General features: G+C 67.2%; 47 protein-coding genes. 19 read left to right on the top strand and 28 right to left on the bottom strand.

Going from position 1 to position 48,418, the window contains the following annotated elements:
• Nucleotides 1-177: 177 nt before the first annotated feature.
• Genes ACAD63_RS28680 through phnG form a run of 7 tightly spaced genes read right to left on the bottom strand, consistent with a single transcriptional unit; the run spans nucleotide 178 to nucleotide 6,107 of the window.
• Nucleotides 178-1,386 (bottom strand): alpha-D-ribose 1-methylphosphonate 5-triphosphate diphosphatase, encoded by a 1,209-nt coding sequence (locus ACAD63_RS28680; RefSeq protein ID WP_434034139.1) that lies wholly within the window; start codon nucleotides 1,384-1,386, stop codon nucleotides 178-180.
• 24 nt (nucleotides 1,387-1,410) lie between these two features.
• Complete coding sequence (phnL, locus tag ACAD63_RS28675) at nucleotides 1,411-2,148, bottom strand: phosphonate C-P lyase system protein PhnL (protein ID WP_135705087.1); 738 nt, start codon at nucleotides 2,146-2,148, stop codon at nucleotides 1,411-1,413.
• A gap of 5 nt (nucleotides 2,149-2,153) precedes the next feature.
• Nucleotides 2,154-2,930 carry a phosphonate C-P lyase system protein PhnK gene (phnK, locus tag ACAD63_RS28670; RefSeq protein WP_133098234.1) on the bottom strand — a complete coding sequence of 259 codons (777 nt, stop codon included), beginning with the start codon at nucleotides 2,928-2,930 and terminating at the stop codon, nucleotides 2,154-2,156.
• On the bottom strand, nucleotides 2,927-3,829 hold the full coding sequence (locus tag ACAD63_RS28665) for an alpha-D-ribose 1-methylphosphonate 5-phosphate C-P-lyase PhnJ (RefSeq protein ID WP_133098233.1): 903 nt from the start codon (nucleotides 3,827-3,829) through the stop codon (nucleotides 2,927-2,929). Before ACAD63_RS28665 ends, phnK begins: the two co-directional genes overlap by 4 nt.
• A complete protein-coding gene (locus ACAD63_RS28660) occupies nucleotides 3,826-4,989 on the bottom strand; it encodes a carbon-phosphorus lyase complex subunit PhnI (RefSeq protein WP_434034138.1) in 1,164 nt (387 codons plus the stop codon). Before ACAD63_RS28660 ends, ACAD63_RS28665 begins: the two co-directional genes overlap by 4 nt.
• A 1-nt stretch (nucleotide 4,990) precedes the next feature.
• Nucleotides 4,991-5,605 (bottom strand): phosphonate C-P lyase system protein PhnH, encoded by a 615-nt coding sequence (phnH, locus tag ACAD63_RS28655; RefSeq protein WP_434034137.1) that lies wholly within the window; start codon nucleotides 5,603-5,605, stop codon nucleotides 4,991-4,993.
• Nucleotide 5,606: 1 nt separating this feature from the next.
• Entirely contained in the window at nucleotides 5,607-6,107 is a 501-nt protein-coding gene (phnG, locus tag ACAD63_RS28650; protein ID WP_135705091.1) for a phosphonate C-P lyase system protein PhnG, read from the bottom strand.
• A gap of 173 nt (nucleotides 6,108-6,280) precedes the next feature.
• Here phnG and phnF point away from each other — a divergent pair, with 173 nt between their 5' ends.
• The 4 genes from phnF (at nucleotide 6,281) to phnN (ending at nucleotide 9,578) form a co-directional block, all read left to right on the top strand.
• On the top strand, nucleotides 6,281-7,015 hold the full coding sequence (phnF, locus tag ACAD63_RS28645) for a phosphonate metabolism transcriptional regulator PhnF (RefSeq protein ID WP_135705092.1): 735 nt from the start codon (nucleotides 6,281-6,283) through the stop codon (nucleotides 7,013-7,015).
• A gap of 69 nt (nucleotides 7,016-7,084) precedes the next feature.
• Nucleotides 7,085-8,287, top strand: a complete 1,203-nt coding sequence (locus ACAD63_RS28640) for an alpha-D-ribose 1-methylphosphonate 5-triphosphate diphosphatase (protein WP_434034136.1) — start codon at nucleotides 7,085-7,087, stop codon at nucleotides 8,285-8,287.
• The gene (locus tag ACAD63_RS28635; protein WP_135705094.1) at nucleotides 8,284-9,006 is read left to right on the top strand and encodes a DUF1045 domain-containing protein; all 723 of its coding nucleotides are present in this window, start codon (nucleotides 8,284-8,286) and stop codon (nucleotides 9,004-9,006) included. The genes ACAD63_RS28640 and ACAD63_RS28635 overlap by 4 nt, the downstream gene beginning before the upstream one ends.
• The gene (phnN, locus tag ACAD63_RS28630; protein WP_135705095.1) at nucleotides 9,003-9,578 is read left to right on the top strand and encodes a phosphonate metabolism protein/1,5-bisphosphokinase (PRPP-forming) PhnN; all 576 of its coding nucleotides are present in this window, start codon (nucleotides 9,003-9,005) and stop codon (nucleotides 9,576-9,578) included. The genes ACAD63_RS28635 and phnN overlap by 4 nt, the downstream gene beginning before the upstream one ends.
• Before the next feature lie 960 nt (nucleotides 9,579-10,538).
• Here the strand turns inward: phnN and ACAD63_RS28625 are convergent.
• From ACAD63_RS28625 to ACAD63_RS28600, 6 genes are all read right to left on the bottom strand, one after another.
• Complete coding sequence (locus ACAD63_RS28625) at nucleotides 10,539-11,012, bottom strand: N-acetyltransferase family protein (RefSeq protein ID WP_434034135.1); 474 nt, start codon at nucleotides 11,010-11,012, stop codon at nucleotides 10,539-10,541.
• 5 nt (nucleotides 11,013-11,017) lie between these two features.
• Nucleotides 11,018-11,554, bottom strand: coding sequence for a phosphonate degradation HD-domain oxygenase (locus ACAD63_RS28620; RefSeq protein ID WP_135705097.1), 537 nt, complete (start codon nucleotides 11,552-11,554; stop codon nucleotides 11,018-11,020).
• Between the two features lie 5 nt (nucleotides 11,555-11,559).
• Complete coding sequence (phnE, locus tag ACAD63_RS28615) at nucleotides 11,560-12,372, bottom strand: phosphonate ABC transporter, permease protein PhnE (RefSeq protein WP_195431354.1); 813 nt, start codon at nucleotides 12,370-12,372, stop codon at nucleotides 11,560-11,562.
• Nucleotides 12,373-12,445: 73 nt separating this feature from the next.
• Entirely contained in the window at nucleotides 12,446-13,444 is a 999-nt protein-coding gene (phnD, locus tag ACAD63_RS28610; RefSeq protein WP_133098299.1) for a phosphonate ABC transporter substrate-binding protein, read from the bottom strand.
• Nucleotides 13,445-13,505: 61 nt separating this feature from the next.
• Nucleotides 13,506-14,354, bottom strand: coding sequence for a phosphonate ABC transporter ATP-binding protein (gene phnC, locus ACAD63_RS28605; RefSeq protein WP_135705099.1), 849 nt, complete (start codon nucleotides 14,352-14,354; stop codon nucleotides 13,506-13,508).
• A gap of 78 nt (nucleotides 14,355-14,432) precedes the next feature.
• A complete protein-coding gene (locus ACAD63_RS28600; protein ID WP_133098301.1) occupies nucleotides 14,433-15,083 on the bottom strand; it encodes a DUF1345 domain-containing protein in 651 nt (216 codons plus the stop codon).
• Between the two features lie 332 nt (nucleotides 15,084-15,415).
• Between ACAD63_RS28600 and ACAD63_RS28595 the strand changes: the two genes are divergently transcribed.
• The 3 genes from ACAD63_RS28595 (at nucleotide 15,416) to ACAD63_RS28585 (ending at nucleotide 17,309) form a co-directional block, all read left to right on the top strand.
• On the top strand, nucleotides 15,416-15,658 hold the full coding sequence (locus ACAD63_RS28595; protein WP_218959717.1) for a hypothetical protein: 243 nt from the start codon (nucleotides 15,416-15,418) through the stop codon (nucleotides 15,656-15,658).
• Nucleotides 15,659-15,881: 223 nt separating this feature from the next.
• Nucleotides 15,882-16,841 carry a tripartite tricarboxylate transporter substrate-binding protein gene (locus ACAD63_RS28590; RefSeq protein WP_243737101.1) on the top strand — a complete coding sequence of 320 codons (960 nt, stop codon included), beginning with the start codon at nucleotides 15,882-15,884 and terminating at the stop codon, nucleotides 16,839-16,841.
• 165 nt (nucleotides 16,842-17,006) lie between these two features.
• Nucleotides 17,007-17,309 carry a hypothetical protein gene (locus tag ACAD63_RS28585; RefSeq protein ID WP_133098303.1) on the top strand — a complete coding sequence of 101 codons (303 nt, stop codon included), beginning with the start codon at nucleotides 17,007-17,009 and terminating at the stop codon, nucleotides 17,307-17,309.
• A 335-nt stretch (nucleotides 17,310-17,644) separates the two neighbouring features.
• On the opposite strand, the gene ACAD63_RS28580 is transcribed toward ACAD63_RS28585, so the two are convergent.
• From ACAD63_RS28580 to ACAD63_RS28555, 6 genes are all read right to left on the bottom strand, one after another.
• On the bottom strand, nucleotides 17,645-18,670 hold the full coding sequence (locus tag ACAD63_RS28580) for a TGS domain-containing protein (RefSeq protein ID WP_434034134.1): 1,026 nt from the start codon (nucleotides 18,668-18,670) through the stop codon (nucleotides 17,645-17,647).
• Between the two features lie 25 nt (nucleotides 18,671-18,695).
• Nucleotides 18,696-19,838 (bottom strand): AmmeMemoRadiSam system radical SAM enzyme, encoded by a 1,143-nt coding sequence (gene amrS / locus ACAD63_RS28575; protein ID WP_434034133.1) that lies wholly within the window; start codon nucleotides 19,836-19,838, stop codon nucleotides 18,696-18,698.
• Nucleotides 19,835-20,629 carry a hypothetical protein gene (locus ACAD63_RS28570; protein ID WP_434034132.1) on the bottom strand — a complete coding sequence of 265 codons (795 nt, stop codon included), beginning with the start codon at nucleotides 20,627-20,629 and terminating at the stop codon, nucleotides 19,835-19,837. Before ACAD63_RS28570 ends, amrS begins: the two co-directional genes overlap by 4 nt.
• 11 nt (nucleotides 20,630-20,640) lie before the next feature.
• Entirely contained in the window at nucleotides 20,641-20,892 is a 252-nt protein-coding gene (locus tag ACAD63_RS28565) for a DUF1488 domain-containing protein (RefSeq protein ID WP_133098306.1), read from the bottom strand.
• A gap of 331 nt (nucleotides 20,893-21,223) precedes the next feature.
• Nucleotides 21,224-22,447 carry a polyhydroxyalkanoate depolymerase gene (locus tag ACAD63_RS28560; protein WP_434034666.1) on the bottom strand — a complete coding sequence of 408 codons (1,224 nt, stop codon included), beginning with the start codon at nucleotides 22,445-22,447 and terminating at the stop codon, nucleotides 21,224-21,226.
• 747 nt (nucleotides 22,448-23,194) lie between these two features.
• The gene (locus ACAD63_RS28555) at nucleotides 23,195-24,121 is read right to left on the bottom strand and encodes a LysR family transcriptional regulator (protein ID WP_434034131.1); all 927 of its coding nucleotides are present in this window, start codon (nucleotides 24,119-24,121) and stop codon (nucleotides 23,195-23,197) included.
• Nucleotides 24,122-24,370: 249 nt separating this feature from the next.
• Between ACAD63_RS28555 and ACAD63_RS28550 the strand changes: the two genes are divergently transcribed.
• From ACAD63_RS28550 to ACAD63_RS28535, 4 genes are all read left to right on the top strand, one after another.
• Nucleotides 24,371-25,549, top strand: coding sequence for a CaiB/BaiF CoA transferase family protein (locus ACAD63_RS28550; RefSeq protein ID WP_434034130.1), 1,179 nt, complete (start codon nucleotides 24,371-24,373; stop codon nucleotides 25,547-25,549).
• A gap of 130 nt (nucleotides 25,550-25,679) precedes the next feature.
• Nucleotides 25,680-26,495, top strand: coding sequence for an HpcH/HpaI aldolase/citrate lyase family protein (locus ACAD63_RS28545; protein WP_434034129.1), 816 nt, complete (start codon nucleotides 25,680-25,682; stop codon nucleotides 26,493-26,495).
• Nucleotides 26,496-26,601: 106 nt separating this feature from the next.
• Nucleotides 26,602-27,450: an FAS1-like dehydratase domain-containing protein gene (locus ACAD63_RS28540; RefSeq protein ID WP_195431334.1), complete on the top strand. Its 849-nt coding sequence runs from the start codon at nucleotides 26,602-26,604 to the stop codon at nucleotides 27,448-27,450.
• Between the two features lie 27 nt (nucleotides 27,451-27,477).
• Nucleotides 27,478-28,638 carry an acyl-CoA dehydrogenase family protein gene (locus ACAD63_RS28535; protein ID WP_135705107.1) on the top strand — a complete coding sequence of 387 codons (1,161 nt, stop codon included), beginning with the start codon at nucleotides 27,478-27,480 and terminating at the stop codon, nucleotides 28,636-28,638.
• A 182-nt stretch (nucleotides 28,639-28,820) separates the two neighbouring features.
• Here ACAD63_RS28535 and ACAD63_RS28530 read toward each other — a convergent pair whose 3' ends face one another.
• On the bottom strand, nucleotides 28,821-31,250 hold the full coding sequence (locus tag ACAD63_RS28530) for a TonB-dependent receptor (RefSeq protein ID WP_195431332.1): 2,430 nt from the start codon (nucleotides 31,248-31,250) through the stop codon (nucleotides 28,821-28,823).
• Nucleotides 31,251-31,408: 158 nt separating this feature from the next.
• Here ACAD63_RS28530 and ACAD63_RS28525 point away from each other — a divergent pair, with 158 nt between their 5' ends.
• The 6 genes from ACAD63_RS28525 to ACAD63_RS28500 all read left to right on the top strand — a co-directional run bounded on the left by ACAD63_RS28525 (nucleotide 31,409) and on the right by ACAD63_RS28500 (nucleotide 37,614).
• Nucleotides 31,409-32,245: an ATP-binding cassette domain-containing protein gene (locus ACAD63_RS28525; RefSeq protein ID WP_434034128.1), complete on the top strand. Its 837-nt coding sequence runs from the start codon at nucleotides 31,409-31,411 to the stop codon at nucleotides 32,243-32,245.
• Nucleotides 32,242-33,246 (top strand): PQQ-dependent catabolism-associated beta-propeller protein, encoded by a 1,005-nt coding sequence (locus ACAD63_RS28520; protein WP_133098315.1) that lies wholly within the window; start codon nucleotides 32,242-32,244, stop codon nucleotides 33,244-33,246. Before ACAD63_RS28525 ends, ACAD63_RS28520 begins: the two co-directional genes overlap by 4 nt.
• Nucleotides 33,239-34,429 carry an ABC transporter substrate-binding protein gene (locus tag ACAD63_RS28515; protein WP_434034127.1) on the top strand — a complete coding sequence of 397 codons (1,191 nt, stop codon included), beginning with the start codon at nucleotides 33,239-33,241 and terminating at the stop codon, nucleotides 34,427-34,429. The genes ACAD63_RS28520 and ACAD63_RS28515 overlap by 8 nt, the downstream gene beginning before the upstream one ends.
• Nucleotides 34,430-34,439: 10 nt before the next feature.
• Nucleotides 34,440-35,249 carry an ABC transporter permease gene (locus tag ACAD63_RS28510; RefSeq protein ID WP_133098317.1) on the top strand — a complete coding sequence of 270 codons (810 nt, stop codon included), beginning with the start codon at nucleotides 34,440-34,442 and terminating at the stop codon, nucleotides 35,247-35,249.
• Between the two features lie 208 nt (nucleotides 35,250-35,457).
• Nucleotides 35,458-37,209 (top strand): PQQ-dependent methanol/ethanol family dehydrogenase, encoded by a 1,752-nt coding sequence (locus ACAD63_RS28505; RefSeq protein ID WP_434034126.1) that lies wholly within the window; start codon nucleotides 35,458-35,460, stop codon nucleotides 37,207-37,209.
• A gap of 84 nt (nucleotides 37,210-37,293) precedes the next feature.
• Nucleotides 37,294-37,614 (top strand): c-type cytochrome, encoded by a 321-nt coding sequence (locus tag ACAD63_RS28500; RefSeq protein WP_133098319.1) that lies wholly within the window; start codon nucleotides 37,294-37,296, stop codon nucleotides 37,612-37,614.
• A 74-nt stretch (nucleotides 37,615-37,688) separates the two neighbouring features.
• Here the strand turns inward: ACAD63_RS28500 and pqqE are convergent, their stop codons facing one another.
• From pqqE to ACAD63_RS28470, 6 genes are all read right to left on the bottom strand, one after another.
• Nucleotides 37,689-38,858, bottom strand: coding sequence for a pyrroloquinoline quinone biosynthesis protein PqqE (pqqE, locus tag ACAD63_RS28495; protein WP_434034125.1), 1,170 nt, complete (start codon nucleotides 38,856-38,858; stop codon nucleotides 37,689-37,691).
• A complete protein-coding gene (gene pqqD / locus ACAD63_RS28490; protein ID WP_133098321.1) occupies nucleotides 38,830-39,114 on the bottom strand; it encodes a pyrroloquinoline quinone biosynthesis peptide chaperone PqqD in 285 nt (94 codons plus the stop codon). Before pqqD ends, pqqE begins: the two co-directional genes overlap by 29 nt.
• Nucleotides 39,111-39,803 (bottom strand): pyrroloquinoline-quinone synthase PqqC, encoded by a 693-nt coding sequence (gene pqqC / locus ACAD63_RS28485; protein WP_434034124.1) that lies wholly within the window; start codon nucleotides 39,801-39,803, stop codon nucleotides 39,111-39,113. Before pqqC ends, pqqD begins: the two co-directional genes overlap by 4 nt.
• Nucleotides 39,800-40,717, bottom strand: a complete 918-nt coding sequence (gene pqqB / locus ACAD63_RS28480) for a pyrroloquinoline quinone biosynthesis protein PqqB (RefSeq protein ID WP_195431313.1) — start codon at nucleotides 40,715-40,717, stop codon at nucleotides 39,800-39,802. The genes pqqC and pqqB overlap by 4 nt, the downstream gene beginning before the upstream one ends.
• Nucleotides 40,718-40,802: 85 nt before the next feature.
• Complete coding sequence (pqqA, locus tag ACAD63_RS28475) at nucleotides 40,803-40,877, bottom strand: pyrroloquinoline quinone precursor peptide PqqA (protein ID WP_012355514.1); 75 nt, start codon at nucleotides 40,875-40,877, stop codon at nucleotides 40,803-40,805.
• Nucleotides 40,878-41,099: 222 nt separating this feature from the next.
• Nucleotides 41,100-43,076: a sigma-54-dependent Fis family transcriptional regulator gene (locus tag ACAD63_RS28470; protein WP_434034123.1), complete on the bottom strand. Its 1,977-nt coding sequence runs from the start codon at nucleotides 43,074-43,076 to the stop codon at nucleotides 41,100-41,102.
• Nucleotides 43,077-43,363: 287 nt separating this feature from the next.
• Between ACAD63_RS28470 and pedF the strand changes: the two genes are divergently transcribed.
• The gene (gene pedF, locus ACAD63_RS28465; RefSeq protein ID WP_133098325.1) at nucleotides 43,364-43,837 is read left to right on the top strand and encodes a cytochrome c-550 PedF; all 474 of its coding nucleotides are present in this window, start codon (nucleotides 43,364-43,366) and stop codon (nucleotides 43,835-43,837) included.
• Between the two features lie 81 nt (nucleotides 43,838-43,918).
• Nucleotides 43,919-44,830, top strand: coding sequence for a substrate-binding periplasmic protein (locus ACAD63_RS28460; protein WP_135705116.1), 912 nt, complete (start codon nucleotides 43,919-43,921; stop codon nucleotides 44,828-44,830).
• Between the two features lie 15 nt (nucleotides 44,831-44,845).
• Here the strand turns inward: ACAD63_RS28460 and ACAD63_RS28455 are convergent, their stop codons facing one another.
• Nucleotides 44,846-47,257 carry a spermidine synthase gene (locus ACAD63_RS28455; protein WP_434034122.1) on the bottom strand — a complete coding sequence of 804 codons (2,412 nt, stop codon included), beginning with the start codon at nucleotides 47,255-47,257 and terminating at the stop codon, nucleotides 44,846-44,848.
• Nucleotides 47,258-47,272: 15 nt separating this feature from the next.
• Complete coding sequence (locus tag ACAD63_RS28450; protein ID WP_135706258.1) at nucleotides 47,273-47,908, bottom strand: protein-L-isoaspartate(D-aspartate) O-methyltransferase; 636 nt, start codon at nucleotides 47,906-47,908, stop codon at nucleotides 47,273-47,275.
• Nucleotides 47,909-48,418 lie beyond the last annotated feature (510 nt).

Genomic DNA, 48,418 nt, shown 5'->3' with positions numbered 1-48,418 from the left:
GGCGTGCCTCGCTGCCGTCCGGCCACCCCCTGGCGGCGTGGGTGGCCGGCAAGTCCGGCGTGGTGCGGCAGGCTGGGACGCCGATGATCAGTTTCGGGCTATCGCCGTCAGATGAAGCACAGGTGGTCTGGACGTGGATGGGCGAGGCCAGCACATGAACGCATGCCGCGCCGATGGTCAGGCTAGCGCGTGGATCTGCGGTCGCCGGGACGTACCCGTAGCCTTGGGCTGGCCGCCACGGTACCCCGCCGCGAACACCATGCGCCCCCCAGACCATGTATGGGTGACCATCGGCTGGCCGGCCACACTGGCCACGGCGATCACGTCGGCGCGCAGCCCTGGCGCCAGCCGGCCACGGTCACGCAGCAGGGAGGCTTCCGCGGGGTTCGCCGTCACCAAGGCCAGCGCTTCGTTCAGCGGCAGCTCGGCCTGCCGGGCGGCGGCATAGGCCGCGGCGATCAGCGTTGACGGCTGGTAGTCCGAGCACAGGATGGTGCCGACGCCGGCATGGATGGCGTCGATCGCGCGCATCGAGCCGCTCTGGCTCTTGCCGCGCAGCACGTTGGGTGCGCCCAGGATGGTCGGCAGTGCCTGTGCGCACGCGGCTTGCGCGGTCTCCAGGTTGATCGGGAACTCGCTCATGCGCACGCCCAGCGCCTGCATGGCGGCGATGCGCTGCGGCGAATCGTCGTCATGGCTGGCGGTCGGGATGCCGAGGCGGTGCGCCTGAGCCACCAGCCGGTTGACGCGTTCATGCGCGCCGTCCAGCGCGGCGGCCTTCTTGTCGGCGGCGTCGGCGGCTTCCTCGCGGGTCATGCCGTGGTTGCCCATCATGTAGGCGAGGTAAGCGTCCAGCGTCTTGAACTGGCCCTGGCCCGGCGAGTGGTCCATCACCGACAGCAGGTCGACTACGCCCTCGGCCATCAGCATTTCCAGTACGGGCACGGCGCTGGAATCGGTCACTTCATAGCGGCAATGGATGCGGTTGTCGACCAGGCTATCGCCGCGGAACGCCGCCACGGCGCGCACCAGCGTGGCCGCGGTGTCGACGTTGCGCACGCCGAAGTGGTTGCCGGCAAAGGAGAGCGCATGGTACGGCGTGGTGATGCCGGCCGCGGCGTTGCGGCGGTCGACTTGCGCCACGGCAAAATCCAGCGGGAACAGCACATTGGCGCGCGGTTCCACCTCTTTCTCGATGGCATCGCAATGCACGTCGATCAGCCCGGGCATCACGGTGTGGCCGCGCAGGTCGATCACGTCGGCATTTGCAGGCGCGGCGCCCGGTTCGATGGCGGCGATATGGCCGTCCTCGATCAGCAGCGCGCTGTCGTGCAGCACGCGGTCGGGCAGTACCAGGGTGGCGTGCGTCAGGTAGGTCGCGGTCATGTCCGGCTCCGTTGTTCTGGACAGTTACTGGCAGTTGGGGGCGAGGGCGGTGGCGGGCTGCAGCGGCAGCAGGCGCGTGGCCACGGCGTCGCGTACCGCCTCGTCGTGGAAGATGCCGATCAGCGCGCGGCCGTCGGCCAGTGCCTCGCGGATCAGTTCGACCACGACCGCGCGGTTGTCGGCGTCGAGCGACGCGGTCGGCTCGTCGAGCAGCAGGATCGGGTGCCCGCCGATCAGGCCGCGGGCGATGTTGACGCGCTGCTGCTCGCCGCCGGAGAACGTGGCAGGAGGCAGGTCCCACAGCCGGCGCGGCAGGTTGAGCCGTGCCAGCAGCACCTCGGCGCGGGCGCGCGCTTCTTCATGGCTGGTGCCGCGCTGCTGCAGCGGATCGGCCACCACGTCCAGCGCCGACACGCGCGGGATCGCGCGCAGGAACTGGCTGACATAGCCGATCACGTCGCGGCGCAGCTTCAGCACGCGCTGTTCGGGGGCGTGGTTCAGTTCGACCCACGGTTCGCCGTCGGCGCTGGTGTCGCGCAGGCGGATGCTGCCTTCGGTGGCGAGGTAGTTGCCGTAGAGGCAGCGCAGCAGCGTGCTCTTGCCGGTGCCGGACGGACCCGACAGCACCAGGCATTCGCCGCGCGCGGCGTCGAAGTCGATCGCGTTCAGCACCGGCAGGCGGATGCCGCCCTGGTTGTGCAGCGTAAACATCTTGCCGAGGCCGCGGACCTCGACCAGCTTCTGTGCATTGTCTGCTTGCATCGTCGTCAGCCTTGCAGGATGGAAGAGACCAGCAGCTGCGTGTAGGGATGCTGCGGATCGTCGAGGATCTGGTCGGTCAGGCCTTGCTCGACCACGCGTCCGCCCTGCATCACCAGCGTGCGGTGCGCCAGCAGGCGCGCGACGGCGAGGTCGTGCGTGACCAGCACGGCGGCCAGGCCAAGGTCGGAGACCAGCCGGCGCAACAGGTCGAGCAGGCGCGCCTGAACCGAGACATCGAGCGACGCGGTGGGCTCGTCCATGAACACCAGCCGCGGATGCGTGACCAGGTTGCGCGCGATCTGCAGGCGCTGCTGCATGCCGCCCGAGAACGTGCCGGGGACGTCGTCGAGTCGGGCCAGGTCGATCTCCATTTTCTCCAGCCAGCTGCCGGCGACTTCGCGCAGGTTGCCGTAGTGGCGCTCGCCCACGGCCATCAGGCGCTCGGCGATATTGGCGCCGGCGCTGACCTGCATGCGCAGGCCGTCGCGGGCATGCTGGCGCACGAAGCCCCAGTCGGTGCGTGCCAGCAGCCGCATGCGTGCGCTCGACAGCGTGGCCAGGTCGGTCAGGCCGCATTCGCGCATGTCATAGCTGACGCTGCCGCGCTGCGGCGGCGCCTGCATCGACAAGGCCTGCAGCAGCGTGCTCTTGCCGGAGCCGGATTCGCCGACCACGCACAGCACTTCGCCGGGATAGAGGTCGAAGCTGACGTCATGGCAGCCATGCAGGCCGTCCCAGGTGCGCGTCAGGTTGCGCACCGACAGCAGCGGGGTCGTGCTCATCGTGCACCTCCCGCGGCTTGCGTGACTGCCTGTTCCGCCTGGCGGTCGGCGCAGTACTCGGTGTCGGAGCAGACGAACATGCGCGTGCCCGCATCGTCGGTGATGATCTCGTCCAGGTAGCTGTCGGTGGCGCCGCATTGCGCGCAGCAGCTCGTCCATTTCTCGACCGTGAAGGGATGGTCGGCGAAATCCAGGCTCTTTACCGAGGTATACGGCGGCACGGCATAGACGCGCTTCTCGCGCCCGGCGCCGAACAGCATCAGCGCGGGGCTGCGGTCGAGCTTGGGATTGTCGAACTTGGGAATCGGCGACGGCCGCATCATGTAGCGCTGGTTGACGATCACGGGATAGTCGTAGGTGGTGGCGATATGCCCGTGATGGGCAATGTCTTCATACAGCTTCACGTGCATCGCGCCATACTCCGACAGCGCGTGCATGGTGCGGGTCTCGGTCTCGCTCGGCTCCAGCCAGCGCAGCGGCTCGGGGATCGGCACCTGGAACACCATGGTCTGGCCCGCGCGCAGCGGCGTTTCCGGAATGCGGTGGCGGGTCTGGATGATGGTCGCCTCGGCGGTACGCTCGGTGGTCTGCACGCCGGTCACGCGGCCGAAGAAGCGGCGGATATTGATGGCGTTGGTGGTGTCGTCCGAACCCTGGTCGATCACCTTGAGCATGTCGGGCTTGCCGATGATGGCCGCGGTGACCTGGATGCCGCCCGTGCCCCAGCCATAGGGCAGCGGCATTTCGCGGCTGCCGAACGGGACCTGGTAGCCGGGGATCGCCACGGCCTTGAGCAGGGCGCGGCGCAGCATGCGCTTGGTCGATTCGTCGAGGTAACCGAAGTTGTAGTGCTCGTCGCGGGCGATGCCCGTGGCGGCGGATGCGTTCGCGGCGGTCATGCCAGCGTCTCCTCTTGCGGCTGGGGCTGGGGATGCGGTTCGGGGTGCGCGGCTTGCGTGGCTTGCGGTTCGGCCTGCGCGGCGGCGTCCGTGCCTTCCTGCTCGGCGCGCAGGCGGCGCAGCAGTTCCAGGTTGGCCTGGAAGTCCACGTAGTGCGGCAGCTTCAGGTGCTGCACGAAGCCGGAGGCCTCGACGTTGTCGCTGTGGTACAGCATGAATTCGATATCGTTGGCCGGGGCGTCGGCGGCCTCGCCGAGTTCGGCGGCGCGCATCGCGCGGTCGGTCAGTGCCATCGACATGGCCTTGCGCTCGTTGTAGCCGAACACCAGCCCGTAGCCGCGCGTGAAGCGCGGCGCTTCGTCGGCGTTGCCGGTGAACTGGCTGACCATCTGGCATTCGGTCAGCTCGATTTCGCCGATCGTCACGGCGAAGCCGAGTTCCTCGACGAACAACTCGACCTCGGCGGCGCCATAGCGGATTTCTGCGGCGAACGGGTGCGAGTTGCCGTAGCCACGCTGCGTCGAATAGCCCATCGACAGCAGGAAGCCTTCATCGGCGCGCGCCAGGTTCTGCAGGCGCGCGGCGCGGCTGGCGGGGAAGGTCAGCGGCTCGCGCGTCAGGTCGGGCGGGGGGGGGTCGCCGGCGGGGATCTCGTCGGCTTCGACCAGTTGTTCCGCCTCGAGCAGCCCGGTCACGCGCGGCATGCTGGCGGGCAGCAGCTCGGCCGAAGGCGGCAGCGGTGCGGGATCGCGGCCGGCTTCGAGCGAAAAGTCCAGCAGGCGCTGCGTGTAGTCGTAGGTCGGCCCGAGGACCTGCCCGCCGGGCACGTCCTTGAAGGTCGATGAAATCCGGCGCTGCAGGCGCATCGCGCCGGTATCGACCGGCACGCTATAGCCGAAACGCGCCAGCGTGGTCCGGTACGCGCGCAGCAGGAACACCGCTTCGATCTGGTCGCCGGCGGCCTGCTTCAGCGCCAGCGCGGCCAGCTGCGGGTCGTACAGCGAGCCCTCGGCCATCACGCGCGACACGGCCAGCGGCATCTGCTCGCGGATCTGCGCCAGCGTCAGCTCGGGCAACGCCGTGTCGCCGCGGCGGTAGGCGTCGAGCATCTGGTAGGAATTCAGGATGGCGCGTTCGCCACCCTTGACGGCTACATACATGTCAGGCCTCCATCTGCGTGGTGCGCGTCAGCGCGCAGAACCGGTCGCCGCTGGCGAGCAGCAGGTCGACGCCGAGCGGAAAGCCGGCGTTGTTGGCGCGCCAGGCGCCGCGGAAGCCGGCCGGCAGGCCGGCTACGCGCAGTGCTTGCGTGTGTTCGATACCGGGGCCGCGCAGCGTGAAGAGGTCGCCGTCGTCGAGCGAGGCGACTTCCACCAGCAGCGTGGCCGAACGGTCCGGGAACGCGGACTCGCCCTGCGCGCAGTCCGCCAGCGCCGGCATGGCGTGGCCGGCGGGCACGCACACGAAGGTGGCGGCGCGGAGGTCGTCGGTCAGCGGGCAGCCGCAATGGAAGCGCAGGAATGCGCGTGCGGCGAGGGGAACGCCCGCCGGCAGCCACACCGGGGTGTCGGGATCGGCCAGTGTCAGCAGCAGCGCGGCGAGCGCCGGCGACAGGCCCTCGGGCAGGCCGGTGGTCGCCGGCAGGGACTGGACTTGTCCGGGATGGGCAAAGGCATGCAGCGTGGCGCGGAACACCTGCTGGGCGTCGTCGACCGGGTTGTCGAAGCCCGGCACCAGCGAAGTGGCGGCGGACAGCATGGGTTGGGTTGAAATCATGTCAGTCCTCTCCCCGGACCATGGTGAAGAACTCCACGCGTGTTTGCGCGGCGGTAGCGGCCTGCCGGGCCGCGCGTGCGGCATGGGCGTCGGCCAGCGGCGCCAGCACCGCGTCGTGCACGCGCTGGTGCCAGGCCGGCCGCTGCAGCAGCGCGTCCAGCACCGCCGCCTGCTGCGCGTGTTGCGTGCTGCGGCCCTGTACATAGGCAACGCCTACGGTGCCGCCGGCACCGTCGTCATCCAGCACGACCGCGCAGCGCGTGACCGTGATTTCGCCGAGGTTGAACTGCGCTCCGGTGCCGCCGGCACGCGCGCGCACCATCGCCATGCCGGACTCCGGCTTGCGCAGCAGGCGCCACGCGGGCAGGGCCGCTGCCTGGCCCAGCCGGGCATAGGCCGCGTCGAGCGCCTCGGTTGGCGCCATCGCCAATACCCGCAGCCACGCAGCGCGGGCCGGGTTCGCATCGGTCGTTGCCGGACCGGCGGTTTCGCTTTGCATCATCACCCCTATACGTCTATACGTTTAGATGTCACAACGTGAACACGCCGCTACTAGACCACAGGCAGATGAACGTTTCGTGACGCTGCCCGGCATTAGTCGGACTCCGTGCCATGCCGGAGTAACTCGGGCACAATCGCATGGCAACAATGAACGCTTGATGACAAGAGGGCAGGATGTCTGATCGGGAAGTAGAACGGGGTTCCGGCGTGGCGGTGTGGCGCCAGATCGGCGAGGCGCTGGCGGAGGACATTCGCAACAAGCTGTACCAGCCCGGCGAGCAGCTGCCGCCGGAGCCGGAGCTGGCGACACGATTCGCCGTGAACCGGCACACCATCCGGCGCGCCATGGGTGAGCTGGAGCTGAGCGGACTGGTGCGCATCGAGCAGGGCCGCGGCACCTTCGTGCAGGAGCATGCGATCGACTATGCGATCGGCCGGCGCACGCGCTTTTCGCAGAACCTGGCCGCGCAGGGCATGCGCGGGCATACGGAGATCATCGGCTGCCAGGAGCTGCGCGCGCCGGAGATCGCACGCCACCTGGGCCTGGCGCGTACTGCGACGGTGCTGCACGTGCAGATGCTCGGGCGGGCCGAGGCCCGCACCATCGACGTTGCCGAGCACTATTTCGATCCGAAGCGCTTCCCCGGCATCGACGAGGTGTTGCGCGCGCAGCAATCGGTGTCGCGCGCGCTCGCGCAGTTCGGCATCGCGGACTACACCCGCAAGTGGTCGCGCATTACCGCCGCGATGCCGAGCGCCCCGGTGGCACGGCTGCTGAACCAGCCCAAGACGCGCCCGGTGCTGCAGGTGGAGGCGCTCAACGTCGATATCGACGGCGCGCCGGTGCAGTACAGCGTGACGCGCTTTGCCGGGGATTGGGTGCAGCTGACGGTTTCGGACACCGACTGACGTTGCCCGGACGCCGCGCGCATTGGTCTAGACATCTGCTTGTCATTTGCCGGCGCTAACGTCCCGTCCATGCATACGATCATTCCAACCCAAGCGCCGCAACTGAGCGGCATCACGGGGCGCCGCGTGCTCGGTGCAGCGGGCCTGGGGCCGGCTACACTAGGCTGGCGCGATGGCACGGTGGTCCAGCATGCGCCTGCATCCGGCTTATGGATCGACGCGGGCGACCTGCTGGTGCTGCCTGGCATCGTCGATATCCATGGCGACGCTTTCGAGCGCGCGGTCATGCCGCGACCGGGCGTCAGTTTCCCTTACGCGGGTGCGCTGCTCGACGTGGACCGCCAGCTGCTGGCAAACGGCATCACCACCGAGTTCCATGGGGTGACCCTGTCATGGGAGGGCGGGCTGCGCGGCGAAGCATATGCGCTGCGCATGTTCGAAGCGCTCGCGCAGCTACGCCCCGTGCTGGGCGCCGAGCACAAGGTGCATCTGCGCTTCGAGGCATTCCACCTCGCCGGCATCGATACGGCGCTGGCCTGGATCGCCGACAGGCGCATTGGTCTGCTCGCCATCAACGACCACTTGCCGATGATGGCGCGCCGCATGGCCGACGAAGGCAAGCTGCGCCAATACGCCGAACGCGCCGAGTGCGACGTCGAGACCTTCCGCCGGCGCCTGCGTGCGGCCAGCGCCAATGCGCAGGAAGTGCCGGAGGCGATGGCGCGCCTGATCGCCGCGGCGCGCGCGGCAGGGCTGCCGGTGGCTTCGCATGACGACCCGGACGTGGCCACGCGCCAGCACTACCACAGCCGCGGCTGCCGTATCGCCGAGTTTCCGCTGACCGTCGACGCCGCCACGCTGGCGCGCCAGCTGGGCGACGACATCGTGTTCGGCGCGCCCAACGTGGTGCGCGGCACCAGCCACACCGGCGCACCCAACGCGACCGAGATGGTCGCCGCCGGCCTGTGCACGGTGCTCGCTTCCGACTATTACTACCCGGCGCCGCTGCAGGCGGCGCTGCGCCTGGCGCAACTGTGCGTGCTCGAATTGCAGGGTGCGTGGCACCTCGTGTCGCGCAACCCTGCGCGCGCCGCCGGACTGCGCGACCGCGGCACGCTCGCCGCGGGCCTGCGTGCCGACGCGATCCTGGTCGACGACCGGCAGCCCGGCGCGCCGCGCGTCTGCGCCACCATCGTCAATGGCGAACTGAAGCATGCCGCAGCGATGCCGCCGCTGGTCGATCTTGCCGACGCCGGCACACTGGCGGCATGACCATGCACGCACACCGTTACGCGATCTACCTGGCGCCGGGCGAGCCGTTCCGTACCTTTGGCAGCCAGTGGCTCGGCCGCAATGCCGATTCCGGCGCCGCCGCGCCCATGCCGCCCGGCTTCACAGCGCCGCCGTCCGAGTGGGTGCGGGCGCCGGCCCACTATGGCCTGCATGCCACGCTGAAGCCGCCGTTCCGGCTTGCCGAGGGCACCGACGCCGCGCAGCTCGACGCCGCCGCCCGTGCTTTTGCGCGCGGCCGCGCAGCGTTCGACACGCCGCTGGCGTTGCGCTCGCTGCGGGGCTTTGTCGCATGGTGCCTGGCCGAAGCGTCGCCGCCGATGCAGGCGTTGGCCGATGCCAGCGTGGTGGCATTCGAGCGCTTCCGGGCGCCGCCGGCCCCGGCCGAACTGGCCCGACGCGTGCCGGAGCAGCTGAGCGCGGCACAGCGCAAGATGCTCGATGCGTGGGGCTATCCGTATGTGTTCGAGACCTTTGTCTTCCACATCACGCTGACGGGCATGCTCGATGCCGCCAGCGAGGCCGCCGCGCTGGCACGGCTGTCGGCGGATAGCGGCAAGCTGCTGGAAACGCCGCTGCATGTCGATGGCATCAGTGTGTTCGTGCAGCCGCAGGCGGGCGACGCCTTTATCGTCGGGCGCCACTATGGCTTCGATGGCGGTATCGATGATGGCGCCGGTGCGGCGTACCTGGACGCATGAATACGGGAATCAAGACTGACGGCAGTGGCCTGTTCTACGTAATGGGGCCGTCCGGCAGCGGCAAGGATTCGCTGCTGCGCGCGCTGCGCGAGCGCTTGGGTCCAGAGGATCGCGTCGTGGTGGCGCATCGCTATATCACGCGCGAGGCCGATGCCAACGAAGCGTCGGTGGCCCTTAGTCCCGATGAGTTCCGGCGCCGCCAGGCGCTTGGGTGCCTGGCGCTGAACTGGCACAGCCATGGGCTGCACTATGGCATTGGCGTCGAGATCGAGCAGTGGCTCGCCGCAGGGCTGACGGTGATCGTCAATGGATCGCGGGAGTACCTGCCGCAGGCGGTGGCGCGCTATCCGAAGCTTTGCGCGATCCATGTACGGGTCAAGCCAGAGGTGCTGGCTGCGCGGCTGCGTCAGCGTGGGCGCGAGTCAGAAGACGCCATCGCGCGGCGGCTGGTGCGTGCGGGGCAGGCGTTTGATGTTCCGGATGGGTGTTCGTTGGTGGAGATTGATAACAGTGGGGCGTTGGGGGCATCGGCGGAGGTTTTGGCGCGGGTGGTGGGGGTTGGGGGGGATTAGCAGGGGTTTTGGGACTGGGGTCGCTGTTGGTGACATGCTGTTGGCCGTTGAAGCGTTGGGGTCGCGGCTGGTGACATGCTGTCGGCCGTTGAAGCGCCTGGTTCCGCCCTGCTGGGCGGGTCACTTTTTGGCCGAGCGCCAAAAAGTAACCAAAAAGCGCGTCGCCTGCGGCTGGCTGAGCCAATTTGGCGCTTCCGGTTATATGGGCGGCGTTGGTCTCAGTGAGGCGTGGTCGCGATGCCAGCCTGCTACGCCAGGTGAGTGAATGTCGGTGCCTGACGAATCCCCACTTTTGAACCATCCCCAGGACGGGCGTAGGCCGCCTGCTACCTGCGGCATCGCATCATCGCCTACGGCTGCGCTGCGCGCGGCTCAGTCTCGCGGGTGGGGTGCCCTGGCACGAACCCGCATCGCTTCGCTCGCTGGGCGGCGACGGCAATGGCCAGGGCGAGATCGGCGCTCAGCCACCTTAGGGCCCGCGCGTAGCGCAGCCGAAGGCGTCCCACCGATACGGCATGCAGCAGGCGGCCTACGCCCGGCATGGGGATCGTTCAATAGTGGGTCGACGCAGCCACTATCCCAAACTCACCTGGCGTAGCAGGTTCGAACCACTACCCACATCGGCCGGAAATCACCACCGCCCGAACGACCCACGCCGATGAATTGATAGCCAGCCGCTCAGGCGACGCGTTTTTTGGTTACTTTTTGGCGCTCGGCCAAAAAGTGACCCGCCCAGCAGGGCGGAACCAGGCGCTTCAACGGCCGACATCATGTCACCAGCCGCGACACCTAAGCTTCAACGGCCGACAGCATGTCACCAGCCGCGACACCTAAGCTTCAACGGCCGACAGCATGTCATCAGCAGCGACACCTAAGCTTCAACGGCCGACAGCATGTCATCAACAGCGACACCTAAGCGTCAAAGCCCGACAGCATGTCACCAACAGCGACAGCCCCGCCTCAAAGCCCAACACTAAAACTAACCCCATGCTCAATAAACCCAAGCCCCCGATAAAACCGATGCGCCTGCAGCCTCCGCGCATTCGATGACAACGCCAGCTTCGCAGCCCCAGCCTCCCGCGCCAGCCGCATGGCCTCCCGCATCATCGCCTTGCCAACGCCCATGCCGCGCGCATGCGGCGCGACCACGACGGCTTCGACGATCGCCTCGGGCCGTCCATCATGAACCATCACAGGAAACACCAGCAGGCTGAACGTGCCAAGCGGTATCCCGTCAGCCCCCACCATCATGTAGCAACGATAATCCGGATAGCGCCGCATGGTCGCATACCGCTCGCGCATCGTCTCCAGCGACAACGGTGGCTTGCCATCCATGGCGGAGAGCAGCGCCGACAGGTGCCGCAGCTCGGCATCGGAACCGCGCACCTCGCGCAGCGCCAGCACGGCTTCGGCCGTGTCCTGCAATCCATTCATACCATTCACGAGGGGGCGTGCGCGCAGCGCGCGGCGATAGCGAGGTAGTGTGCCAGCGGCGGCGTGGCCAGGTCGACAACCTTGGCCAGGTCGTCGTAGCGGCGCAGGCGCACCGCGGCGTCGGCATGGGCGCTGGCGGCGAACGCCTCGGCGCCGGCCGCGTCATAGGGCCCGCCCTGCAGCGCCAGGCTCTGCACTGAGGCGGGCGACAGGGTGTCGAAGTAGGCGCGATCGACCGCGCACAGGTAGCGCTTGGCGGCGACGTGCAGCCGCACGGGCTCGGTAACATGCTCGCCAAACAGCGCCGCAAGCGCGTCGGCGGCGGCCTCCTGGTGGCGCATGTCGGTGGTGGTGCTTTCGGCGAGCATCAGGTGGCCGATGTCGTGCAGCAGGGCCGCTACGACCAGCGTATCGGGCTCGCCGGCCTGTTCGGCCAGTTGCGCGCACTGCAGCGCATGGGCGGTCTGGCTGATGGACTCGCCGCCATACCATTCGGTGCCATGGCTGGCGAAGAGGGCTTCGATGCGTTCGATCGTCAGCATGTCGCTCACACCAGCACCTTGCGAATCTGCGCCGAAATAATGTCGATGCTCGACACAAACAGGATGATGATGATCATCACCGCGCAGGTCTGCCCATACTGGAAGCTGCGGATGATTTCCCACAGCACGGAGCCGATGCCGCCGGCGCCGACAATGCCCACCACCGAAGCCGAACGCACGTTCGACTCGAAGCGGTACAGCGCAAACGACAGCCACAGTGGCAGCACCTGCGGAATCACGCCGTAGACGATCTCTTCGACCGGGCCGGCGCCGGTGGCGCGCACGCCTTCGACCGGGCGCGGGTCGATCGCCTCGACCGCCTCCGCAAACAGCTTGGCCAATACGCCGGTAGTGTGGATCCAGATTGCCAGCACGCCAGCGAACGGTCCCAGGCCGACGGCGACGATGAACAGCATCGCGAACACCATCTCGTTGATGGCCCGGCAGGCATCCATGACGCGGCGCGCCGGCTGGTAGACCCACGCGGGCACAATATTGGCCGAGCACAGCAGCCCCAGCGGCACCGCCATCGCGACCGCCATGGCGGTACCCCACAGCGCGATCTGCACGGTGACGAGCATCTCGTCGAGGTAGTGACGCCAGTCGCGGAAATCCGGCGGGAAGAATTCGGCGGCGAATTTCGCCATATTGTCGGAATCGCGCAGCAGGTCCAGCGGGCGCATGTCGGCGCCTTGCCAGGACAGGCCGAGCAAGGCCAGCACGACCGCCCAGGTCAGCATCATGGCAAGGGACGTGCGCGGCGGCCTGGCGGGGTTTCGGGACGACGGGGGCAGGCCGGGCGTGGCGGTGGCGGTCATGGGCAATCCGGTTTGAAGCAGGGAATGTGGGGACGGCACAGGGCCGGCGCCAGGCCGGCCCTGCAAGGCGCAGTTACTGCGCGGCGGTGGCCGCGGCGGCCTTGTCCAGCTCGGCCAGGCGGCGCGAGACGTCGGCCAGGCGCTTGTCCTTGTCGGCAGCGGCCAGCGTGGTGTCGGTCTCGATCTTGGCCTTCTCCCGGGCCAGCTCGATCTGGCGGATCGGCACCAGCTGCGCGTCGGTGGAGGGGCGGAAACCCTGGTACGTCAGCGCGGCCAGCACCTGCTTCTCGCGTGCCGCGTCGGTGCCCTTGCCGTAGTTGACGAAGAAGGTCTGGATCTTCTTCTTCAGCTCGGGCGACAGGTCCTTGCGGTAGACCATCGGGTCGGCCGGGATCAGCGGCGACTTCCACAGCACGCGTACCTGGTCAAACGGATTCTTGCCCGTGTTGATGCGGTAGCGCTCCATGTTTTCGGTGTTGTTCACCGCCACGTCGACCTGCTTGTTCAGCACCGACAGCAGGTTGGCTTCGTGGTTGCCGATGCGCACGGCCTTGAACAGCGTCTTCGGGTCGACCTTGTTGGCGGTCCACAGGTAGTAGCCTGGCACCGCGGTGCCCGAGGTCGAGTTGGGGTCGCCGGCGCCGTAGCTCAGCTCCTTGCCGCGCTTGATCACGTCCTCGACGCTCTTCAGGTCGCTGTCCTTGTTGACGATCAGCAGCGACCAGTAACCCGGGTTGCCGTCCTTGTCGATCACCGAGGCAAAGACCTCGCCATTGGCGCGGTCCACGGCTTCCATCGCGGACTTGTTGCCGAACCAGGCGATCTGGACCTTGTTGAAGCGCATGCCTTCGATGATGCCGGCATAGTCCGAGGCGAAGAACGGCTTGACCGTCACGCCCAGCGTCTTGCTGAGATCGTCGATCAGCGGCTGCCAGGCTGCCTTCAGGTTTGACGACGACTCCGTCGAGATAAAGCCGATGTTCAGGCTCTTGGCGTCCTGGGCAAATGCGGACAGGGACGGCAGGGCGACCAGGCCGGAAGCGACGACGGCGACAAAGGTTCTGCGAAGCATGGACAACTCCGATTGGGAAAGCTTGGGAACGACTGCGGGAAGGGGCGGGAAGGGGCGGCGCTCAGGCGGCCGCAAGGTTCATGGTGACCATCGCGGGTGCGGGCATTGCCGCGGCGGGTTCGTCGGCATCCGTTGCGGCATCATGCAGCAGCTCGTCGGCCTCGGTGCCGTACAGGTCGCGCAGCATGGCCGACGTCAGCGCCGCCGAGGGACCGTCATAGACCACCTTGCCGTGGCGCAGCGCCACCACGCGCGGGCAGTAGCGCATGGCCACGTCCACCTGGTGCAGCGATACCACCACCGCCACCTTGCGCGTGCGGTTGATCTGGGTGAGCAGCGACATCACGCGGCGCGACGACTCCGGGTCGAGCGAGGCGATCGGTTCGTCGGCCAGGATCACGCGCGCGTTCTGCACCAGCGTGCGCGCAATCGCCGCGCGTTGCTGCTGGCCGCCCGACAGCGTCGAGGCGCGCTGAAACGCATAGTCGTCTATACCAACCTGGGCGAGTGCATCGAGCCCGGCACGCAGTTCATCGGCCTTGAAGATGCGGAACAGGCTGCGCCATTTCGGGATGCGGGCCAGCATGCCGACCAGCACATTGGTGATCACCGGCAACCGGCCCACCAGGTTGAACTGCTGGAAGACGAAGCCGATCTCGCCGCGCACCTGGCGCACGTTGCGGGCCAGGCGGCCATTGCGCTGCACCGGGCGGCCGTTGACCAGGATCTCGCCGGCATCGGCGGTGACAAAGCCGGCCATGTGGCGCAGCAGCGTAGACTTGCCCGATCCCGAGGCGCCCAGCAGTGCAACCATTTCGCCGGGGGCAACGCTAAGCGTGACCTCGTCAAGCGCCTTGCGGTCCGCGCGGAACGATTTGGAAAGCCCGCGGACTTCAATTGTGTGGGTCATGACGACTCCGTGGCTTGAATGACGTCACGGATTCTGGCGGGCGTATATGTCAGACAGATGAACGCCGGACCACCCGTGCTACAAGCCGCCGAGGGCGTTCACGGTGAACGCCAGGATCCCCATGTTGAACAGGAACGCGGCCATGCAGTGCGCCAGCACCACCCTGCGCATATGCGCGCCGTGAATGGTGATGTCCGACGTCTGGAACGTCATGCCCAGCGTGAAACTGAAATACAGGAAGTCCCAGTAGCCGGGTTCCCGCACGCCGGGCACTTCCAGTCCGCGCCGGTCGCCGGTGGGCGACTGCAGGTAGAAGAGATGCGCATAGTGCAGCGTGAAGACAGTATTGGCGAAGAGCCAGGACAGGACCAGCGTGGCGACGATCAGCGCGACGTCGAGCCAGTGCGGCGTCCCGGGGCGCGCGACCAGCGTGCCGATCGCCACCAGGATGACCATCGACAGCAGCACGGTGATTGCCAGCAATGCGGGCCGGTTGGCGTCGTTGTGTTCTGCGGTGCGCCGCATCGTAGCGGCATCGGCGCGCAACAGCGGCAGCGCGGCGCCAAGGAAGACCAGCGCGGCGAAATCGAAGCCGATCAGCAGCGCGATGCGCAGCTGCGCGCCGAGTGCTGCCGCCGCGCCGGTCGCGACGATCAGGATGGCGCCGCACACCAGGAAGCGCGGCGGCGCAAGTCGTTTGCCGATGGCAATGAAGGGTGTCGTGTGCATGGCTGAGGCTACTGTCTTTCATGGGCGCAGGCTGCCGGCGCTGCGCGGGCGCGGCGGGAATTCGCATACCGACTAACCGGTCGGACATTGCCGCCGCATCTCCATGTTGCACCGCGGCGCGAGCGCCGACTGGCAGGGCAATGTGAGGATAATGCAGCGGCTCTTCGTTCTGCATCCGGCATTGAACAGTCCCGGGTGACCGACTAAGATGGACTTTCGCGGCGCGAACGGTAAGCGTCGCCAGCCAATCTAGGCGCCCCGGAAAACAGGGTCTGCACCACCAGACCGGACCACAGAGGGCGCTAGCGCAGTCCCGTTGCAACACACTACCCATGTTTGCCGAGGAGACGCCTGTGCTGAGTCATCACGAGTTTGCCACCCTGGTCCTTGTCAACGACAGCAGCGACCCGCCCGAGCTGGACCGGACCGATGTGGAAGCGCTGCTCGCGCACCAGCTGATAACGCTCGAACGGGTCGGGCCCAGTGTCAGCCGGCCGCAGGTCACGCTCCAGGGTTACCGTTTCCTCAAGGCGCTTGGGCGCATCCGGGCGAAAGAGCCGCGCGCCTGCCGGTAAGCTCTGCCATGCGCGGCTTGCCGCCGCTGCGTGCCTGCCAGTCCCTCGAAGTCATCCCTGCATTCGGTTTTGCCATATGGTCCGTTCGGGAAATCCGGATAGCCAGCCGTAGCCTTGTGCTGCAATCTGGCGCCGATCGATAACCGACCGGCGCACAGGTGCCGGCAGCATGGAGACGGCGACGATGGTGACGCAAGCAGTGCAGGGCAAGGGTTGGCAATGGATGGTGGTCGGAGCGCTGGGCCTGGCGCTCGCCGGCGGGACGCAGGCTGCGGATGCCTTTCCGTCGAAGCCGATCACGCTGGTGGTGCCGTTCTCCGCAGGCGGACCCACCGATGTCGTGTCGCGGGCACTCGGCCAGGCGATGGCCAGGGACCTGGGCCAGAGCGTGGTGGTGGAAAACCGCCTGGGCGCCGGCGGGACCGTCGCGGCGGCGTTCGTGGCGCGCGCGCAGCCGGATGGCTACACCATCCTGATCCATCACAACGGCATGGCCACCGCGCCGGCGCTGTACAAGAAGCTGTCCTACAGCCCGCTGAAGGATTTCGAATATATCGGCCAGGTTGCCGATGTGCCGATGACGTTGCTCGGCCGCAAGGACCTGCCGCCCGCCAACGCGGCTGAACTGGTGAAGTACGTAGCGCAGAACAAGGACAAGGTGTCGCTGGCCAATGCCGGCCTCGGCGCGGTGTCGCAGTTGTGCGGCCTGTTGTTCGAGGAAGCGGTGCACGTCAAGATGACGGCTGTCCCTTACCAGGGAACGGGTCCCGCGATGACTGCCCTGCTGGGCGGCCAGGTCGACCTGCTGTGCGACCAGACCACCTCGACGCTGCCGCATATCAACGCCAACCGCGTCAAGCTGTATGGCGTGACCACACCCAACCGCATCAAGGCGCTGCCTAATGCGCCGACGCTGCAGGAGGGCGGGTTGAAGGGCTTTTCGATGAAGGTCTGGCATGGCGTGTACGCGCCCAAGGGCACGCCGCCGACCGTGGTGGCGCGGCTGACCAAGGCATTGCAGCAGGCGCTGAAGGATCCGGTGGTGGCCAAGCGCCTCGATGACCTGGGCGCCGAGATCGTGCCCGCCGACAAGCAGACGCCGGAGGGGCTGAAGACCTGGCTCAAGGCCGAAAGCGACAAGTGGCAGCCGCTGCTGAAGACCATGAAGGTCGAGGCCGACTGAGCGCGCGCGAACATCGAACTCGACTGACGGGGGGCAGTGCCGGCCGCGCGCGCCGGCACGCCTCCCGGGATGCTCCAGGCGTATTAACATGGGAATGAGCGGAGGCGGCTGCTGCCCGCGCTGATGACGTCCACGCCACGGTCTTCCGCGCGATGGGAGAAAGACATGGCAACTTACGAGTTCAAGGACAAGGATCTCCAGTTCCTGGCCCAGGGTGCTGACTCCTGTTTTGCGTCTCCTGACACGGCTTTCGTTGAATGCGCGGACGGACATCCGGCATTCATGGTGACATGGCCGGAGAGCGGATCGACGATGATGAGCCTCAAGGTGCAGATCCGGGCAAGCCAGTACGCCAGTTACCTGACGGATCCGTTCAGGGGACGGGAAGTCCTGCGCAAGGCTGTCGAAGATCGCCTTGCGCTGATCCACACCGTGAAAAGCGGAGTGCTGCTGGCTCCCGATATCTAGGGAACACCCAACAAAAAAGCACCTTCTGCAGGTGCTCGGCGCTTTCCGCCCTTTCAGCCTTTTCAGCCACCAGGGGGCGTCCGAACCGGGTCAGCAACTCATGATCCGGCTCGGACCTGCAGGCGTATTTCGCCTGCACGATCACGCTTCAACCAGCAAACCATCCAGGAAACATGATCGTTTCGCTGACCTGCCTTCGCCTTGTCAAAGCGCCTCTCAGCCAGCAGGTTGATTATAGGGCGGCCGACGAACAGGTCAACGTGAATCCGGCTGTGCCGCCGCGCGCAGCCTGATCCACTCTGCCAAGGGGCGCAGGCTTTTGGCCGGCGATGCGCCTATGCATGCAGTTCCACGACGTCCCGATCGGCGACCGGATGATCGGCGCCCACCTGCTGCCCGTTGAACTTGCCGCTCCCCCAGATGCGGGCGAATTTGAACGTACGCGCGAGATCCGGGTGCACCCGCAGGGCGACATCCAGTACGGTGTCGCCGCGGCGCATCGTAAACGGCCGACTCTGCTCGACGGGTTTCCCGGGGGCCTTGGTGTAAACACGCACAATGCCCAGGGCCCTGAAAAGAAACGGACCGATTTCGGCCAGTCCTTGTCCGCGGGTTGCCGAGGTTGCGAGCGCCGGAAAATGTACGCCGAGCAGGTCTTCGAGCACGGCCGCGTCGTCGGGGCTGGCGAGATCGGCCTTGTTGGCCAGCAGCAGTGCAGGGAGGTGGACACTGAACGGGTCAGGCGCCGACGCCGGCGATGCGGCCGATGCGGCAGGGCTGTCCGCCTCGCCTGGCCAGCGCTCCGACAGGTTGATCCTGGCTTCGGCGAGTCGCCGGAGAATCAGCGCCAGCTGTTCCGTACAGTCGGGCGCACTCAGGTCGACCACGAGCAGCACGCCGTCTGTCACCCGCACCATGTCGGTGATCCCGGGTTGCATGAATTCGGCTGAGACAGGTGGCAGGTCCACGAGCTGGAATGCAATGTCCTCGAACGGCAACATGGCGGGGACCGGAAACTGGGTTGGGTGAGGATAGGGCCCGGCCTCGCTGCCCGATCCTGTCAGCTGCGCATGCAGGCTGGATTTTCCCGCGCCGGACGGGCCGATCAGGCAGAGCTGGGCCGCGCCTTCGGCATGCACCGCATGTGACGGCCCCTTGCGAGCCGCCTTCCCGTGGCCCGCGGATTCGTGGGTCAGTTCCCTGATCCGTGATTTGATATCGGCTTGCAGGCGCTCCGTCCCCTTGTGCTTGGGAATGACACGGAGCATCTCCTTCAGGCACTCGAGCTGCTCACGCGGCTGGCGCGCCAGCCGATAGGCCTGCTCGGCCTGTTTGTACTCGGGAGAGAGGTTTGCTGGCATGGGCCGTCAGCGCTGCACCACTGGGCTACGTTCCGATGTGCACGGGAATCCGGCGCCGCCCGAAGTGATGCTCGAAATGCCCGAAGCAACCGGCAACCGGCTCAAAGCAGTCGGGGCAGGTTCCGGTTGGCGTGAGGCGATAGCTCTCGATCGCATGCCAGTCGCGCACGATCAGCGGTGCGCGGCAGGCGGGGCAGTAGGTGGTTGCGCCTTCCCTGTCGTGGACGTTGCCGGTGTACACGTAACGCAGCCCCTCATCGATCGCGAGCTTGCGGGCATGCGCCAGCGTGGAGAACGGCGTCGGCGGCACGTCGCGCATCTTGTAGTCGGGATGAAACCCCGTAAAGTGCAGCGGGACGTCGGTGCCAAGTTCCCTCGCGATCCACCGGGCCTCCGCGCGGATTTCCTCATCGCTGTCGTTCTTGCCGGGAATCAGCAGGGTTGTGATCTCGAACCAGACTTTGGTCGCGTGCTTCAGGTACAGGAGCGTATCCAGCACAGGCTGCAGATGTGCACCCGTGAATGCAACATAGAACGCGTCGGTAAAGCCCTTCAGGTCGACGTTTGCCGCGTCCATCCGGCCATAGAAATCGCGTCGTGCCTGCTCGCCGATATACCCGGCGGTTACCGCCACCGCCATGATGCCCAGTTCGCGGCAGGCATCGGCAACGTCCATCGCGTATTCGGCGAAAATCACCGGGTCGTTATAGGTGAAAGCCACGCTCTTGCAGTCATGGGCCGCCGCCGCTTCGGCAATGGCTTCGGGCATGGCTGCCACGGCCAGTGTCTCAATTTCACGCGATTTGCTGATGTCCCAGTTCTGGCAGAACTTGCAGGCCAGGTTGCAGCCTGCCGTGCCGAACGACAGGACGGCGCTGCCCGGGTAGAAGTGGTGGAGCGGCTTCTTTTCGATCGGGTCGATGCAGAAGCCGGATGAGCGGCCATAGGCGGTCAGCAGCATCCGGCCGCCAACCCGCTGACGCACGAAGCAGGCGCCGCGCTGCTCGTCATGCAGGCGGCAATGGCGCGGACACAGGTCGCATTGCATGCGGCCGTCGTCCAGGAAATGCCAGTAGCGACCAGGATATGTTGCCGGAGAGGGGTTTTCGCTTGCCGTCATGGCATGTTTCTCCTGAAGCGCGCTTTCAGGCGGTTCGGGTACCGTCATGTCCCTTCCTCCAGGATGCGGCGCCGCTTCAGCCTAAGCAAGACGCCATACACGGCCAGCGCTGCGATCACGTGCTTGAGCGTGTGCCCGCTGACCAGTCCCGTCAGCGCGGCGATCTGGTGGTCCAGTACATCGCAAACCAGGGCCAGCGCATAGCCGCCGGTGATGGCCAGCACATCCCGGTCGCCAGTGTAGCGCGGTGCATAGAGGCAGAGCAGTAGCGGCACCACCAGCATGGCGCAGGCCTGGACCAGGAGGTAAGGGCGCAGGTCTCCGCTGCCGCGGGCTTCGCTCCATGCCCAGTAGCCGACGCTGGCCGGCCCCGCGATCAGCAGCAGCGGCAGCAGCCGCAAGCCGGCCTTCAGGCTGGCGCGCTCGCACACGTTGGCGCCCAGCCAGGCCATCAGCGCGAGCGCCAGCGGTGCCCGGTCCCACACCAGCCGCTGGTTGTCCGGGGCCAGGTGGTAGTAACCCGAGCCCAGCCCCACGAGGAAGACGGCGAGAAAAAGCACCCGGTAAGGCCAGGCCTCAACGGGTGCGATAAAAGCTCGGCTGGAGGCGCTCGCACCGAGATAGCGCAGGCCGGCCGCGCCCGCGAGCAGGAACAGCAGGTTCGAGCCAATGTCGAGGCAGTGGGGCGTGCCGAAGCAGGCGTAAGGATCGGCAAAACGATGATACTGCGGCGGCTGCGCGATGCGCGGCAGCACCCAGGCCCCGGCGGCCATGGCCGCCACCAGCAGCCAGACCGCGGCAGCCCTGGCGGCAGCGGGGGCTTGCCGGCAGGCGCGCATTAGCAGGCTCCTCAGTGCAGCACGTAGAGAGTCTGCTGCCCCTCGGCATAGAGCGCCATGGCGATCTTCAGAATCTCATCGCGATGCCGGTCAAAGGAGGCCAGCACCCCGGCTTCGTCGGAACAGGGCGCGGAGTCGAAACTCAGCAGTACGCGGTCGTCCACAAGGAAGCTAATTTCGCGTGCGTTGTCATAACCCCAGAACCACACGCCATGCCTGGATGCATCATAGCTGCGGCTGGGGTTGGGGAAGGCAAGTGCCATACAAGTTGCGTGTCATGTGCCGCGTCTGTGCGGCCAACCGATTTATGTCTTCTTCTTGGCGACACCTTCGTTTCCGACCCTCGAATGAACCATGCTGAACGGGGTTGCCGGCACTGGCGGCTTCTTGGGCTGCTTGGGTTTTTTCGGTTCGCGAGTGCTGCGTAGTTGACTCTTTGCCATGATTGCTCCTGGTGCGTTGCTTGCCAAGATGGCAGTTCCAGCATACGCGCGCAGAAGCTCTAACCAAATGATTTTCATCACGGCCGCACGAAAAAGGCATGCGGGCAAAGGTTAGAGGTCCGCACCTCGCTTCGAGGCTGTGACATTGCGCTCAGTCCGCACACCGCTGGATGAACTGCGAAATGGCCGGCAGGATGGATTGCCGGAATCCCTGGCCGGCGAACGTCCCGTAGTGACCCACGCCGTCAACGACCAGGTGCGCTCTGCGGTCATTGGCAATGCCTGTGCAGAGTGCGTGGGCCGCTTCGGTCTGGCCCCGGCCGGTGATGTCGTCCTCGCTGCCTTCGATGGTCAGCAGTGACACGTTCGTGATGGCCTCGGGGCAGACGCGGCGCTGGCCAACCTCCATGCAGCCGCGGCACAGGTGATGCTCCAGGAAAACCTTCCGGATGGTTTCCAGGTAGTACTCGGCCGGCACGTCGAGCACGGCGTTGTACTCGTCATAGAACTGGCGATGCCTGGCGGCCTCGTGCTGCCTGCCATCGACCAGGTGGCGGTAATAGTCAAGGTGCGCGCCGGCGTGGCGTGCGACGTTCATCGAGACGAAGCCAGCAAGCTGCAGGAAGCCGGGATAAACCTTGCGCCCCCGTCCCGGGTAACTGTCGGGTACGCGTTCGATGACATTCGACTCGAACCATGGCAGCGGATATTTTTGCGCGAACCGGTTGACCGCCGTCGGGCTGACGCGGGTGTCGATCGGCGCGGCGATCAGCGTCATGGAGCACGGTTGGGCGTGCTCGTTGTCCTCCGCCATCTGGGCGGCCGCACAGAGCACCGGAACCCCTGGCTGGCATACCGCCACGATATGCGTGCCGGCGCCGAGGTATCGCATGAACTGCTTGAGGTAATCGACGTAATTGCCAAGGTCAAAGCCGCCCGCATCGAGCGGGACCAGGCGCGCATCGGCCCAGTCGGTAATGTAGACATCATGCCCGGGCAGCAAGGCTTCGACCGTCGGGCGCAGCAGCGTGGCGTAGTGGCCCGAGAGCGGCGCCACCAGCAGCACGCGGGGACCGGGGCATGGCATGTCCTTCCTGAAATGCAGCAGCCGGCAGAAGGGCGCCTCGATCAGCACGGTCTCGGTAACCGGCACCTGTTGACCGCACACGATGACCTCGTCGATGGCGAAGCGAGGCTTCCCGTAGGACCTGGTCAGCCGGGTAAACAAATCAAGCGCGGCACCGGCCTCGCGCATCCCGGGCAGCCACGCGATGGACTCGCCCCAGAAATCGACGGCACGCTGACCCGCTTCGATCATGGCCCCGAGCGGCCCGACCGACTGCAGCGTGAGTTCACGCAGAGCATAGAGCGCCATGGCAATCCCTGCCTTCCGAAAATATGGTTGCCGCGTTGATCCAAGGCCGGGTCCGGCAAACCGGGCCTCTTGCTGGCGCGATGCCGCGATCGCTTCAGCGCACAGGGTGCGCCTGACAGCTGCAGGAGCGACTTCGCTCAAGGCAAAGCGGCGGACGGCAGGCTTGTAACGCAGGTCGGCAGGCGGTAGGCGGGCGTTGAAGCGCCGTGGTGAGGCGCTGGGCACGGCCGAAGTGCCGTCGGTGACGAATTGCCTGAGCACGGATAGCGGGCGTCTTGCCGGGACGGCTGTTCCGGCTGCTGTGGCCGGATGCAAGCGTGCCGCTCAGGCCGCACGCGAATCGATTGGAATGCTGCATGACGTCCCCACTGCTCAGGGCTACCGACCTTGCAAAGTCGGCGGAACAACATGCAATCAAGTTACGTCATTTACATTCAGTAACACATTCGATGAAACCCTACTGCAACGCCTTGCATACGGTTTTTCGCCGAAAGTGACTGACGTGGCATGGTTTGTCGAAGCCGTCCGTGCCAGGGCACTTGCGAAGTGATGCTTGATTCCCGGCGCGCCGCTGCAAAAGGCACCGGCACCAGAGCAATTTGTAAATCTTTGCAAGCGGCGGGCGTGCTGTCGCCGGAGCAGTCACACATGATCCATGTTGCCCCCGGGCCAGGCGCCATCGAGCGCCAGCCGCTTCGGGCAATCCTTTCGCGATCCGCCAGGCGCGAGAAGGCTGCCTGGTGTGGGTCATCTTGAAAGCGCGCCTTCCGGGCTCCCGCCCGCGGCCTGCGCCACTTCGATCAGTTCATCGATCAGCGCCTTCGCGCACCCGGGCAAGCCGTCCAGCTCGCGCACGATCACCGCGCGCTCGCGTACCGCCCAGGCCTCGGGCAACTCGATGATGTCGATCTTCATGGTCTGGCGATGCCGCAATGCGGCCGACAACGGCACCACGCCGATGCCGACGCCGGCTTCGATCATCCGGCACATCGCTTCGAAGCTGCGGATCTGGATGCGGATCTGCAGCTTGCGGCGCTGGTCGCGCACGAGTTCGGTCAGGAACGCATGCAGCGTGCTGCCTTCATGCAGGCTGACATGCTCGTATTCGAGCGTGTCGTCGAAGGTGACGTTCTTCTTCCGCGTCAGCGGATGTCCCACCGGCGTGGCCAGTACCAGCTTGTCGGTGCTGAAGTGGATGACCTCCAGCCCTTCCGCATTGAGCGGTCCGGAGATGATGCCAAGGTCCGCGCTGCCGTCCAGTATCCCGCGGATGATGTCCCGCGTCAGGCGTTCCTGCAGGTCAACGGTGACGGCAGGGCGCTCCGCCATGAAGCGGGCCAGCACCTCGGGCATGAACTCGGTGACCGCCGTCGTGTTGGCAAAGATGCGGATATGGCCGACCGAGTCTTTCGAATATTCCTCGAACTCGCTGCGCACGTGCTCGAACTGGCGTTCGATCACGCGTGTATGCCGCAGCAGGCGCTCGCCGGCCGGGGTCAGGGCCAGGCCCTTGCTTTCGCGGTAGAAAAGCCGGGTGCCGAGTTGGTCTTCCAGCGCCTTGAGTCGCGCGCTGGCCGCCGCGGGCGACAGAAATGCCTTTCTCGCCCCGCGCGACAGGTTCTGTTCTTCGGCGATGCGCGCAAACAGCCTCAGGTCGGCAAAATCAAAATGCATGGGGGCTCCTTGGGCGTAACTTTATCAAGGTGCCGCATGGAGCGTAAACCGTTGCCGGGCACGCCAGGGCGGTGCTTTCGGCGTGGGTGAACGGCTGCTTCGAGAAAACGAGATTTACGGGCCATGCCGGGACTGCGAGACTTGCAGCGAAGCGGCTGGCGATGCGACTAGCGAAGCGTGCCGCCAACCGGATCCCCGCCGTTCGTGCCGCGATGGCAGTGCGAGCGCAATCTTCACGAAAAGGCTGCTATGCGTCCCCTTGATGGCATTACCGTGGTTTCCCTGGAGCATGCGATTGCTGCGCCGTTCTGTACCCGCCAGCTGGCAGACCTGGGTGCACGCGTTATCAAGATCGAGCGGCCGAAGGTCGGCGACTTCGCGCGCGGCTACGACGAGCGCGTCGACGGCATGTCGTCGCACTTCGCCTGGACCAACCGCTCGAAGGAAAGCCTGGCGCTGGACCTGAAGCATCCGGAAGCGCCGGCAATCCTGCAGAAGATCCTGGACCAGGCCGATGTGCTGGTGCAGAACCTGGCACCGGGTGCCGCCGACCGGCTGGGCCTGTCCTACGAAGCGCTGTCGCAGCGCTATCCCGGCATCGTCGTCTGCGATATCTCCGGCTATGGCAACGACGGCCCGTACCGCGACAAGAAGGCCTATGACCTGCTGATCCAGGCCGAGTCCGGTTTCGTCTCGATCACCGGCACGCCGGAGAGCCCGTCCAAGGCGGGCTGCTCGATCGCGGATATCGCGGCCGGCATGTATGCCTACACCAATATCCTGGCGGCGCTGCTGCAGCGCGGCAATACCGGGAAGGGCGCGCATATCGATGTGTCGATGCTGGAAAGCATGGCCGAGTGGATGAGCTTCCCGCTGTACTACGCCTTCGACGGCGCCACGCCGCCGCCGCGCGCCGGCGCCTCGCATGCCACCATCTTCCCATATGGGCCGTTCACCGCCGGCGACGGCAAGACCATCATCCTGGGCCTGCAGAACGAGCGCGAATGGGAGGCCTTCTGCCGTGTCGTGCTGGAGCGGCCGGAACTCAGCACCGACGAGCGCTTCGTCACCAACTCCCTGCGCTCGAAGAGCCGGGTCGAGCTGACGCAGGTAATCACCGAGGTCTTCGCCGCCTTGACGATCGACGACGTGGTCGAGCGGCTGGAGCGCGCGCAGATCGCCAACGCGCGCATGAACGACATGCGCGACCTGTGGAACCATCCGCAGCTCAAGGCGCGCGAGCGCTGGACCTCGGTCCGGTCCCCGGTCGGGGTGATCCCCGCGATGCTGCCGCCGGGCCTGTCGAATGCCTTCGAGCCGCGCATGGATGCCATCCCCGCGCTGGGCGAGCACAGCGAAGCGATCCTGCGCGAGCTCGGCTACAGCGGCGACGACGTCGCGCGACTGCATGCGGAGGGCGCGATCTAGTCCGCGCCGGTTCCTTCCGCCTGTTTTTCTGTATTTGCCATCTTCCCGCCACTAGCCGGCGGGAGACAGGCGCTCGCCTGTCGCCAGCAGAGTTTCCATGACAACCACCGCTATCGCCCGCAGAGTTTCCATGACAACCACCGCTATCGCCCGCTCGTATCTGTTCGTCCCGGCCAACCGCCCCGAACGTTTTGCCAAGGCTCACGCCTCGGGCGCCGACCGGGTCATCCTCGATCTCGAGGATGCCGTATCGGAAGAAGACAAGGACCGGGCCCGGCACCTGCTCGCCGACTACCTGGCGGCAGGCGGCACCGGCCTGGTACGCATCAACGCTACGCAGACACGCTGGTTCGAGGACGACGTGCGCGCCTGCCTGAAGCCTGGCGTGCAGGGCGTCGTGTTGCCGAAGGCGGAGAGTGCCGCGCAGATCGCGCAGGTGACCCGGCACCTGCCACCGGCGATCAAGGTGCTGCCTCTGATCGAGACTGCCGCCGGCATGGCCAGCGTGGCGGAGATCGCCGCGGCGCCGGGTGTGGAGCGCCTGGTCTTCGGCACCGTGGACTTCCGCACGGAGCTGGGTATCGAGGGCGACGACCAGGAGCTACTGTTCTTCCGCTCCATGCTCGTGCTGGCTTCAAGGACCGCGGGCATTGCACCGCCGGTGGACGGGGTGACGGTCTCCATTGCCGATGCCGATGAGCTCCGCGCCGCCAGCACACGCGGCCGGCGGCTGGGATTCGGCGCCAAGCTCTGCATCCATCCGTCGCAGGTGGATGCGGTGAACACTGCATATCGCCCGTCGGAAGCGCAGCTGGCATGGGCCGCGCGTGTGATCGAGGGCGCAAGGTCGAGTCCCGGTGCCTTCCAGCTCGATGGCGAGATGGTCGACGCCCCTGTGATCGCGCGCGCGGCCGACCTGCTGCGCCAGGCGGGCCGCGCCGGCTGAAGACTGCTTTCCGCGCGGGCGAATGGCTCGTTCCGAACTTTCGAATTGGAGCGCAGCGCCGCAGCGCGCATAGTGGAACCCACGCAATCAACACCAGAGAGATGTGATGGACGTTGTGAAGTTGAAGGAATGGATCGGCAGGACCACTGAGAGCCAGGACGAGATCACTGCCTATCCCGTAAAGGCCCTGGCGGCAACGCTGGACTATGAGAACCCCGTAACGGTCCGCGGCACGGCCATCGCGCCGCTCTGGCACTGGCTGTACTTCCTGCCGCTGCACCGCCAGTCCGAGCTGGGTTCGGACGGCCATGCCAGCCGTGGCGGCTTCCTGCCGCCGGTGCCGCTGCCGCGCCGCATGTGGGCCGGTGGCCGGCTCTGGTTCCACCAGCCGCTGCGCGTCGGCGATGCGGTCTCCAAGGTGTCGCGCATCCTCGATGTGAGCGCCAAGACCGGCCGCACCGGGTCGCTCGCCTTTGTCACGGTCGAGCACAAGTACTCGGGCCCCGATGGCCTGGCGGTCACGGAGGAGCATGACATCGTCTACCGCGAGAACGCCTCGCCCAACGCGCCCGCACCGGAACCGGTCCCGGCGCCGACGGACGAGGAGTGGGTCCAGGAGGTGGCGACCGACCCCGTGCTGCTGTTCCGCTTCTCCGCGCTGACCTTCAACGGCCATCGCATCCACTACGACAAGCAATACGTGACCGCGGTCGAGCACTACCCGGACCTGATCGTCCACGGCCCGCTGCAGGCGATGCTGCTGATGGAACTGGTGCGCAATAACCTGCCCGATGCGGTGGTCAGGCGCTTCTCTTTCCGCGGTGTCCGGCCCACCTTCGTGCCGCAACGCATTTACGTCTGCGGCAAGCGCAGCCAGGACGGCAAGTCCGTCGAGCTGTGGATCCGCCATGAAGACGGCGCCCTCGCGATGAGCGCGTCGGCAGAACTGAACTAACCCCCAAGGCAAGTTGGAGGCAAGGCTGTGCAGAACCGAATCGATGAATACCAGGAAATCCGTGAAGCCGTGCGCGACCTGTGCGGGCAGTTCTCGTCGGAGTACTTCCGCAAGGTTGACGAAGTGCGGGGCTATCCCGAGGAATTCGTCAATGCACTGACCGCGGCCGGCTGGCTGGCCGCGCTGATCCCGGAAGAGTATGGCGGTTCGGGCCTGGGCCTGACGCAGGCCTCCGTGATCATGGAGGAAATCAACCGTGCCGGCGGCAACTCGGGCGCCTGCCACGGCCAGATGTACAACATGGGCACGCTGCTGCGCCACGGCTCGGCCGAGCAGAAGAAGCTGTACCTGCCCAGGATCGCCAGCGGCGAACTGCGCCTGCAGTCGATGGCCGTGACGGAGCCGACCACGGGCACCGACACGACAAAGATCAAGACCACCGCCGTGCGCAAGGGCGACAAGTACGTCGTCAACGGCCAGAAAGTGTGGATCTCGCGCGTGCAGCATTCGGACCTGATGATCCTGCTGGCGCGCACCACGCCGCTGGCCGAGTGCACGAAGAAGTCGGAAGGCATGTCGATCTTCGTCGTCGACCTGCGCGAAGCGATCGGCAAGGGACTGACCGTCCAGCCGATCCTCAACATGGTCAACCACGAGACCAACGAGCTGTTCTTCGACAATCTTGAGATTCCGGCCGAGAACCTGATCGGCGAGGAAGGCAAGGGCTTCAAGTACATTCTCGACGGCCTTAACGCCGAGCGCACGCTGATCGCTGCCGAGTGCATTGGCGACGGCTACTGGTTTATCGACAAGGTGACCAAGTACGTCAACGAGCGCGTGGTGTTCGGCCGCCCGATCGGGCAGAACCAGGGCGTGCAGTTCCCGATCGCCAGGGCCTTCGTCAACGTCGAGGCTGCCAACCTGATGCGCTTCAAGGCGGCAAAGTTGTTCGACGCGCACCAGCCGTGCGGTGCCGAAGCCAATATGGCCAAGATGCTGGCGGCGGATGCGTCGTGGGAAGCGGCCAATGCCTGCCTGCAGTACCACGGCGGCTTTGGCTTCGCGGCGGAGTATGACGTCGAGCGCAAGTTCCGCGAGACGCGCCTGTACCAGGTGGCGCCGATTTCGACGAACCTGATTCTTTCGTACGTGGGCGAGCATATCCTGGGGATGCCGCGCTCGTTCTGAGGCGATTACGCGCGAGCGCTGGTGCTTGCCACCACCCCGGCGCAAACGCTCCCTTCTCCCGCGCGCGGGGCCTCGCTGGGCCGGCGCTCGCACGCTGATGGATTTCATCCGCCTGCACCTCGAACGGCCGGCCGAAAACAGGGGGCGGCGCAGCTTGCAGGCGCCCTCCTGAGGGCCATTCCCTACATCCGGTACACCAGCCCCACCCAGACGCTGCGCGGCGCCCCCGGCGCCACGAACAATGCCGTCGCGGCATCGCCTGGCGCCACGTGCGGCTGCACCAGGCTGCCGCCGGGAAAGACGTTGTTCGCCACCTGCCCATAGGTCTCGTAGCGCCGGTCGAACAGGTTCGCCACGCGCGCATAGACCTCGAAGCGCTTGTTGACCTTGTACGTCGCGCGCAGGTTGACGGTGGCGTAGCCAGGCACATGCCAGTCGGCGGTTTTGGGCGGCTGGCCTGGTTGCGTATCCCCGCGCAGGCCGTCCTCGTTGCCGCTGGCGACGCTGCCGGACACGGCGACCAGGTCGGCGCCGAGCGTCAGCCCGGCCAGCGGCTGCCAGTCGGCGCCAAGCTTGAGCGTGTGGCGCGGCAGGCCGGCCATGCGCATGCCGGGCTGGATCTCGATGGTGCGTTCGCCGACCGCCAGCTGGCCTGCCGCCTGGTAGGTGGCCTGCAGGTAGCTGTAGGCCAGCCGCAGCGTAACGTCGCCAACCCGCTGGCGCGCGCTCAGGTCGAGCCCCTGGTTGCGGGTGCGGTCGAAGTTGGCGAAATAGCCGAGCCGGGTGTCGGGCGCGCGCAGGAAGAGGATGTCGTCGTGGTTGTCGATGCGGTAGAGCGTGGCGGTGACCTCGGTGTCCTTGCCGGGGCGCCAGCGCACGCCGGCTTCATAGGCGTGCGAGACCACCTGCTTCAGGTAGGGATCGGCCTGCAGCCCGGCCGGCAGGCGGCACGGGCGCGCGGGGTCGGCGCAGCCGAGTTCGAGCACCGTGGGCACGCGGTTGTTCTGCGCGTAGCCGCCGAAAACCGTGACGCCGCCGCCCAGCTTCTGCACCAGCCCCAGCGCGGGATTGAGGCGGCGGTAAGTAAAGTTCTCGCGCGGCTGCTCGCTGCCGTCGCTGTTGCGCAGCGTATTGCTGACGGTGGCGAGATTCCACCGCGCCGACGCCGTCAGGAAGGTGCTGGGTGTCAGCGACCAGGTGTCGGCCAGGTAGGCGCCGAAGGTGCGCGCGTTGCCGCTGACGCCGGAGAACAGCGCATTCGGCTCCGCCGGGTCGGCCACGGCGCCGCGGTCCGCGGTAAACGTGCCGGGCTGCTCGAACTGGGAATAGGTCAGGCGGCTGCGGTCCAGGCTGACGCCGGCGTTGAGCACGTGGCGATCGGTTTCCCGGGAGAGGCTGAGCGCCACGCCGACGGTCTGCTGCCGCATATGGGTGGTGTTGACCACGGCGGGATGCAGCGCGGCGCCTTCGGCGCGGGTCACGCCGCAGTCGCCGCTGCGCGGGCTGCCGTCGGCATTGAAGCCGTCCTCGCAGGCTTCCGCATATTCCTCGTAATCGGGATTGACGTCGCCATTGGTGGTGTCGCGGCGGCTGTTGCGCACGTAGGCGAGGGCGGCGGCGCTGGTCTTGTCGTCGAACCAGTGGCGGCCGTTGACGGCAACCTGGGTCACCTGGTTGCGGGTCTGGTCCGGGTAGGTATACACGGCGCGGCGGTTCGATTGATAAATATCGGGCAGCGTCGCGCTGCCGTCGGCCCGGTAGGACGGCACCAGCCCGTTGCCGGTCAGCGTGCTGCGGCCGTGCAGCAGCGAGACGTCGACGCTGTCCGTATCGCCCGCATAACCGGCCTTGGCGAACACGTTGCCGAGCCGCCCCGACGACTGGTCGCGCCAGCCGTGCTCCTGGAACAGCGTGCCGGCGGCGAAGGCGTGCCAGCCACTGTCGTTGCGCACGCCGCCGGAAAGGTCCGCGCGCTTGCGGCTGCCGCTGCCATAAGACAGGTCAGCGGTAAAGCCCGGAGAGTCCAGCCCGGAGCGGGTGGTCATAACCAGTGCGCCGCCCAGGCTGTTCAGGCCATAGGCCGGATTGCCGCTGGATACCAGCGATACGCTGGCGAGCGCGGCCTCCGGGATCATGTCCCAGCTGACCACGTCGCCAAAGGGCTCGTTGACGCGAATGCCGTCGAGATAGACCGAGAGCCCCTGCGGCACGCCGGGGATCGATGAGGCACGGAAGCCCCGGTAGGTGATGTCGCTCTGGAACGGGCTGCCCTGGATGTCGTTGACGTTGACGCCGGCCAGGTTGCGCGCCAGGTACTCGGTCAGGTTGCCGGCCCGGGTTCCGTCCAGCTCATCGCCGCGCACGGTCTGCACGGTGTAGGGCACCAGGTCGCTGGCGACGCCGATACCGGGCAGCGGCGCCGCGGCGACCACCAGTACTTCGGGCAGCACCGCGCTGTCCTGTTTTTGAGCAGCGCTGTCCAGTTGTGCAACAGCGGGACGCTGGAGCAGCAGCGCCGCTGCCATGGCGATGGCCGTGGCAGCGCAGCGGCGGCGGGCCGCGGCATGGCGGAAAGCCTGCCTTCGCGCGGCAGGGAACGGGCTGGCTGGCATCTTGCATCTCCTCGGGCGTACACGGCGCCGCCTGCATCGGGCGGCACCTGAAATCGAACTGGCTGAGGAGTGAGCAGGTTCCGTACCGCGGGCATCGGGAAACACCCCCGGCCTGTTGCGGAACGCCGACCTGTGAGGCCGACCACCATTCCGGGAGCATGGCTTTGGCTGACATCACCGCTACCGACGCGCCGCTGGCGCTGTACTGCGCGGGCGTGCGCAAGGCGTTCGGCGCGCGCGTGGCGCTGGACGGGGTCTCGCTCACCGTGCGGCGCGGCGAGTTCGTGGCGCTGCTCGGTCCCAACGGGGCCGGCAAGACCACGCTGTTCCAGATCCTCAGCGGCCTGTTCGTCGCCGATGCCGGGCGCGTGACGGTGCTGGGCAGCGATATGCTCGGGCACGACATGGGGCGCGTTCCGGTGCGCGCGCTGGCGCGCCTGGGCATCGTGTTCCAGCAGCCGGCCATCGACCTGGACCTGCCGGTGCTGGCCAACCTGCGCTTCCACGCGGACCTGCACGGGCTGCCGCGTCGAGTCGCCACGCAGCGCATCGCCCGGTTGCTCGATGACTTCGGCCTGGCCGCGCGGGCGCACGCGCCGGTGCGCGAGCTGTCCGGCGGCAACCGGCGCAAGGTGGAGCTGGCGCGAGCGCTGCTGCACGAACCGGCGCTGCTGCTGCTGGATGAGCCCACCGTGGGCCTCGACCCGGCTTCGCGGGCGCAGCTGGTCGGCATGGCCAGGCGCCTCGCCGCGCAGGCGCAGGCCGGTGTGCTGTGGGCCACGCACCTGGTGCAGGAGGTGGAGCACGCCGGCCGCGTGATCGTGCTGGACCGAGGCACCGTGCGCTTCGATGGCACGCCGGCGGCGCTGCGCGACGCGGCCGGGCGCGACGACGTTGAGAGCGCATTCCTGGCCTTGACGCGGGCACCGGCCGCTTCTGTCGCCGCTTCCGCCGCCGCTTCTGCCAACAACCCCGAAAGGAGCATCCCCGCATGAACCAGATGCCATCGCCCAGGTGGTTCGCCATCACGCTGCTGCTGGTGACGGCATTGCTGGTGGCCGCCGGGCTGGCCGAAGCGGCGCGCGTGGCCACTGGCCAGGTGTTCGTGTCGAGCGAGAAGGACGATGCCATTGCCGCCTTCGATGCGCGCAGCCGGCAGCAGCTGGCCGTGTGGCGCCAGTGCAAGCGGCCGCGCCACCTGCAGCTCTCGCCCGATCGTGCGCGCCTGTATGTAGCCTGCAGCGACGACCACCGCGTCGACGTGGTCGACGTGGCCAGCCGCAAGACGCTGGCTTCGCTGCCGGTGGGCGACGACCCTGAGCTGTTCGACCTGAGCCTGGACGGCCGCATGCTCTATGTCTCGAACGAAGAGGATGGCCTGCTCTCGGCCTACGACACCGCTTCGGGCAGGCGCGTGTTCGCGGTCAAGGTGGGCGAGGAGCCAGAGGGCGTCAAGGTCAGCGCGGACGGCAAGCGGGTCTACGTGACCTCGGAGGTGGCCAACCTGGTCCACGTGATCGACGTGGCCACGCGCAAGGTGGTGAGCAATATCCAGGTCGGCAACCGGCCGCGCCGGCTGCTGCTGTTGCGCGACGGCAAGGAGTTGTGGGTCTCGAACGAGCTGTCCGCCAGCGTCAGCGTGATCCGCACCGATACGCTGGAGGTGGCCCATACCATCCACTTCACGCCGCGGGGCTTCCGCGCCGGGGATGTGACCCCGGTGGGGATGGCGGCCAGCAGCGACGGCACGCGTGCCTATGTCGGGCTCGGGCGTGCCAATCACGTGGCGGTGGTGGACGTGGCGTCGCGCCGGGTGCTGGACTATGTGCTGGTCGGCCGGCGCGCTTGGGGGCTGGCGCTGAGCCGCGACAACGCCAGGCTCTATGTCGCCAACGGCCTGTCGGACGATGTCAGCGTGGTGGATGCCGCCAGCGGCAAGGCGATCGCAACCCTCAGGGCGGGCCGGGTGCCGCACTCGGTAGCGATCGATGACTGAACGCCTGCGCTCGCGCTGCCAGGCGGTTGCCGCCGCATTTGGCCTGTTCGCGGCTACCGTGCAGGCCGCAGAGGTGCGCGTGGCGGTGGTGTCGCTGGCCGGCGATCCACGCCATGAACCCCGCCGCCTCGCGCAGCGCTATCCGGGCCAGCCGCAAGGCCGGGCACTCGACGGCGCACAGGTGGCGGCGTCGGAGGCGCGTTTCGCCTTGGAGGCGATGGGCCAGTCGCTCAGGCTCGATGCGCAGGAAGCGCGCAGCGAAGCCGAAGTCGGGACTATGGTCGCGGCACTGGCGCGGCAGGGCACGCGCTTTATCCTGCTCGACCTGCCGGCCGCGTCGGTGCGGCAGGCGGCGGCCGCCGTCAGGCCGGGCGAAGCCCTGCTGTTCAACGTCTCGGCCCATGACGACGACCTGCGCGGCGCCGCCTGTTCGCCCGTGCTGCTGCACACGCTGCCCAGCCTGCGCATGCGCGCCGACGCTCTGATGCAGTACCTGGCGCAGCGCAAGTGGCGCCGCGCGCTGCTGCTGAGCGGCCCGTCGGCGGGCGACGCGGCGCAGCGCGACGCGCTGGTCCAGTCCGCGCGCCGCTTCGGCATCGCGTGGTCGGCGCAACGGACGTTCAGGCTGTCCAACGATCCGCGCGAACGCGACCAGGCCAACCTGAACCTGCTGACCAGCGGCACCGACTACGACGTGGTGGTGGTCGCCGATGCCGACGGCGAGTTTGCCCGCGGCGTGCCCTATGCCACGCAGCTGCCGCGCCCCGTGGCGGGTGCCAGCGGCCTCGGCGCCCAGGCCTGGCACTGGGCCTGGGAGCGCAATGGCGGGCCGCAGCTCAACCGGCGCTTCACGCGCGCGGCGGGGCGCCCGATGACGGGCTACGACTGGGCCGCATGGGTGGCCATCAAGGCGATCGCGGAAAGCGTGGCAAGGCAGCCGAAGGCCGGCTTTGCCGCGCAGGCACAGGCGCTGGTCACCGGCAAGGTGGTGGTGGACGGCTTCAAGGGCCCGCCGCTGTCGTTCCGGCACTGGGACCGCCAGTTGCGCCAGCCGGTCATGCTGGCGCACCCCGACGGCGTCGTTGCCGTGGCACCGGTGGAAGGCGTGCTGCACCCGAAGAACAACCTCGACACCCTGGGCGCGGACGAGGCCGACACCCCGTGCCGCGCCCCGTCCTCGTAAGGCGCAACCCATGGCCACCGTGCTGATCCATCGCTGGCGCGCGCTGCGCGCCGTCTGCGGGCGCGAGCTGCGCAAGTACCTGCGCCAGCCCGGGCGCCTGCTGTCGTCGCTGGTGCGGCCGCTGCTGTGGCTGCTGGTGTTCGCGGCCGGCTTCCAGAATGCGCTCGGCGTCGCGATCGCGCCGCCGTATGAGACCTACATCGAATACAAGGTCTACGTGGCGCCCGGGCTGCTCGGCATGATCGCGCTGTTCAACGGCATGCAGTCGTCGCTGGCGATGGTGTACGACCGCGAGATGGGCGTGATGCGCCTGCTGCTGACCGCACCGTTGCCGCGCGGCTGGCTGCTCGGCTGCAAGCTGGTGGCGGGCACGGTGCTGTCGCTGCTGCAGATGGCCGGGTTCCTGCTGGTGGCGATGATGTTCGGCATCCGCTTCGAGCCGCTGCACCTGCTGCTTGCAAGCGGCGCCATGGCGCTGGCTGCGCTGATGCTGGGCGCGCTGGGACTGCTGCTGTCGGTCCATGTGCGCCAGCTCGAGAACTTTGCCGGCACCATGAATTTCGTGATCTTTCCGATGTTCTTTGTCAGCTCGGCGCTGTATCCGCTGTGGAAGCTGCAGGAATCGGGGGCGGAGATCGTCTATCAGCTCGCGCGCTTCAACCCCTTCACGCATGCGGTCGAGGCCATCCGCTTCGCGCTGTACGGGCAGGTGGCTCCGGTAAGCCTGGCGGTGGTGGCAGGCTGCGCGGCAGTGTTCTTTGCACTGGCGCTGCACGGCTACGACCCGCAGCGTGGCATGGCCCGCCGGGGGCAGGCTTGAACCGTGCCGCGCCCGGCATGGATGGCTGTTCAGATCTGGAGCAGGTGCAACGCAGTGTTGCGTGGTGACACGGCCGCCGGCACGCAATGCGGCCGCATCCGGCGTGCTCGCGCGGCAATCCGATTGGCATGGGAATTGCCGTGTTCGTGTCTGGTGTGTGGTGCATTGGCGCACCGGTGGGAAACCAAAACAAAGAGAGGAGAAGGCAATGAGGACGTTACGAGCAGTGATGGTTGCCACGGCAGTCGCGGCCGCTACGGCCAGCGTGGCCGCGCAGGCGGCAGTGACCGACGCCATGATCGAGAACGACGCAAAGACCCCCGGCGACGTGCTGTCGTGGGGCATGGGCCCGCAAGGGCAGCGCTACTCCACGCTGGCGCGCATCAATACGAAGAACGTCGGCAACCTCGTGCCGGCGTGGTCGTTCTCGTTTGGCGGCGAGAAGCAGCGCGGCCAGGAAGCGCAGCCGCTGATCCACGACGGCAAGATGTTCGTGACGGCATCGTATTCGCGCATCTACGCGCTCGACCTGAAGACCGGCGCCAAGCTGTGGAAGTACGAGCACCGCCTGCCCGAAGGCATCATGCCGTGCTGCGACGTGGTGAACCGCGGCGCGGCACTCTATGACAACCTGGTCATCTTCGGTACGCTGGATGCGCAGCTGGTGGCGCTGGACCAGAAGACCGGCAAGGTGGTGTGGAAGGAAAAGCTGGAGGACTACGCGGCCGGCTACTCGTACACGGCCGCGCCGCTGATCGTCAAGGGCATGGTGCTGACCGGCATCTCGGGCGGCGAATTCGGCGTGGTCGGCCGCGTCGATGCGCGCGATGCCAAAACCGGCCAACTGGTGTGGTCGCGCCCGGTCGTGGAAGGCCACATGGGCTACAAGTACGACAAGGACGGCAACAAGACCGAGATCGGCGTGACCGGTGCCGAGAACGCCAGCTGGCCTGGCGAGACCTGGAAGACCGGCGGCGCTGCCACCTGGCTGGGCGGCACCTATGATCCGGCCACCGGGCTGGTGTACTTCGGCACGGGCAACCCGGGGCCGTGGAACAGCCATATCCGCAAGGGCGACAATCTCTACTCCGCGTCGACGGTGGCGATCGATCCGGCCACCGGCAAGATCGTCTGGCACTACCAGAACACGCCGAACGACGGCTGGGACTTCGACGGCGTCAATGAGTTCGTGACCTTCGACCTCGATGGCAAGCGCATGGGCGGCAAGGCCGACCGCAATGGCTTCTTCTATGTCAACGACGCGCGCAGCGGCAAGCTGGTCAACGCCTTTCCCTTCGTCAGGAAGATCACCTGGGCCAGCGGCATCGACCTGAAGACCGGCCGGCCCGACTTTATCAGCGAAGGCCGTCCCGGCGACCCGGCCGCCGTCGCCGACGCGAAGAAGGGCAAGTCCGTGTTCGCCGCGCCCGGCTTCCTCGGCGGCAAGAACCAGCAGCCGATGGCCTACAGCCCGCAGACCGGCCTGTTCTATGTGCCGGCCAACGAATGGGGCATGGACATCTGGAACGAGCCGGTCAGCTACAAGAAGGGGGCGGCTTTCCTGGGCGCGGGCTTCACCATCCAGCCGCTGAACCAGGACTACATCGGCGCGCTGCGCGCGATCAATCCCAGGACCGGCAAGATCGTCTGGGAGGCGAAGAACGGCGCGCCGCTGTGGGGCGGCGCGATGACCACCGCCGGCGGCCTGGTGTTCTGGGGCACGCCGGAGGGCTACCTGAAGGCAGCCGACGCGCGGACCGGCAAGGAACTGTGGAAGTTCCAGACCGGCAGCGGCGTGGTGGCGCCGCCGGTCACGTGGGAGGACAACGGCGAGCAGTATGTGGCCGTGGTATCGGGCTGGGGCGGCGCGGTGCCGCTGTGGGGCGGGGAAGTCGCCAAGCGGGTGAATTTCCTGGAGCAGGGCGGATCGGTGTGGGTGTTCAAGCTGCACAAGAGCTGAACGCGGGCGAGTCGATGGGCATGCACGCTGGCATCGCGATGCCGATGCCGGCGTGCCGGCAGAACGAAACAGCGAGACAAGGGTATGAAGAAGGAATGGATGGCGCTGGCAGCGGCGGTACTGCTGCCTTGCGCGGCGCAGGCGGGCACGGCGGCCGAGATGCAGGCACTGGCTGACAAGAACGGCTGCTTTGCCTGCCACGGCATGCAGTCGAAACTGGTGGGGCCCGGCTTCGCCGAAGTGGCGGCGAAATACAAAGGGGACAGCCAGGCAGCCGGGCGGCTGGCCAGGAAGATCCGCGAAGGCGGCAAGGGGGTGTGGGGGCCGGTGCCGATGCCGGCGCATGGGAATCTCGGCGAGGCGGATGCGAAGCAGCTCGCGGAGTGGGTGTTGAACGCAGGGTAGGAACGCGGGAGGAATGAGGGAGGAATGAGGGAGAAGGGCGGAAGCCCGGCTGGCGCGAGCCAGCCGGGCTTTCTTTACTTGCGCGCAGCGCTCAGGCGCAGGGAGTTGCCATCGCTGCGGAACACCATCGGCTCGCCTTCGCCACGCGGATGCAGGGCCGCCAGCCGTCCCTGCAGCACGATCTTGCTGACCTTGCCGTGGTCGGCGGAGCGCTCGCAGACCGGGTCCGTGGCGGCGGGGTCGCCGGTCAGCAGGAAGGCCTGGCAGTGGCAGCCGCCGTAGTCCTCCTCGCGGTGGTCGCAGGACCGACACGGTTCCTGCATCCATGCCGTGCCGCGAAAGCGGCGGAATGCCTCGCTGTCGCGCCAGATCTCGCGCAACCCCTGCGTCGTCACATTCGGCAGCGCCAGCCCCGGCAGCATGCGCGCCGCATGGCACGGCAGGGCGGTCCCGTCGGGCGCCACGCCCAGGAAGGTCGTGCCCCAGCCATTCATGCACTTCTTGGGCCGGTCCTCGAAATAGTCGGGCACCACGAACAGGACCTGGCAGCGCTTGCCGATGCGCGCGCGGTATTCCCTGACCACGGCCTCGGCCTCCAGCAACTGCTCGCGCGTGGGCAGCAGCGCAAGCCGGTTCTCCCACGCCCAGCCGTAGTACTGGGTATTGGCCAGCTCCAGGTATTCCGCTCCCATCTGCAGCGCCATCTCGATGATGGTGCCGACATGCGGCAGGTTGTGCCGGTGCAGCACGCAGTTCATCACCATCGGGTAGCCGTGCGCCTTGATCATCCGGGCCACGCGCTGCTTCAGGTCAAAGGTGCGGGTGCTGGACAGGAAGTCGTTGAGCTCGCGCGTGGAGTCCTGGAAGGACAGCTGGATATGGTCCAGCCCGGCCTCGCGCAACGCCGCGAGCCTGGCGTCGGTCAGGCCCACGCCCGAGGTGACGAGGTTGGTATAGAAGCCCAGGCCATGCGCATGCCGCACCAGTTGTTCCAGGTCCTTGCGCAGCAGCGGCTCGCCGCCGGACAGGCCGAGCTGCACGGCGCCCAGCGCGCGTGCCTGGCTGAATACGTCGCACCACTGCGCGGTGTCGAGCTCGGCCGTGTGCCGCGCATAGTCCACCGGGTTCGAGCAGAAGGCGCAGTGCAGCGGACAGCGGTAGGTCAGCTCGGCCAGCAGCCACAGCGGCGGGCCGGGCGGTGCGAGGGTGGTGGCGTCAGACCAGCCAGCCGCGTTCGGTCGCATGTTTGACAAAGGCGTGTACCTCCGGGGCGATGCCCTGCACGCCGAATGCGGACTGCAGGTCGTCGATCAGCATGTCGAGCGTATGGCCGCCGTCGCAGCGCTGCAGGATCGCGGCGGCGCTGTCGTTGAGGGTGACCATGCCTTCCGGGTAGAGCAGCACCCAGCTCTGCTGCGCCTCTTCCCATTGCAGGCGGAAGGTCCGGTGCAGCAGCGGGCGGGCGAGGTCTGGCGTCGCGTTGGCTGTGATGGCTGTCATGGCTGGGCGTGCTGGATGGCGTCGAGCATCGACCAGAGGACGTCGAGCTTGAACTGCAGGATGTCGAGCGCGCGCTGCTGTTGTTCCGGCGTACGGAAGAAATCCAGCGTCACGCGCAGGCCATGGTCGACGTCGCGCTGCGCCAGCGGGATGCGCGAACGGAAATAGTCCAGCCCGGCGGCCTCGATCCATGGGTAATGCGTGGGCCAGCCCGCCAGCCGCTCCTTGTGGATCTCCGGCGCGAACATCTCGGTCAGCGACGAGCACACCGCCTCCTGCCACGGCGCGCGGCGGCCGAAGTTGACGTAAGCGTCGACGGCAAAGCGCACGCCCGGCAGCACGTGCCGCTGGTCCAGCAGCGCATCACGCTCCAGCCCCACGGCCTGGCCCAGCCGCAGCCAGGCCTCGATGCCGCCGGGCACGATGTCGGTGCCGTCATGGTCGAGGATGCGCACGATCCATTGCCGGCGCGTGTCGCGGTCGGGGCAGTTGGACAGGATCGCAGCATCCTTCAGCGGGATATTCGCCTGGTAGTAGAAGCGGTTTGCCACCCACGCGCGGATCTGCGCGGGCGAACACTCCCCCGCGGCCATGCGCCGGTTGAACGGATGGTGGATGTGGTAGCCGCTTTCCTTGGCACGCAGGCGGGCCTCGAACTCCGCGGGGCTCCATGCAATGGAATGTGTCATAGCGCGATCTCCATGCCGTCGCAGGCCAGCTCGATGCCGTGCCGCGCCAGCTCGGCGCGTTCGGGCGAGTCTTCCACCAGCACGGGGTTGGTGTTGTTGATGTGGATAAGGATCTTGCGGGCGGCGGGCAGCCGGTCGAGGATTTCGATCATGCCGCCGGGGCCGGACAGCGGCAGGTGGCCCATGTCGGCGGCGGCCTTGGCGGAGAAGCCGAGCGCCTGCATCTCGTCCTCGCGCCAGAAGGTGCCGTCGACCAGCACGACGTCGGCGTCGCGCAGTTCCGCAAAGACGCGGTCGTCGACGCTGCCGAGGCCGGGCGCATAGAATGCGCGGCGGCCGCTGCGGCAGTCTTCGATGCGCAGGCCGATGTTGTCGCCGGCGCGCGGGGCGTTGCGGCTGGGGGAATAGGGCGGGGCCTTGCTTTGCAGCGGCACGGCAGTGAGCCGCATGCCCGCCAGCGGCGGCACGGTGAACGGCGTGCCGTCGCAAGGCAGCGCGTGCGTCTGCACGCCGCAGTAGTGCGACAGCATGCGGGTCAGCGGAAAGGCCGCGCCAAGGTCGTCGAGGACCGCCGCGGTCGCATAGAGCGGCAAGGCGTGGCAGTGCTCGCGCAGCATCAGCAGGCCGGTGACGTGGTCGATCTGCGCGTCCATCAGCAGCACCGCCGCGATGGCGCTGTCGCGCGGCGCGCGCGCCGGCTGCAGCGCCGGCGTCTGGCGTAGCTGCTGCAGGATGTCGGGCGAGGCGTTGACCAGGATCGCGTCCGGCCCGTCGCCGGACAGCGCGATCGACGACTGCGTGCGCGGCGTGGCGCGCACGGTGCCGCGGCGCACGCCGTCGCAGTTGTGGCAGTTGCAGTTCCACTGCGGGAAGCCGCCGCCGGCGGCCGACCCCAGTACCCGGATGATTGTCATGGCGCGAGCGCTTGGTCGTGGGCATGGCGTCACGGAGCAGGCGCGCGGCCCGGCAACGCGGGCGTTGCGCCTGTCCGGGGCGCGATCAGCGGTTGGCGATATACATCGTGATCTCGAAGCCCAGCCGCAGCTCGGTGTAGGCGGGGGTGGTCCAGGTCATGTCTCTCTCCTTGGATGGCGTGGTTAGTGAATATCGTTGTGGCGCGGCAGGCTGGCTGCCGCATCCTTCTCGAGGCAACATCCATGCCCGGGATTTCCTCGCATCATGCCGCCGGGTGAAGGCCTGGCCGATGCCCGTGCGCGCCTGCTCCCTGTGTCACGACTGTTTCAAAATGGGACACCTGTCCAGGAACGGGACACCACTGCATCGTGGCGGGCGCGCTCAACCGGGCTGGTGCGGCAGCCCGCGCGCCTCTTCCATCTTGCGGTAGACGGTATTGCGCGAAATGCCCAGCGCCTTGGCCGCCGCCGAGATATTGCCGTGGTGGGCCCTGACGGTGGCGACGATGGCCTGGACCTCGACCTCGGCCAGCCGCGTCGGCTGCGCGGCCGGCGGCGCGCTCGCCAGGGCATGGGCAGCCGGCGTGGCCGCGCGCGCCTGCCGTTCGCGCAGGTCGTCCAGGAAATCGTCGGGCAGGTGGTCTTCAGTGATCTCGGCTTCGCCTTCCGCCATCAGCCGGGCGATGCGCAGCAGGTTGCCGAGCTGGCGGATATTGCCCGGCCAGTGGTAGGCGCGGAACATCTCCATCACCGAGTCCCTGATGCGGGGCGGCACGCCGGCGGTTCGCTCCTGGCGCAGCAGCTTGCCCGCCACCACGTCCAGGTCGCTGCGCTCGCGCAGCGCGGGCAGCCGCACCACCATGCCGTTGAGGCGGTAGTACAGGTCCTCGCGGAACTGCCCGCCGGCGACCATCTCGCGCAGGTTGCGGTTGGTGGCGCACACCAGCGAAACATCGATATGGATCACCTTGCTGCTGCCTAGCGGCTGCACCGCGCGCTCCTGCAGCGCCCGCAGCAGCCGTCCCTGCAGGTGCAGCGGCATGTCGCCGATCTCGTCCAGGAACAGCGTGCCGCCGTTGGCCAGCAGCATCTTGCCGATGCCGCCCTTTTTGCGGGCGCCGGTGAAGGCGCCTTCCTCGTAGCCGAACAGCTCCGACTCGATCAGGTTCTCGGGGATCGACGCGCAGTTCACCGCGATGAACGGTCCGGCGCGGCGCGGGCTGTCGGCGTGGATGGCGCGCGCCATCAGTTCCTTGCCGGTGCCGGTCTCGCCCAGCACCATCACCGGGATGTCCTTGCCGATCACCTTGCGGAGCTTGCCGATCACGGCCCGGATCTGCGTGTCGCCGGTGTCCAGGTCATCCAGCCCTTCCGGCCCCGCGGGCCCGGACGGGTCGGCGCGCAGGCGCTGTGGCGCCATGACGGCGTCGTGCGCATCGGGGCGCGCCTCGTCCACGCCGGGCACCGCGGCCCGGCCGGTCTTCCATTCCACGCGCGCGCTGACCTTGACGCCGCTGGGCAACTGCAGCTGCACCATGCCCGCCTGTGCGGCGCGCACCACATCGAACAGCTGCGACATCGACAGGCCGAACAGCGACGAGAAGGTATGCGCCTGCAGCGCGCCGTTGGACAGGCCCAGCTGGAACTGCCCGCTGCGGTTGGCCGACAGGAAGCGCCCGCCCGGCGTGAACGACACGATGCCCTCCACCAGCGTGCCCAGGAACTCCGCGCGCGAATGGAAGCGGATGCACACCATGTCGCGGAAAGCATTGCCGAACAACTGGTTCTCGATCATCTGCGCCGACATCCGCACCAGCGCCATGGTGTGCTTGTGGAAACCGCGCTGGTCGCCGGTCACATCGAGCGCGCCGACGGTCTTGCCGTAGGGATCGAGGATGGTCATGCAGGAGCAGGTCAGGAACTGGTTGGCCTCCAGGAAGTGGTCGGCGCCATGGACCAGCGTGGCCCGGTTCTCGGCCAGCGCGGTGCCGATCGCGTTGGTGCCGCGGGACGCTTCCGACCAGTCCGCGCCGGCGCGCAGCGCCACCTTGTCGGCGCGGGCCAGGAAGTCGTCGTCGCCCAGCGAGTGCAGGATCAGGCCATCGGCGTCGGTCAGGATCACCATGCTCTGGGTGTTCACGATCTGGTCGTACAGCGTTTCCATCACCGGCAGCGCATAGGTGAACAGTGACTGGCTGCGTTCGATGCGGGTCTTCAGTTCGCTCTGCAGCACCGGGCAGAAATCCGGCGACTCATAGGGGCGCAGTCCGTAGGAAGCGGAGCGCTGGTGGGCCTGGGCAATCAGCTCGGCGCGCTCGGGTTGCGCGGGTTCACCCGCCGGTGCGGCTTGGATGGTCATTTCTGTGTCTCCTGTGGAAGGTCGCCCGCGATCTTTGCGCGGGTCGCTGCCGGCGCCTTCAGCGGGCGCGTGTCCGACAGTGTTGCGCCATGAAGCAAGACGCTTGCCAGAGTGTGGCATTCCGGGACACCGGCGCGGCGATGACTGGTGCCGCTGCGGCAGGACCGGCCCCGGCCAGTGCTGCTGCGACGCGGTTCCGCGTCCGGTCTGGCGCGTGCCGCACCCGCTGGTATGGCTCTTGCGGAAATGGCGTCAAACACAACACCCATTCACCGCAGGAGACATCCATGAACACGCAGCGCCATCTGCTTGCCTTGCTATCGCTTTGCGCGGCCCTTGCCGCACCGTCCACCGCGCTCGCGCACGGCGACGTCACGCCGCAGGCCGTCGACACCAAGGCCCTGCCACAGCTTGGCGACGAATGGCGTCCGGACAATCCCTACCGCGCCGGCGCCGCGCAACAGGAAGCGCAGCGCATCGGCAGCTCGGCCTACAACCAGAACTGCGCGCGCTGCCACGGCCTGGAAGCGGTGTCCGGCGGCATCGCCCCCGACCTGCGCAAGCTCGACGGCGACTGCGTGTCGCTGGCCGATGCCAAGAAGAAGCAGGCCTGCATGGGCGAGATCTCGCAGTTCTACACCACCACCGTGCGCAAGGGCCGCACGCGCGACGGGCGCGTCTATATGCCGCCGTTCGAAGGCGTGCTGAGCCAGGAAGCGGTGTGGGCGATCAAGACCTACCTGGAATCCCGGCGCGAGTGAGGGCCGCGCACGGTCCCGCAGGCCGTGCCATTCGTCTTGCTGCTCCGACAACCATCGTCATTCGATTCCAGGAGAGACCTCATGCCTGCCAGCCCAGTCAGTGGCCAGAGGCTTTGCCAGACCCCTGCCGCACCCGCCGCACCGGCATCGACCCGGCGCCGGCTTTGCGTCGCCTTGCTGGCGGCCGGCGCGCTGCTCGGCACGCAGCCGGCATTGGCCGACCTTGCCAGGATCCGCCAGAACGGCTTGCTCAAGGTCGCGGTCTACAAGGGCCTGCCGCCTTTCTCGGCGGCGGCGGGCAGCCAGTACGAAGGAATCGACGTGGCGCTGGCCCGGGCCCTGGCCAGCGAACTGGGGGTCTCGGTGTCGCTGCTGCCGTTCGATGCCGACGAGAACATGTCCGATGACCTGCGCTCGATGGTGTGGCGCGGCCACTACCTCGGCTACGGCCCGGCGGACGTGATGCTGCACGTGCCGGTCGACCGCGCTTTCATGCGCGCTAACGACAAGGCGCTGATCTTCGCGCCTTACTACCGCGAGACCTTCGTGCTGGTGCGCGACCGCGAGCGCCTGCCGGACGTGCGCAGCCTGGACGACCTGGCGGGCCAGCCCGCCGGCGCGGCGGCTGGCTCTGCCGGCGCCAACGCGCTGCTGTCCGGCGCGGGCGGTGCCTTGCGCGACAAGGTGAAGATCTACCCCGAGGCCGCCCAGGCGCTGCGCGCGCTCTTCGCCGGCGAGATCGCCGCCGCGATGGTGACCCGCGCGCAATACGAGAGCGCGCTGCGGGCCGCCGGCCAGTCCGCGGCGCGCTTTGGCACGGCGGACGTCAGCTCGCCGCTGTTGCCGCCGCGCGGCTGGGCCGTCGGCATGGCGATCAAGGCCGGCGACAAGGAACTGGCGCAATCGCTGGAGATTGCACTGGACGCGCTGCGGCGCAAGGGCGAACTGGCGCGCATCTTTGCCGGCTATGGGGTCACAATGCAGGAGCCGTGAAGCGCGGGCGGGCCGTCATGGGCAGGCCAGCGCTGCAGCAAAGTACAACAGCAGCGCCACCAGGATCACCACGGTAAAGCCGGCATGGATGGCAACCAGCGTGGCCAGCACCGCCGCCACTACGGATGCGCAGGCGTTGATGCCCCAGGCCCACGGCACCAGCGCTTCGTCGCCGGCCGCGACCCGGCTCAGGCCGAGCGGAAAGGGCATGCCCATCAGGAACGCCAGCGGCGCGATCAGCAGTACCGCGACGGCAATCCGGGCCCGATCGGGCAACGCGATCAGCAGCCTGAATACGGCGGGCAGCGCCACGAGGTAGAGCAGCGATACCACCCAGATGCCGGTGATCGCCAGCATCGCCTGGCGACCATCGCGTGCAGGGAGGCGTTGCGAGTAGCGGCTGCCGAGGCCGGCGAAGCAGAGGAAGGCACACAGCACCACCGCGATCGCATACAGTGGATGGCTCAGGAACAGGATGAATTTCTGGATGAAGGCGATCTCGACGAACATGAAGCCGACGCCGACTGCAAGGAAATAGAAGCCGACGCGCCATGCGTGCGGACGCTGGCGGCCGTTTGTGGTGACGGGGGGGCGCCGTCGGAGTACTCGCAGCGGGACCACGATCAGCAGCAACGCCGCGGCGGTGGCCTGCAGCAGCGTGGCGACCAGCACCGGATAACCCCATTCCAGCAGCGGCAGGCCGCCCTGCGACTTCAGCGCCAGCAATTCAGGCAGCGTGCGCCATTTGAAGAAATGGAAGAAATAGGGTTTGTCGTCGGTTGCGGGCCGCACGTCGAACTTGTATTCCGACAGGAAGCGCGCACGTTCGGGACCGAGCAGGGCTTGCGCAGTTTCGAAGAAGTAAGGCTTGTCGAGCACGTTGTAGCGATTCGCCTGGCTTGCCTGGATGCCGGGAAAGTATTCGACGTCGAATGAACGGGCGCGGCAGAAGGCCTGCAGCGCCGCAAGCTCCGCCGCGTCGAACGCGCCGTTCTTCACCAGCAGCGTTGCCGTCTTCCAGCCGCGGATCAGCACCAAGCGCAGCGCAGGCGCGGGCACGTCCATTCCTTCCATCGCCGCCACGGCGGTGGCGAACAGCTTGGGAATATCGCGCGGCGGCAGCGTGACCCAGCGCGTGATCGCCAGCATGCCGTCGGGGCGAAGATGGCGCAGGTAGCCCTGGAAGGCTTCCACGGTATAGAGATAGCTCTCGGACAGCGCATACAGACCCGCCGAGGACGTGCTGAACGAGTCGAGCAAGGCGACCTGGATCAGATCGTAGCGGTCCTTGCTCGCCGCCAGGAAGCCGCGCGCCTCGCCGGTAAAGACGCGCACGCCCGCTGCGCTGTAGGGTTTGCCGGAGAACGCGGCAAAGCGGCCCTGGACCAGTTCGATCACCTGCGGATTCAGCTCCACCGCATCGACGGCGCTGGCGTGATGCCAGATCGCCTGCAGGACGTCCGCTCCGGCGCCACTGCCCAGCACCAGCACCTTAGGGTTTTGCAGCAGGTGGAACGGCAGGGCAGAGGTGAGGTCGCCAAGGTAGGCCAGCGGCTCGCGCCGGCCGTCATAGCGGTTGAGCGCGCTGAGCCCGTCGCCGTCCGTCAGCACGGCCAGTTGCGGCGGCGGCTCGGTGCTGGCATTCAGGCTCAACCCGGGCGCGTGACGCAGCGGGATCGACGGGCTTTCCACTACCGTGACCAGCCCGAGCGGACTGGAGCGCTGGGCCACCAAGCGTGCATCGCCGATGCGCAGCAGCTGGCTCAGTTCCTTGTACTCGGATGGCCGCAGCGCGATCCATGCTCCAGGCACGGCAGCCGGCACCATCGCCGCCATCAGCAGGAACGCCGGCAACCATCGGCGATGCCAGCGGCATTCCACGCACGCCAGCGCGGCCGCCGCCATGCCTGCGGCGCTGACCAGCCGCAGCGCCCCCACCGGGCTCAAGGCGAACAGCGCCACGATGATCCCAAGGCAACCCAGCCCCGCACCCAGGATGTCGAAGCTGTACACGCGGTGGATTTGCGTGTCGAAGCGCGAAAACACCAGGCAGACGCTGGTCGCCGCGCAGAAGAACGGCACGAACAGCAGCAGGTAGAGCAGCAGCAGGCGCAGCGGCTGCGATGGCTCCCACAGGATTTCGAGCGGATTGAACGCGACCAGTTGGGCAATCGCGAAACAGGCCATCGCGGTGGCGCCGAAGAGCAGGGCGCCCGCCACGAACGCCGGCATGAAATGGCGCAGCAGCACCGGCCGTGCGAAGGCGACCAGCGCGCCGGCCGCGCCATAGCCAAGCAAGGCGACGCTGATCATCATGTAGGCGAAGTGGTGCCACAGGATGATGGAAAGCAGCCGCATCAGCAGGAGTTCATAGCCCAGCGCGGCGGCGGACAACAGGGCCAGGGCAAGCAGCGGCGGTCGTGGCATGGTGCCGGCGGCGCGCTATGGCTTTCTGACCAGCGGCACGAACCTGACCGGCAGGATCTGCCGGGTGGACACGGCGCCGTCGGCGGCCTTCTCGACCAGCAGCAGGTATTGCGTCATGAACTGCGCGCCCACCGGGATCACCATGCGGCCACCTGGCTTGAGCTGGCGGATCAACGGAGGCGGCACATGGCTGGCCGCAGCGGTGACGACGATGGCGTCATACGGCGCGTGCTCCTCCCAGCCGTAGTAGCCATCGCCGACTTTGCATGCCACTTGCTGGTAGGCCAGCCGCTTAAGCCGGTCACAGGCCTGCCGTCCCAGCGGCTCGATGATCTCGATGGTGTAGACCGCCTTGACCAGTCCGGCCAGCACAGCCGCCTGGTAGCCCGAGCCGGTGCCGATCTCCAGCACGGTATCGCCGGGCTTTGCCATCAGCAGGTCCGTCATCAGCCCGACGATATAGGGCTGCGAGATGGTCTGGCCATGGCCGATGGGCAATGGACGGTTGTGATAGGCGTACGGCTTCTGCGCATCCGGGACGAACTCGTGCCGCGGCACCTGGCCCATCACCGCCATGACGCGCCGGTCCAGCGTGTGCCTGCCGCTGGTTGCGCCGGTTTCGGCCGCGATGGCGGCGATCTCCTTCACCATGTCGGCGCGCTCGGCCGCGCTTGCGTCCTGCGCGCCGGCGCTGCGCCATGGCAGCGCCACGGCCAGGGCGGCGGCGAGCAGAAAAAGGGCGTGTGACGGTTTCACGGCAAGCAGCGGTAGGTTGCCTTATGGACATCGTAGTCACGAAAAGGCGCGCGTCTAAGGGCTCCGGCCCGGCGGATGATGCACATGAACAAGAAAGTGGAAACCAGGGCACTTTCAGTGTTTTTTGAAAAAGACTTGCCACTTTCTTTCTGAGGCACTAATATTCGCCCCCTCCTGCAGCGCGAGCAGCCATGCAAGCATGGCAGGGGAATTGGTTGTTTGAGATTTACTTCGGCTGGCAGCGCCGGTCGGAAAAAGAAAGTTCTCGAAAGTAGTTGCTAAATCGTAGAAAATTCTTTAAGATCTCGTTTCTTCGCTGCTGACAAAACAGCGACGCGACAAGCAAAGCGAATCGCGCAAGTTCTTTAACAAACAAACACCGATAAGTGTGGGCGCTTGATAACG

The organism is Cupriavidus sp. a3, assembly GCF_051015765.1.
GTDB classification, from domain to species: domain Bacteria; phylum Pseudomonadota; class Gammaproteobacteria; order Burkholderiales; family Burkholderiaceae; genus Cupriavidus; species Cupriavidus oxalaticus_A.
This window is presented reverse-complemented; position numbering and strand designations above follow the sequence as displayed.

Bases quoted from the DNA above. Each gene is read 5' to 3' on its own strand.
- ACAD63_RS28680 (WP_434034139.1), bottom strand. From the start codon at position 1,386: ATGACCGCGACCTACCTGACGCACGCCACCCTGGTACTGCCCGACCGC.
- phnL (WP_135705087.1), bottom strand. From the start codon at position 2,148: ATGCAAGCAGACAATGCACAGAAGCTGGTCGAGGTCCGCGGCCTCGGC.
- phnK (WP_133098234.1), bottom strand. From the start codon at position 2,930: ATGAGCACGACCCCGCTGCTGTCGGTGCGCAACCTGACGCGCACCTGG.
- ACAD63_RS28665 (WP_133098233.1), bottom strand. From the start codon at position 3,829: ATGACCGCCGCGAACGCATCCGCCGCCACGGGCATCGCCCGCGACGAG.
- ACAD63_RS28660 (WP_434034138.1), bottom strand. From the start codon at position 4,989: ATGTATGTAGCCGTCAAGGGTGGCGAACGCGCCATCCTGAATTCCTAC.
- phnH (WP_434034137.1), bottom strand. From the start codon at position 5,605: ATGATTTCAACCCAACCCATGCTGTCCGCCGCCACTTCGCTGGTGCCG.
- phnG (WP_135705091.1), bottom strand. From the start codon at position 6,107: ATGATGCAAAGCGAAACCGCCGGTCCGGCAACGACCGATGCGAACCCG.
- phnF (WP_135705092.1), top strand. From the start codon at position 6,281: ATGTCTGATCGGGAAGTAGAACGGGGTTCCGGCGTGGCGGTGTGGCGC.
- ACAD63_RS28640 (WP_434034136.1), top strand. From the start codon at position 7,085: ATGCATACGATCATTCCAACCCAAGCGCCGCAACTGAGCGGCATCACG.
- ACAD63_RS28635 (WP_135705094.1), top strand. From the start codon at position 8,284: ATGACCATGCACGCACACCGTTACGCGATCTACCTGGCGCCGGGCGAG.
- phnN (WP_135705095.1), top strand. From the start codon at position 9,003: ATGAATACGGGAATCAAGACTGACGGCAGTGGCCTGTTCTACGTAATG.
- ACAD63_RS28625 (WP_434034135.1), bottom strand. From the start codon at position 11,012: ATGAATGGATTGCAGGACACGGCCGAAGCCGTGCTGGCGCTGCGCGAG.
- ACAD63_RS28620 (WP_135705097.1), bottom strand. From the start codon at position 11,554: ATGCTGACGATCGAACGCATCGAAGCCCTCTTCGCCAGCCATGGCACC.
- phnE (WP_195431354.1), bottom strand. From the start codon at position 12,372: ATGACCGCCACCGCCACGCCCGGCCTGCCCCCGTCGTCCCGAAACCCC.
- phnD (WP_133098299.1), bottom strand. From the start codon at position 13,444: ATGCTTCGCAGAACCTTTGTCGCCGTCGTCGCTTCCGGCCTGGTCGCC.
- phnC (WP_135705099.1), bottom strand. From the start codon at position 14,354: ATGACCCACACAATTGAAGTCCGCGGGCTTTCCAAATCGTTCCGCGCG.
- ACAD63_RS28600 (WP_133098301.1), bottom strand. From the start codon at position 15,083: ATGCACACGACACCCTTCATTGCCATCGGCAAACGACTTGCGCCGCCG.
- ACAD63_RS28595 (WP_218959717.1), top strand. From the start codon at position 15,416: ATGTTTGCCGAGGAGACGCCTGTGCTGAGTCATCACGAGTTTGCCACC.
- ACAD63_RS28590 (WP_243737101.1), top strand. From the start codon at position 15,882: ATGGTGGTCGGAGCGCTGGGCCTGGCGCTCGCCGGCGGGACGCAGGCT.
- ACAD63_RS28585 (WP_133098303.1), top strand. From the start codon at position 17,007: ATGGCAACTTACGAGTTCAAGGACAAGGATCTCCAGTTCCTGGCCCAG.
- ACAD63_RS28580 (WP_434034134.1), bottom strand. From the start codon at position 18,670: ATGCCAGCAAACCTCTCTCCCGAGTACAAACAGGCCGAGCAGGCCTAT.
- amrS (WP_434034133.1), bottom strand. From the start codon at position 19,838: ATGACGGTACCCGAACCGCCTGAAAGCGCGCTTCAGGAGAAACATGCC.
- ACAD63_RS28570 (WP_434034132.1), bottom strand. From the start codon at position 20,629: ATGCGCGCCTGCCGGCAAGCCCCCGCTGCCGCCAGGGCTGCCGCGGTC.
- ACAD63_RS28565 (WP_133098306.1), bottom strand. From the start codon at position 20,892: ATGGCACTTGCCTTCCCCAACCCCAGCCGCAGCTATGATGCATCCAGG.
- ACAD63_RS28560 (WP_434034666.1), bottom strand. From the start codon at position 22,447: ATGGCGCTCTATGCTCTGCGTGAACTCACGCTGCAGTCGGTCGGGCCG.
- ACAD63_RS28555 (WP_434034131.1), bottom strand. From the start codon at position 24,121: ATGCATTTTGATTTTGCCGACCTGAGGCTGTTTGCGCGCATCGCCGAA.
- ACAD63_RS28550 (WP_434034130.1), top strand. From the start codon at position 24,371: ATGCGTCCCCTTGATGGCATTACCGTGGTTTCCCTGGAGCATGCGATT.
- ACAD63_RS28545 (WP_434034129.1), top strand. From the start codon at position 25,680: ATGACAACCACCGCTATCGCCCGCTCGTATCTGTTCGTCCCGGCCAAC.
- ACAD63_RS28540 (WP_195431334.1), top strand. From the start codon at position 26,602: ATGGACGTTGTGAAGTTGAAGGAATGGATCGGCAGGACCACTGAGAGC.
- ACAD63_RS28530 (WP_195431332.1), bottom strand. From the start codon at position 31,250: ATGCCAGCCAGCCCGTTCCCTGCCGCGCGAAGGCAGGCTTTCCGCCAT.
- ACAD63_RS28525 (WP_434034128.1), top strand. From the start codon at position 31,409: ATGGCTTTGGCTGACATCACCGCTACCGACGCGCCGCTGGCGCTGTAC.
- ACAD63_RS28520 (WP_133098315.1), top strand. From the start codon at position 32,242: ATGAACCAGATGCCATCGCCCAGGTGGTTCGCCATCACGCTGCTGCTG.
- ACAD63_RS28515 (WP_434034127.1), top strand. From the start codon at position 33,239: ATGACTGAACGCCTGCGCTCGCGCTGCCAGGCGGTTGCCGCCGCATTT.
- ACAD63_RS28510 (WP_133098317.1), top strand. From the start codon at position 34,440: ATGGCCACCGTGCTGATCCATCGCTGGCGCGCGCTGCGCGCCGTCTGC.
- ACAD63_RS28505 (WP_434034126.1), top strand. From the start codon at position 35,458: ATGAGGACGTTACGAGCAGTGATGGTTGCCACGGCAGTCGCGGCCGCT.
- ACAD63_RS28500 (WP_133098319.1), top strand. From the start codon at position 37,294: ATGAAGAAGGAATGGATGGCGCTGGCAGCGGCGGTACTGCTGCCTTGC.
- pqqE (WP_434034125.1), bottom strand. From the start codon at position 38,858: ATGCGACCGAACGCGGCTGGCTGGTCTGACGCCACCACCCTCGCACCG.
- pqqD (WP_133098321.1), bottom strand. From the start codon at position 39,114: ATGACAGCCATCACAGCCAACGCGACGCCAGACCTCGCCCGCCCGCTG.
- pqqC (WP_434034124.1), bottom strand. From the start codon at position 39,803: ATGACACATTCCATTGCATGGAGCCCCGCGGAGTTCGAGGCCCGCCTG.
- pqqB (WP_195431313.1), bottom strand. From the start codon at position 40,717: ATGACAATCATCCGGGTACTGGGGTCGGCCGCCGGCGGCGGCTTCCCG.
- ACAD63_RS28470 (WP_434034123.1), bottom strand. From the start codon at position 43,076: ATGACCATCCAAGCCGCACCGGCGGGTGAACCCGCGCAACCCGAGCGC.
- pedF (WP_133098325.1), top strand. From the start codon at position 43,364: ATGAACACGCAGCGCCATCTGCTTGCCTTGCTATCGCTTTGCGCGGCC.
- ACAD63_RS28460 (WP_135705116.1), top strand. From the start codon at position 43,919: ATGCCTGCCAGCCCAGTCAGTGGCCAGAGGCTTTGCCAGACCCCTGCC.
- ACAD63_RS28455 (WP_434034122.1), bottom strand. From the start codon at position 47,257: ATGCCACGACCGCCGCTGCTTGCCCTGGCCCTGTTGTCCGCCGCCGCG.
- ACAD63_RS28450 (WP_135706258.1), bottom strand. From the start codon at position 47,908: ATGGTGAAGGAGATCGCCGCCATCGCGGCCGAAACCGGCGCAACCAGC.